Genomic DNA, 52,708 nt, shown 5'->3' with positions numbered 1-52,708 from the left:
TTTGATCCACACACTCATCCCACTTGTTATGTGCAAATGAGTGGTTTTGATTGATTCAAGATAAGCAGGTTTGAAATGAGAGAATCCTACGTTATTCGGGGGTCTAATTCAACATGAACAGAGCTAGATTATCATTATAAATCAAAGCATTGTATGACAGTGGCAAGAAAATAGGAGACCCCGAAATCTAAAAACAAGACAATTGAGTAGAAGGTCATCAATCGCTCTCCCTCCATGATAAGTGGTGGAATCGTCATTATATAAGCTTCGGCAGAAACGACGATGAATCCAGCAATGGTTGCATAGAAGAAAATTTGTTCGGCTGGAGCAATCTGTATCATGAGCAGTACGAACAGTACAATATGCAGTAGCATGAAGATGAAGAGAGCTGTGGTGGCAAGTTTTATTTTGTCGCAGCGATTAAGTAAAACGCCTGCAAGGATGCCGAAAATTGGCCACGCTAATGAGAAGAGACCTTGCGCCCAACTTACTCCGACTATACCATATCCAGATTGTCTTGCTAATAGCGGGATGGCAGTGCGTAAAGCACCGCTGAGTAAGGCGAGCAGACTAACGGTTAGGCAAAAATAGCGTATGTTCTTGTTGGCAAAAAGCGTGAACATTCTGTTCTCCTTAAGATGCCACACAGGTTTCCACTGTTCCATCAAGTACGGCGGTTGTATTCAGCATGTTTGCAACATAGCCGTCCAAGATATTCCTGTCTTCCTGAGGTAGAAGAAAATACATAAGGTTGGAATACCATTGCCAACCACGCTGAGTCAGCTGGAGATTGTTATCACTTTCTGCGATGAGACCTGCACCTATGAGCTGTTGTAGGTTATTGTATACGAAAGAGGGAAGTGCGGTCCAGTCAATTCTTTCTTTTTTGGCATAGCCGTTATAAGGTAGCTGCATACACAAAGCCTTGGAGGCTTGTTGCTCCGCTGATACCCAATTGTAGTATACTTTGGATTTTCCTTTAAGTTGTATGTCGGTAATGTATCCGCTTCGACTGGGATTGGCTCGTGTGACAAGTGAGCCGAGAATCGACAGTGCTGACGCCCCAAACCCAACCACATAATCGTCATGATAACCATGCAAATATTTGTGATAGCGGAAATAATTAGCTGAACTCGTTTTAGCGAGCGTTAGAGGAGTGTTATTGGCAATTTTGATATAGGAATGCCCATTACACGGCGCATAGCCGCAGCTGCGCATAACGATATCGCTAAATAATCGAAGCATCTGTCGATGCTGTAGGCTGGACGGTTTTAGCCCTTTTTGTGCGTAAGACTTATGCAGTTGCGACGTGATAGCCAGATTGTTGATTGCATAGAGGTTGATGGTTTCAGGGTGAAGCTCGCTGGCTTGCTTCAAATCGTATAATAGTTCTTCAGCTTGCTGGCTGTGCATGCCATATAGTAGGTTGAAACCGACATGTCCAATTATGTCTTGTGACCAAGCCACGGTATTGTTGATTTGTTCACGTGTTGAGGTGAGGTTAAACAATGATCGGAAACGCTCAATGAAACTCTGTATGCCGAAGCTGATTCAGTTAACGCCGATCTCACGGGCAGCATAAAGTTTATCACCTGTGACGCTCTTCGGTTCGCTTTCCAGTGTAAATTCGGTTAAGGAAGAGAGCTCAAATTCGGCATGCAATACTTTTCCGATGTGTCGGATATTATCTGCGGACAAAAGCGACGGTGTGCCGCCCCCCTATATAGATGCTGCGGATGGACCCTCTAAGCGAGCGAATGAAATTTCCTTTGGTTCTGATCTCTGTGGTAAGCGCTGACATATAAGATTCGATTTGCTTAACGTGCTTGTAGGCCCCTTTCTGAAAGGGACAGAAGGAACAGATGGTTTCGCAAAAGGGAATATGCAAATAAAGAGAAATGGTACGCGCTTGTGGAATCTGCTTACTTTGCGCTAGTTTATTAAAGTCTAGGTAATCGTAAAATTCATTTGAAATAGTGCGAAATAACGGATATATGAAGTTGTAAATCGGCTTGAGTTGATCGAACTTCACAAAAGGATGATCCACGAGTTGCATAGCTTACCTCCCCCAATTTCTTAACTCGCACTATATTATTGACGGGCGACAGGTGATCCAATCATCCGAGTGTATTACCAAAGATTTTTACGGAACATAATGAATCCTCCTTTTGTAGAAGTTATATGTATTATACATATAACTCATTATATGAACAGATGAGCTTGTTTAAGAGGCAATGTAAAGATAAAAATATAAAAGAACTTTCTCTTGCAGCCTTATGGTCTGATATTGTAATTGGTATCCTGTTTTACGCGGTCGGGCTATGAATGCCTAGGGCGAGAAAAAGCAGGGTATTTTAATGGACGTGCGGGGTATCTTTGTTATGTTGCTGGGATTTGGAATTTGCGTCTGGTTATGAAATATCATTAGCGCAAAAAGATGGTTTTAAAGGTAGATATATATTTTTTAATATCCCTGTAAAACTTCGAGAAGAGATAGAATTATCCTATTAGAAAACATATAAATGTCCAGTGTGATTATTATCGAATTACATGACATTATCACTCGTGCACGCCATTTTGACATATTACCTAAAATCTCATTGAGATTGTGCCATGTACTGGCAAACGGGGATAGATCGTGTTTTGGTATGACTGCGGCGAAGTTACGTGCCGCATTATCTTTGCTAGAATCCAATAGGATTAGGCTTAATGGGGTGCCTTTGCATGTGGACTCTAATTTGAATTCGACTGAGTTAATAGTATCCACCTTAACTAAGGCTGGAAAGGATATTTACGCATTGAAGGATCAAAAAAGTTTTATCAGTCTAGGCGGAGGATATCCGACTTCCACAGCGTTCTGCGATGCCATGACGGTCAATGACGAATACCCTCGTAAAATTTATGAGGCATTATCACAATTGGGTTGTGATTTACATAAGCTTACGGTAATTATTGAACCTAGGCGTATTATATCTAAAGATTATGGTTATTTATTTTCAAATATTAGCTCTATAAAAGAGCAGAATGGTACGAACTTAATTATAATCTGGGCTCTGGGGATGTGTACTCAATCTGCACAGTATCACTAGATCATAAGTCAAAGTATGTGAAAGCAACTGATACAAAATAGATTTTACGATGGTGGAAGATCGACGATAAAGGACGTTAGTTAAAAGGAAATTGGTATTATTGTGTTCTTATATCCTGATTTTTTGGCTTTTTAGATATAAATAACACACCTCCTAGTGGGCTGGAGACTATCAAATGTTGGATCACACATGGCGCAATTAGCAAAAAATCCTATCTATTGGATTTGGTATGCTCTACTAGATTCTCAGCTCTAAATATTGTGTGCGAAGTGCAATGTCAAGCGGTGGGAATTGATATAAGTGCAGAGTCTGTACCATCCGCTCAGAACAAGGTTGATAGCTCTGTTATGCAGACGATGGTTAAGTTTCATGTCGGAAATGCTGAGCGTATGACTTATCCTGAAAATACATTTACGCATATTATGGCGGGGTGAGTGTTTGTAAGCACTAGCTGTAAAGGCTACTCACCATCCTAGGGTGTTTACTTCTATGTGGATAACAATAGAGTTACAAAACTTGCTTCATATTAAAAGAAAAGTTTCTTTTCTTTTAATATGAAGCATTGCTACAACCAAAAGGAAATTAAATATCTCGCCTTTATTATTCTCGTCAATGTTTGCTTATATATGATTATTTGAATCGGAATTAGGTTACGTACAATATGGTATTTCTCGCTATTTTATATAAGGAGAAGGTTCGCACCGATGTATCGGGTGCATATCAATTTTTTCACTATGGTGATAGGATAGCTTTTTGAGCGTAAAGTTCTTTTACCTTGATAGATCTTATAGTATTCTTCAAAAATATCAGTTGATAAATTTTTTTCGTGTCGTTTATGCATGGGCTGATACAATAAGAATAGGACTTGATTGTTTTTAAAGTTGGTATGTTATGGCTGTAAAAAATGGTAAACAAACGAAAAGTAAGAATTTTAAACCTGTCTCTCGTTTTCTCAAAAGTTTACGTGGTGTGCGCAATTGGGAACAAGTTTCACAATGGCTTGCTTTTCGTAAGGTAGAGGATATTGAATGTATTACGCCTGATCAAGCAGGGGTACCACGGGGCAAGATGATGCTTTCTAAAAAATTTACATCGGAAACATCATTGGCATTGCCTTCAGCAGTTTTTATGGCAACAATTTCAGGGGATTATCCGGAAGATGGTCATGGTTTTGAATATCCTAAAGCAGATGGTGATTTACGCCTTGAGCCTGATCTTTCTACGTTAAGCATTGTTCCATGGGAAGATGCTCCTACGGCACAGGTGATTTGTGATCTTGTGTATCAAAATGGTCAGGTTGTGGATTACACACCACGTAATGTTTTACGAACAGTGGTTCATTTTTACACAAAAATGGGTTTAAGCCCTGTTGTGGCACCAGAAATTGAGTTTTATTTGGTACAAAAAAATCCCGATCCTGATTATCCGTTAGTTCCACCGGTTGGTCGTTCTGGGCGTTCAATTGGTGGTGGACAGGGGTATTCCATTGCTGGTGTTAATGAATTCGATGATTTGATTGATGATATTTATCAATTTTCAGAGGCACAAGGATTGGAAATTGATACCCTCATTCATGAAGAAGGAGCAGGACAGTTTGAAATCAATTTACGTCATGGTGATCCTATTGAATTAGCGGATCAAGTTTTTATGTTTAAACGAACAATTCGTGAAGCAGCACTAAAACATAATATGTATGCAACTTTTATGGCAAAACCCATTCAAGGGCAGCCGGGTTCTGCTATGCATATTCACCAATCGGTTGTTGATAAGAAAACCGGTATGAATATTTTTACACAGGAAAATGGTGAAGAAAGTATCTGTTTTCGCCATTTTATTGGTGGATTGCAAAAACATATGCCAGGCGTACTTGTGATGCTTGCGCCTTATGTGAATTCTTATCGACGTCTTGTCCCTGATAATTCGGCTCCTGTTAATTTGCGGTGGGGATATGATAATCGTACTACAGCTTTTCGAGTTCCCCGTTCTGCTCCTCAAGCGCGACGTGTTGAGAATAGGCTTCCTTCATCAGATGCGAATCCTTATTTAGCCCTTGCGGCTTCTTTAGCGTGTGGTCTTATTGGTTTGCAACAAAAAATTGAGCCGGATGAGCCAGCGATAAATAATGTAAACGCTGATAATATTGAGTTACCGCGTGGGCTCATTGAGGCAGTCAATTTGTTTGAACAAGATACAGTGATACGTGCTATTTTAGGGGATGTGTTTGTAAGTACTTATGCTGCAATCAAACGACAAGAGTTTGAAACTTTTATGGAAGTAATCAGTCCGTGGGAGCGTGAATATCTCCTGCTGAATGTTTAAATTTTATGACGATGATTGATTATAATTCAATTTCTCCAGGAATTTCTTGGTATGAAGATGCTTTAAGAGAACGTCCCTCTTATCCTTCTTTTTGTGAAAACAGACAGTGTGATGTGGTCATTATTGGAGGCGGATTTACGGGTCTTTCGGCTGCTTATCATTTAGCCAAGGCTGGAGTAGATGTTGTTTTATTTGAAGCATCACGTTTTGGTGATGGTGCTTCAGGGCGCAATGGTGGACAGCTGGGAACAGGGCAACGGCAATGGGTAGAAACATTAGAAAAAAAGTTTGGTTTTGAGCGAAGTAAAGCTCTATTTGATTTAGCAGAAGAAGCTAAAAGAGATATTTTAGCTTTATGCGCAATGCCTAATTGTCCTTGTGATTTGATAGGAGGACAGCTTTCTGTAACTCATAAAAGGCGTGAGCTTCTCTCTTATCAACAGCATATTGAGGCGATGCAGCGTTATGGCTATCACGCACTTACTTTTATGGATAAGGCTGAAACATTTGAGCGACTTGGATCAACTTTTTATTGTGGTGGTATTTATGATGCGGATACCGGTCATATAAATCCCTTAAAATTGATTATTGGGTTGGCAAAAAGAGCACAAGATGCTGGTGCTAAGCTTTATGAGAAGTCACAAGTAACGACCGTAAGGCGCAAGGGAGCACATTGGAAAGTAATAACAGAAAAAGGTAGTGTAACAGCAGAGCATGTTTTACTTGCAACAAATGGGTATAAACTTGGTCTGGAGCGTTTTATTGAAAAAAATATTGTTTCTATTCGCTCTTATATTGGAGCAACGGACCCATTACCAAAGCATAGTTCAATTCTTATAGGGGGGGAATCGGTTGATGATTCCCGTTTTATGGTTCGCTATTTTCGCAAAAGCATTGATAATCGTCTCTTATTTGGTGGTGTAGAAAGTTATGATAATAAGCATCCTCTAAATTTAGATGAACGTATAAAACGGCAAATTGTTGAAATTTATCCTCAATTACATTCTATCAATTTAAGCCATCGGTGGGGAGCAACGGTTGCCATCACAGTTGAACGCATGCCCTATGTTCGCCAAATTTTTTCAAGGATGACTTATTGTGGTGGTTATTCAGGGCATGGCGTTATGCTGGCTCCTTTCGTGGGAAAATTATACGCAGAATGGTTAACTGGAAAATATGAACGTTTTTCCTATTTCCAAGACTTAAAGATTTCATCTTTTCCGGGAGGAAGAGTTTTGCGTTATCCGCTTATATTTTTAGCAATGCGTTGGTTTTCTTTATTGGATCGCCTTTAATGGAAACATTGCTTGAAATGAAGAAAATTAATGGCTTATTTAGTATCTGTCTGCTTTAATGATGAAAGCTTTTATAAGTGATATGGGATTTCATAATCGAATAGAAAAATAAACAAGTTCATGGTGCGTAAAATTATTCCAGTTTCTTCCTTTGATTGTATTGTTTTTGGTGGCAATGGTGATCTGGCGTTGCGCAAGCTTTTGCCGGCTTTGTATCATTGTCAGTGTGCTGGGCAATTCAGTGAGCCAACACGTATTATTGGGGTTTCGCGCACTTCCTTAAGTTGTGAAGAATATCAAAATTTTGTCCGCATTTCTTTAGAAAAACATATCCATCCAAAAGATCTCAATTCAACAGAACTCAATCGTTTTCTTGCACGTTTAAGCTATGTTTCTGTTGATGTTTCCTCAAATCGAGGGTGGGAGGATTTAGCCCTTCTTCTGTCACAAGATTCAGCGGATATTCGAGCTTTTTATTTGGCTGTTGGTTCGTTACTTTTTGCTGATATTGCGATGAAGTTGGAAAAAAATGATTTGGTGACAGCACAAACACGGATTATCATTGAAAAGCCAATTGGTTGTGATGTAAAAACAGCTGTTTCACTTAATGATGTATTTGCAAGCGCCTTTAATGAAGAGCAGATCTTTCGTATTGATCATTATCTTGGGAAGGAAACTGTTCAAAATTTAATGGCATTGCGGTTTGTTAATACACTTTATGAACCGCTATGGAACTCCAATTATATTGATCATGTTCAAATAACCGTTGCTGAATCTTTGGGGTTAGAGGGGCGTACAGAATATTATGAAAGCACTGGTGCTCTACGCGATATGGTTCAAAACCATATGCTACAATTACTTTGTTTGGTTGCGATGGAAATACCATTTACTAACAGTGCTAATGCTGTGCGCGATGAAAAACTTAAAGTTTTACATTCTTTAACACCGCTTGATGTCCATAATGTAGGGCAGCATACTGTACGTGGGCAGTATCTTTCTGGTCTATCAAATGGTATATCGGTAGAGTCCTATTTTGATGATCTGGGAAGAGTGAGTAAGAGTGAAACATTTGTAGCACTTAAGGTTAAGATTGATAACTGGCGTTGGGCTAATACGCCTTTTTATTTACGAACAGGTAAGCGCATGTTCACGCGAATGTCTGAAATTGTTGTGGTTTTTAAACCTATTCCTCATAATATTTTTAATGTGGATTTAGATGAAATTTTTTCTAATCGGCTTGTAATTCGTCTCCAACCTGATGAAGGTGTAAAACAATGGTTGATGATTAAGGATCCAAGTTATGGCGGTATGCGGTTTCGTCACATTCCATTAGACATGAGTTTTGCTTCCGCATTTTCTGAACGTAATCCTGATGCTTATGAACGTTTATTAATGGATGTTATTCGTGGAGATCAAACACTGTTTATGCGTCGTGATGAAGTTGAGGCTGCTTGGCGTTGGATTGATCCAATCATTGAGGGATGGGAAGCAATAAAACAGCCTGTTCACAGTTATAACGCTGGTTCGTGGGGGCCGTCTGCTTCGATGAGCCTCATGGAACGTGATGGGCGTATATGGAACAATTTAGTTTAGAGCAATAAGTATGTATAGAATGAATATTGACCGTTTAGATTTTGAAACCCCTCAGACTTTAGCCTTGGCATTAGCAGATCGAGTAGCCGCAGAGCTTAGTGTATCTGTTCTTGAGCGCAAGAGAGCAGTTTTAGCGGTGTCTGGTGGTAAAACACCAGAATTGTTTTTTCATTATTTGTCAAAAGCGGATATTGATTGGCAAAAGATCATTATCACTTTGGTCGATGAACGTTTTGTCCCTACACACGATGAACGTTCAAATGAATATATGGTACGGTGTCATTTGTTACAAAATTTTGCCGAAAAAGCACGTTTTGTAGGGCTTTATCATAAAGCAATTACTGCTGAACTTGCTGCTTTTTCAGCGGCGAGTCGTGTTAATACTTTGCCTAAACCCTTTGATGTTGTTGTTTTAGGAATGGGGGAGGATGGACATACGGCATCTTTTTTTCCTGATGCTGATCGTTTAAAGCAAGCGCTTGATTTACGAACACAAGCACTTGTTTTACCCCTTCATGCTAAGAGTGCTGTTGAGCCAAGACTCTCACTAACTTTGCCAGTTATTATGCAATCTCGTTGTATTATTCTCCATTTCGAAGGTTTTCAGAAACGCGATTGTTTTGAAGAAGCTTGTCAAGACGGGTTTGAAATAGAAATGCCTATTCGGGCAATTTTGCGTAATTCCCCTCATCTCGTTCAGGTTTATTGGTCGCCTGCAGAAAATGAAATAAGTGAATCAAAGTATGCGACACAAGGTGAATAAAACGTAATCTCTCTCAATGAATGAGGGGAAGAAACAATGAAAGGGGGAGAGAAATATGGCACTTTCCAAGACAATTGCCACAGTTACACGAAGGATTTATGAACGTTCTCGATCAACACGAGAAATTTACTTAGATCGTATTGCAAAAGCACAAGTTCATCGCCCCAAACGGAGTTTTTTAGGATGTGCCAATCAGGCTCATGGCTTTGCTGCTTGTGGTGCAATAGATAAAGAGCGTTTGAAGGGAAATATCGTTGGGAATATTGGCATTATCACGGCATATAACGATATACTTTCAGCGCATCAACCTTTTGAAAAGTTTCCTCACTTAATTAAAGAGTCGGCCCGTATGGCTGGTGGTGTTGCACAGGTTGCAGGTGGTGTTCCCGCGATGTGCGATGGTGTTACACAGGGAAATGCGGGGATGGAGCTTTCCCTTTTTTCGCGTGAAGTAATTGCAATGGCGACAGCTATAAGCTTATCACACGATGTCTTTGATGCAGCATTGTATCTTGGGGTGTGTGATAAAATTGTACCAGGTTTATTGATTGGTGCACTAACATTTGGTCATTTACCAGGAATTTTTATAGAAGCTGGTCCCATGACAAGTGGTCAAGGTAATGATGAAAAAGCGAAGATACGTCAACTTTACGCGGAAAATAAAATAGATCGCCAAACACTTTTAGCATCAGAAGCACGTTCTTATCATGGGCCAGGAACATGTACATTTTATGGAACAGCTAACTCTAATCAGGTAATACTGGAGATGATGGGGCTTCATATGCCGGGAGCTTCTTTTATTAATGCGAATACACCATTGCGTGATGCTTTAACAAAAGAAGCTACGAAACGTGTACTTGAAATGACAGATCTTGGTGATCATTATAGTCCACTTGGTATGATCATTGATGAGCGTTCTTTTGTGAATGCCATTGTAGGATTAAATGCAACAGGAGGTTCTACCAATCATACGATTCATTTGATTGCTATGGCTGCTGTTTGCGGTATTAAATTGACATGGCATGATATTGCAGAAATTTCATCCGTTGTGCCTCTTTTAGCGCGCATTTATCCTAACGGTTTAGCAGATATTAATCATTTTTATGCTGCGGGGGGAATGGGATTTATTATTCGCGAGCTTATCGAGGCAGGTTTGGTACATGAAGATGTCTCTACGGTTTTTGGTAAAGATCTCAATGCTTATGCAATTGAAGCAAAGCTTTCTGCTGATGGTCATGTGGTACGTGAAGCGGCTCTTAAGGAAAGTGGTGATCATAAGGTGTTAGCGGGGTGGAGAAAGCCATTTCAGCTTGATGGTGGTCTTCGTGTTTTATCAGGAGATTTGGGAACAGCTATTATAAAAGTTTCCTCTGTTAAACCAGAGTATTGGCAGATTAAAGCACCAGTCTTTGTTTTTAATGATCAAGAGGAACTACAAAAATCTTTTAAATCTGGAGTGTTGCATAATAAAGACTTTATCGCTGTCATTCGCTATCAAGGACCAAAAGCCAATGGTATGCCAGAGCTTCATAAATTAACGACCATTTTAGGCGTTTTACAAGATCGCGGTCAAAAGGTAGCATTGATAACCGATGGGCGTATGTCAGGAGCGTCAGGAAAAATTCCTGCTGCTCTCCATGTGACACCAGAAGCAGTGGATAATGGCCCCATTGCACGTTTGCAGGATGGTGATATTGTTTTTCTTGATGCTCATGAGGGTAAATTAACTCTTTTGGAGGATTTAGCAAAATTTAACGCGCGAAAAATCATACCTCCGGATCTTTCAAAAAACGAACATGGTGTTGGACGCGAACTTTTTCATGTTTTTCGTCAATCCGTTAATCGTGCAGATCAAGGGGCATCTGTTTTTATGACATGAAAAATGCAAAAATAAATAAGCTGAACCATATACAAGGAATTGTTACAATTTTTAGAATTTTGGTATAGGCAGATTGTGTGATCGCGCAGCCGCTTTGAGTGTATTAACCATAAGCATGGCAATTGTCATTGGTCCAACGCCTCCTGGAACAGGGGTGATCGCAGCAGCTTTTTCTTTTACGTTTTCAAAATCGACATCACCAACAAGACGTGTTTTCCCTATACCTTTTTCTGGTGCAGCAACGCGGTTAATACCGACATCAATAACAATTGCACCATCTTTTATCCAGTCTTTTTTAATCATTTGTGGGCGGCCTACAGCTGCTACTAGAATATCAGCGCTTCGACACACATCATCAAGGTCACGGGTACGACTATGGGCAATTGTCACAGTGGCATTGGCTGCTGTTAAAAGGGCAGCCATAGGTTTTCCAACAATATTAGAGCGTCCAACAACGACAGCATCAAGTCCAGATAAATCTTGCCCACAGTGTTGTTCAATCATCATCATGGCTCCAGCTGGAGTGCAGGGAATCATCGCATCTTCAAGTGCGTTTGCTGCGAGTTTTCCTACATTAATATAATGAAAACCATCAACATCTTTTTGGAAAGCAACGGCTTGTGTTATGCGATTTGTATTCATATGAGCAGGGAGAGGCAGCTGTACCAAAATACCATGAATTTTGGGATCAGAATTTAATGTTGCAATAAGTTGAAGGAGTTCTTTTTCTTGCGTTTCTTTAGAAACGACATGTTTGATTGAAAGAAACCCACATTCTTCGGCTTTTTTATTTTTTGAGGTGACATATACTTGACTTGCAGGATCATCTCCAACGATAATAACAGCGATACTAGGTTGTATATTATAGTGATGGCGGAGCTTTGCTGTTTCGGCCTTAACTTTCACAATAATCTCTTCAGCAAGTTTTTTTCCGTCGATAATATTATTCATTCAGAGATCCTTTCGGTAAGGCTGTTTGTTTTTTTTGTAAAGCATTTTCTAATAATACGATAGAGTTTTATAGCAATATTCATATGAGAACAGTAAAAATGGTTTTATAATGCTGTGGATTTATAGTTTTGAAGACTTTTAAATAATTGCTTTATAAAGAAGCAGCAACATTGCTGTTTGAATAAATTTTGGATAAAGAACAAAAATAATGAAGATACAAAGTGGGTATAGTGAATTATAGGATTATAAAAACTTTTTATGATCATTTAAGTTTGTTTTTAATCTGTTATAGGGGGATAAGTATAGAGGGATAATGTGCGCATCAGAATAATAAAATTTTTGAGCGGAGTTTTTATTACAATTATCTTTTTATTTGGAGTGGGGATTCTCGTTTTACCTTATCTTATTTCTACAGATGCGATTCGTATTCGTTTAGCGCAGGATTTAAGTGCATGGACGGGTTACAATGTGCAATTGCGTGATCCACCGCGGTTACATCTTTTTCCTTATCCTAAAGCATTTCTTTCTGGCGTTACTTTAACATCAAAAATGGATGATGTTGCGCCATTAATGGAAGCTGAATCAATAGAAGTTGATCTTTCTGTCGTCGATCTTCTTTGGGGACATATTTCTTTTTCAGAGACGCGGATTATGCGTCCTCAATTTGTTATGGAAAAGCCTGTTAAAACAATAGCAGATTTTTTTGATCGCTTTTCTCGCTCACAAGGTGCATTAGGGGTGGCAATACGTAATACGCGTGAAATATTAAAACATAATCCTGAGCATCCAGAGATAGAGCACCTTTTAAAACAACCTTTTGGACGGATTATCATTAAAAATGGTGTTCTTGTGTATCACGATAGTTTTTCAGGAGTAGCAGAAAAAATAACAGGATTAAATGCAACTTTAGATTGTCCAGAATCAACTCAGGAAGTGCGGTTACGTGCAGATGCGCGTTGGCGTGGAGAATTTACAAAATTATCACTTGATGCTTCTCAAGCATTGCTGCTTCTTGCAGGAGGCAAAAGTCATATTAGGGCAAGTCTCAATTCTGTACGTGGGGGAATAACTTTTACAGGAAAGGCTCGATTATCTGAATATTATATTTTTGACGGAAAAGTGTCGATGCGTTCTCCTGGATGGAATCAGACATTGTCTTGGGTTGGTGGAAATCAGTTTTGGGGACATAAATTAAAAATACCCATTGTATGGGAATCTCATTTTTTAGCGCAGCCAATGCATATCCAAATGAACAATGTTACATTTACGATGGGGAAAGCCAATGCGCGAGGAGCTTTAAAACTCGATTTTCAAGATTATGTACCAAATGTCATGGGCTCTTTAGCTTTTGATAACCTAGACCTTAGCCTCTTGGGTTCAATATTTTTTTCAGGAAAAAAGAAAAATGCCTGCTTTGATATGAGAACTTTTGATCGTATTGGCGTGGATATACGACTTTCTGCGCCACAAGCTAAAATAGGAAATATTTCACTCACAAATTTAGCTGCTGCAATACAAATAAGAGATGGGCATGGTATTTTTGATCTTGGACATGCGAATATTTGGGGTGGGGCCATTCAAAGTAATATTGAAGTTACCTCAGCTGGACAGAGAGTGCGTATTGGAGGAAATATTTCAGGCGCTTCTATTAATATGCAGGAGACTTTAGAAACCTTGGGATTTATTCCATTTATACAAAGCAAAACGAATTTTACTGCAACGGTACGAACACTTGCTGATTCTTGGCGAGAAATTTTTACGAAAATGCAGGGTGAGTTAACACTGAAGATGTCTTCTGGTCGGCTATTAGGGTATGATCTGAATGAATTACAAACAAGACTTTCAAATAAACAACAATTTCTTTTAATGAATAATGATACTTTTTCAACAACATTTGATCACTGGGATATTCAGACAAGCTTTTCAGAAGGTATGATGAAGGTAACAGAGTCATTAATGCGTACAGCAGACTTGAGCTTATCCATTCAAGGAACCATTGCAACTGCTATTGCGCAAGGGAAGGAAAATGAACTGATATTACAGGCACAACTACGCAAAAACTATAGATCAGAAACTTTATGTAAAGACGTCCAATGTCTTACTAATAGCCTTGCATGGCCTTTTACATTTTCTCTAAGCTCTAAAGAACAAAATCATGGTGATCTTTGGGTTACAAAAGATATTGATGCAGATTGAGTATCGTTTTTCATCTGTATAATATTCTATCCTATAATGGTAATTCGTCTTTTTGCAACTTAAAATTGTCTTTTAAATTTAAATCAGAGCTCCCATTATCGGAAGATTCTCTCATTTTAAATCCTTTCGTCGTGAAGCAGTAAAAACCATCCTCACCGTCATAATAAGTGAGGTTGGTATAGATAAATGACTGAAGAGAGGAATAAAAACCCTTCTTATGGAATCTTTCAAATACAAGAGATTCATAATATTGGTGCTAATCTTATAAAAGTTGCTAAAAAACATTAAAATTTTAAGGAGGATGTTGGCCAGTGCTTATTGAGTCGCAGAAGAAATACCATAGCCATCTTTGGTAATTGTATGCTTCCCGTCGGCTCCAACAGAACCAATTCCCACTGTAATCAAAATAAAGGCTAAGAGGGTTGTAATCGTAATAATTGTAGCTTTTTTAGCAGACATATTTTTCCTCCACGGATGCATCAATGACTGAATGCAAAGATGAATGGTGCATTATTTAAACTTTTATGAAAGCAGAATCACTTAAGGATCTATAAGTTCCTATTATTATCTCATAAAGCTAAAAAAACTCTATAATTCTTTAATATATTATAGTTCTATAGATATAATTTTTTCTTTTTGCTATATATTTTTCTTCATTTTTTCGATGACGATAGTGAGCATTGGCAAAATTTTTATGCGCATAAATTATAAACTTAAAAGATTATTTATCCGACAGACATTGGCTTTGAATGAAGAAATAAAGATAGAGGGGGCACAAGCTTCTTATCTTATGCATGTTTTGCGTATGAAAGAAGGAGCAGAAATTTTACTTTTTAATGGACAGGATGGTGAGTGGCTTGCTAAACTTATCACTGTTAAGAAAAAATTTGTTGTGGTTCAGCTTATCCATCAAGAAAGATTACAAACGACGCATTCCAATCTTATTTATTGCTTTGCTCCACTCAAAAATGCGCGGTTGGATTATATGGTGCAGAAAGCTGTTGAAATGGGGGTATCGATTTTGCAGCCTGTTATAACGCATCATACGCAGGTTACGCGTATCAATATGGCGCGTATGGAAGCCAATGTTATTGAAGCTTCTGAACAGTGTGGAATTTTATCTCTTCCTGAATGCGTATCGGTTCTATCATTAGCAGAACTTTTAGCACAGTGGGATGAGACACAGCCTTTATTCTTTTGTGATGAAGAGCATAAATCGCATAATCCATTACCTTCTTTTAAAAAGCGTGGCGTTACAACACCTGGTATTCTTATTGGACCGGAAGGTGGCTTTAGTGAAGAAGAGCGGAGCTTTTTAAAAAAACATCCTTTTGTGGTTCCAATATCATTAGGTCCGCGTATTTTACGCGCTGACACTGCCGCTGTTGCTGCTTTGGCTCTTCTTAATGCTACCGTGGGGGATTGGGCAATGGATTGAGAAGTCTGTAGAATCATTCTAAACAATTCATTTAAGACGATGATACCGATGATAGGATATGATAAGTTATGGCGCTTGATATAACCGATGAAAGTGAAATTTATAACTTAGATTCCTTGGTTAGCTATTTCCAAGGGGGGTATAAAGCAGAAGATGATTGGCGCATTGGTACTGAACATGAAAAATTTCCGTTTTATAGAGATGGTTTTCTTCCTGTTCCTTATGAAGGTGAGAGAGGAATCCGAGCGCTTTTAAAGGGGATGCAAAGCGTTTTAGGATGGGAACCTATTTTAGATGAAGGGAATATTATTGGGCTCGTAGGATCAGGTGATCAGGGGGCTATTTCTTTGGAACCTGGGGGACAATTTGAATTATCTGGTGCACCATTAAAAACAATAGGTCATACTTATCACGAGTTGATGGAGCATTTAACTCTTCTCAAGAAAATTTCAGAACCATTAGGGATTGGTTTTTTAGGTCTTGGAGCTAGTCCAAAGTGGACTTTGGCTGAAACGCCTAAAATGCCTAAGTCACGTTATCAGATTATGGCTGATTATATGCCGAAAGTGGGGCATAATGGTCTTAATATGATGTATCGCACATCAACGGTTCAGGTTAATCTTGATTTTTCATCTGAAAGTGATATGCGGCAAAAAATGCAAGTATCTATGAAGTTACAGTCTATTGCGACCGCATTATTTGCAAGTTCACCTTTTACAGAAGGACGTCCGAATGGCTTTTTATCTTGGCGTTCTGAAATTTGGCGTAATACGGATAATCAGAGGACAGGGGTTCTCCCTTTTATATTTTCTGAGCGCTTTGGTTTTGCTGATTATGTTGAATGGGCCCTTGATGTTCCAATGTATTTTGTTGTGCGTGATGGTCGTTACTATGATTGTACACACATAACGTTTCGTCAGTTTATGAATGGAGCATTAAAAGGACAAGTTGCAAATTCAATTCCAAACATGGGAGATTGGATTAATCACTTATCAACGTTATTTCCTGAAGTCCGATTAAAAAGATTTTTAGAAATGAGGGGAGCTGATTGTGGTTCTTGGAAGCGCATTTGTGCGTTGTCGGCTTTTTGGGTTGGGCTTCTTTATGATAGGGAAGCACTTAATGAGGCAGAGGCTTTGACAAAAGATTGGTGTTTTGAAGAAGTTTTAGAGTTGCGCCAACGCGTTCCTAAAGAAGGGTTAAGAACTCCTTTTCGTCAAACTATTCTTTTAGAGTTAGCACGTCAAGCTCTCGCTATTGCTCGCAAAGGCTTAAAAAATCGCAAACAGTATGATACGAATGGTTTTGATGAAACAAACTTTCTTAATCCTTTAGAAGAGGTTGTTGCAATGGGACAAACAGATGCTGAAAAATTTTTGTCCCATTACTATTCTATTTGGAATGAGTCTGTAGAACCTTTATTTTTAGAATGTGCCTATTAAATTTGAAGCAAGGATACTTCCTATTTTTTTAAAAATGCATATCACCGTGGTAGTTCATTCACTCATTTGCTCTAGAGAGCATATCCTACCTTGTAACATTTCTCATAACGGAAAGGATACAATACAAAAATTTCTTAGGGAGTGTGATTTTTATACCCAATAATATCACGATATTTCCGTAATCATAATGTTGTCCCTTTGTACAAAAGATAGTTCATAAGAGATAAAGCTTATTATCAAACATTTTTTATTCACTTGGCTAAGCCTACTTATGAATAGGTCTGAAAATAATATTTTTCACTTTTAAAAGGGATAAAAAAATATAATTTGCGGTTAATAGTCAATTATTATAATTCAGTATACGATGCTTATATGAAAGAGCATTTTATTATACAAAAATTATGATATCAATCTTTCAGTGTGCTAAAAAGACAGTAGAAAAAATACCGATAGATCTATGTATGTATAAATCAAGTTTATTTTTATAGAAAAAAGAAATATATTATGTAAATAGATAGAAATAAAGATGATAATATATAGAATTAATGTGTTAATTACATCATTAAATATTAATAAATAAAAATATTATCTTCATAGAGTTATATGAAATTATAAGATATTCATAGATAAGAAATAACTATTTGTATGCAAAGGGGTATTATATTAATATACTATTATTCTTGATAAAGATGCACGAGATAAAGAGATTGAATTTGCAACGAATGAGTGTTTGAATACGCACAAAAATTCAAAAAAGCACAACATTTCTATAGCAGAATAATCTTTATCAGTATGAGCGCAACTTATTATAGGCGATTAATTATCCCCATACATTGTAAATTTACTGTAAGACTGCTTTTAATGCTTTAAACTGTACTATTTATAAAATTTATAATATTTGTAGGCTTAAAGCCTCTCATTTTAATCATATACCCTCAGTCTTTTCCATTGTTTTCATTATCTAGAAATTTGTAATCGTCTTTGTTATGCTCTCACTAGGATAAGCAGCTTTAAAATGTGCTCGTCCCTCATCCGTAATGGCATCACGCTTCTGTAAACCGATGTTTTTCTTTCCTTTATTGAATTTGCAAATAAATGAGATTGTTTTTCATCATGAACAGTTACAGAGATTCAACGTTTTTATAAAGATACTGTGGAAAGCATTGACCTGTATCTATTGCATCTAGATTAGGCAAATTCTTAGCTATCAATACAGAAAAAACGCTTCGTGCTCCTATGCCTGTAATTTGTATCATCCTATTTTCAACTTTTTGTCCTCTCAGGACTATACGAGGCATTTGGTAAATTCCATCGTTGAGATTCCGATTATAATAAAACCACTGTTGCATAAAAGGATGATATGAACTCTGAGTGAGGCATGCCTCTTCAAATTCAAAACCTTTCCTCTTATTAGTTCTTGCGTAATATTATAACTCCAACTTATCTTTTTTATATCTAAAGTGACAAAATTATCTACAGCACGTGCACGTGTTGTTCGATCAGCATATAAATAGGTATCGTTAAAACGTTTTACTGCGCTATTATAAAAAGCAATCATATTATTTATATTTGCTGCTCAAGCTCCGCTCTCCAATGTTGCGACAGCTCTTGCACTAAGATGTTTCATCAGAGGTATTTCTACTCCTTTCTTATACATTTTTACCCATACGGCCAGCCCTGCTTGTGACGTGCAAGCAAATGATTTTGATTGATTCAAGATAAACAGGTTTGAAATGAGAGAATCTTACGTTATTCGGGACTCTCATTTAATTTTAATATGCAAAACAGTAAATTATCATTATAAATCAACATCTTGTCTTTCAAAGCCTTTTTATGACTATAAAAAGAGTTTTGAAAAATAAAAAAGCTTTCATTGAGAGCAAAGAAAGAATGTATAAAAAGTATTTTCAATAAAATAATTATATTTGAAGTGCTGATCAAAGCTATTGAGAGTGCAGTCCATAAAATGAGCAGAAGTAGCTTGTTGGTGTATTTTCTAGAAAAATCATGAATGTTCGATTGTTAATTCATCCTTGCTTGGAAAGCTCGCTTCAGTTCAAATAGAAAAAGAGAGAGGTAAGGAGATTTATAGGATAAGATATGCTGGAATTATTCAGTATTAAGATGCAATGAATGCTGCTTATATTTCTCTTTTTTAACTATTTTATGAGAGTGAAAATTTAAATAATAAGAAAATAATTTTATTTATTTTCTTTAAACAGTTATTAGTAGATAAAAAATTCTCTTTTAATCTATAAATTAAAAAAATAATGATTTTGTAAAAGCCTTGTAAGCTTTATAGGTTAATTTTAAATATCATGCATTGATTTTGAATTATGCAGATTATTTATGTCAACCATAATAATAGTGAGCATAGACAATGACATTTAATTTTTTCGTCAATTTATTTCTATTTGTTATTTTTTTATTGTTGGTTTCTCAAAGTAAGAAAATGCAATGGAGTCTTTCACTACGTGTTATGCTATGGCTTATCCTTGGCTTGATTTTTGGAAGTGTTTTGCAGTTTATTTATGGAGAGGGTGAAAGCACTTTATTGAAATCCGTTGAATGGTTTAACATTGTCGGTGAGGGCTATATTTTATTGTTGCAAATGATTGTTATGCCACTGGTTTTTATCTCTATCGTTTCAGCAGTTGCTCATTTACATTCTGTTTATGCTGTTGGAAAGATGAGTATAATAACAATTTCAATATTGCTTTTTACAACGGCTCTTTCAGCATTGGTTGGTGTGCTTGTGGTTAATTTTTTTGGATTAACAACCGATGGTTTGGTGCATGAAGGGCAAAATGTTTCTGCTCTTCTTGAAGGTCATATTTCTAAACTTGGAGATATGAATATACCAAAGATGATTTTGTCTATGATTCCTAAAAATCCATTTGCTGAGTTGAGTGGAGCTAAACGTACGTCAATTATTAGTGTTGTGATTTTTGCGTCATTTTTAGGTGCATCGGTTCTTCTTTTAAAGAAAGATGAGCCAGAAAAAGGAGAAAAAGCGCTTTTATTTATTCAAGTGGCACAAGCTTGGATTATGCGGTTAGTCCGTATTGTGATTGCTTTGACGCCTTATGGTATTTTTGCACTTATGACGAAAGTAGGAGCAATATCGCGTATTACAGATATTTTAAATTTACTGGTTTTTATCATTGCCTCTTATGTCGGTATTATTTTAATTTTTGGAATTCATGGTGTATTGCTTGGTATTTCTGGGATTAATCCCTTTCGTTTTTTCAAAAAGGTTTTACCGGTTTTAACATTTGCTTTTAGCAGTCGTTCAAGTGCTGCAAGTATTCCTTTGAATATTGAAGCGCAAACACAGTGGATAGGTGTACCACAATCCATTGCGAGTTTTGCAGCTTCTTTTGGGGCAACAATTGGACAAAATGGTTGTGCTGGTCTTTATCCAGCGATGCTTGCGACCATGATTGCCCCCTCTATGGGGATTAATCCTCTTGATCCTACTTGGATTGCTACGCTTATTGGTGTTGTAACGTTGAGTTCTATTGGTGTTGCTGGTGTGGGGGGAGGTGCTATTTTCGCTGCATTGATTGTGTTACCAATTATGGGGCTTCCTGTTACTTTGGTTGCTGTACTTATCTCTATTGAACCGTTAATTGATATGGGACGTACTGCTCTAAACGTGAGCGATTCAATGATAGCTGGAACGGTCACCAGTCAAATATTACGGACAACAGATAAAAGTATTTTTAAAAAATAATTTTAGATTATATTTTTTGGGCTGTAAAACATCTGTAAGAGATATTTGCGCTGAACCAGGCTGGAGCGGTTTTTGTTGATTGGGATGAGGAGCCCAACCAGAGAGCCAGATGAAAGAAAAATGTGCACGAATACGTCCATCAGGATCACTAAATCGTTGTGCATAGATTTCAGCTGCGCGGAGAAAAAAACGTTTGGATACAGGGCGTCGTGAACGATTTATGAGTGCATTTTGCATTCCCATAGCTTTAAGATCGTGCATAAGGTCAAACATTGTATTATAACGTATTGTGATATCTTCAACGTCTGCTACAGGAAGGGCAAAGCCAATACGCTGTAAAAGAGCGCCTGCATCACGAATGTCGGCAAAAGGGTAGACCCTAGGGCTTGCTCCATCATAAATTTCACTTTCAGCTTGCAGCAGGCTTTCGCGCAATTCTCTTAATGTACCAGCTCCTGCCATAACAGCAAGAAATAAGCCATCTGGTTTAAGGGTATTTTTTATCTGGCTTAGAACACCAGGGGTATCATTGGTCAACTGTAATGAAAGAAGTGAAACAATAAGGTCACAGTAACTTTGAGGTAAATCAAGAAATTCTCGATGACGTAAATGAAATTTTTTATCATGGCTTTGATAAAGCGGATCGGTCTCAATGCGTTCTATGGAACAAACTTTTCCAGATTTCATTAAAGCTTGCGCGGCAAGGTCTGTATGGCTGTGTAAATCGAGAGCTAATGTAAAGAGGCGATCAACAGTGCTAAGGCGTTTATAGAGATCTTCTGTCATGTGAGAGAGTAAAAAGTCACATCCTTTTTTTGCTTTTTGAAAAGCACGTTTTCGGAATTGTTCAATGCGGTTATGATCAAAAATTAAAGGATGCGACATATTGTAGAACACTTTCGATCTATGAAAGAATATATTTTGAAAAGGTTCATTATTTGTGCAAGCTCTGTCAAGTTTATAATATGAAAAAAATAAATTTATAGAAGGTAAGAGTTTTTAAAGGAATTAAAATTATAAATTGAGAAAATACAAAGGAACTTTTGTTCTGAGGGAAACTTGTAAAAGCCTAAATTTATAATGTTGTATTTTCGAGAAGCGGCGTTAAATAGCGGAGATATACTAAGTAAGTTCGTTGAACGCTTGAAAACGATGCTTTATCCACCAATTTGTCCTGGATGTAAGCAAAATGTTTCTACTTATGGTACGATTTGCTCCGAATGTTGGAAAGATCTTCAATTTATTACGAAACCTTATTGTTCTGTTATGGGGACTCCTTTTGTTTGTGATATGGGGGATGGTTTTCTTAGTGGTGAAGCACTCCGTAATTCCCATCCTTTTTCACGTGTTCGCTCAGTCATTGTTCATAAAGGGCTTGCACGAACTTTAGTAACGCGCTTAAAATATGGTGATCATATAGAATTGGCATCATTTATGGCCAATTGGATGACGTTTGCTGGACGCGAGGTTATTGATGATTGTGATGTTATTATTCCCATTCCATTGCATTTTCGTCGTTTTTGGGAGAGGCGTTATAATCAATCTGCTGAGCTTGCACGTTATATTGCAGCATCACAAAAAAAGCTTTTAAAACCGAGTTGGCTTGTTCGTTGTCGGCATACCCGTCCGCAGGTTAGTCTTTCTTCGAGAGAGAGAAAACTTAACGTAAAAAATGCTTTTAAGGTTTCGCATAAAGTTAAAAAATATCTCAAAGGATGTTCTGTTTTGCTGATTGATGATGTATTTACAACGGGTGCAACAGTTACAGCAGCAGCTGCTGCATTAAAAGATGCAGGTGCACGACAGGTTGATGTGCTAACATTTTCGCGTGTTCTCAAAGAAGATTCTATTTTTCCCTCTTCTTAAGAGGAATTTAAAATGAATATTATTAAAAAAATATTGGAGGATAATACTATGAAAGAGATAATAATTTATACACGCCCTGGTTGTCCTTATTGTACAAAAGCACGTGATTTGCTTAATAAAAAAGGCGTAAAGTATACAGATATTGATGCTTCCACATCCCTTCGCCAAGAAATGGTACAGCGTGCAAATGGACGTAATACATTTCCACAAATTTTCATAGGTGATTATCACGTTGGCGGTTGTGATGATCTTTATGCTTTAGAGGCTGAGGGAAAGCTGAATTCTCTATTACAAGGCATATAATATTTGTAAATTACATATTCTTAAGACCGTTTTGCAAGAAGGAGATAGTTAACGCCCATGTCTTTTGAGCGATTCCAGCTGTCGTTTAATGGGTTATAAGTAATACCTATCTCATCAATGACAGTCAGAGCGTTTTTTGATAAGAAATTTTTAAGTTCTAGAGGTTTTAGGAATTTTTTATAATCATGGGTTCCTTTAGGAAGCCAACGTAGAATATATTCAGCGCCTACAATAGCAAGCCCCCATGCTTTCCATGTGCGGTTGAGTGTTGAGACAAACATCAACCCTTGTGGTTTCAACATTTTTGCTGTAGCTGCTATAAAGAGATTAACGTCAGCGACATGTTCAACAACTTCCATATTAAGGATGATATCAAATTTTTCTCCTTCATTGGCGAGTGCTTCTGCCGTAGTGGTACGGTAATTAATGAAAAGATCATTTTGGGCTGCATGAATTTTTGCGACTTCAATATTCGTTTGTGAAGCATCAACGCCTACGACCATAGCACCAAGACGTGCCATTGGTTCAGATAACAAGCCTCCTCCACAGCCAATATCAAGAATTTTCAAATTGTGAAAGGGCGTAAGTGAAGAAGGGTCACGATTAAACTCTAAACAGATTTTTTCTCTGATGTAAGCAAGGCGTGTTGGGTTAAATTGGTGAAGAGGTCGAAATTTTCCTTGTGGATTCCACCATTCTGTAGCAATACGTGAAAAATGATCAATTTCACTTTGATCAATAGTCGTTTGTGTTTCATCGATCATGTTGCCTTCCTTTATTTTTAATGATCAGGTCAAGTAGATTTTATACAAAGTCAAGAGAAATTAATATAATCATAATGAAACTTGCACAAATGATAGATATTCGCTATGTCGAGAAAATGGTTAGTTGATACAGCATCTAATTCTCATTACTGTTTGAGATAAGAGATGTAAAGGTAAGAGTGTTATTAATGGCGCGCATTGTCATGAAATTTGGTGGAACATCTGTAGCAAACATTGAATGTATTCATAATGTTGCACGGCATGTCAAAAGAGAGGTTGATGCAGGCAATGAGGTAGCCGTTGTCGTATCTGCGATGGCTGGTAAAACAAATGAACTTGTTCAGTGGACAAGTGATGCTTCCTCTATGCATAGAGATGCTCGTGAATATGATGTTGTGGTTGCTTCTGGTGAACAGGTTACGTCAGGTTTGTTGGCTTTGACACTTCGGGAAATGGGGGTGAATGCACGTTCATGGCTTGGTTGGCAAATTCCTATTCATACAGACAATGCGCATGGCCGTGCACGTATTACTAATATTGATGGATCTTTTTTAATCGAGTGTTTTCAGGAAGGTCAGGTTGCCGTTATTGCTGGTTTTCAGGGGGTGACTCCGGATAATCGGATTTCTACCTTAGGACGTGGAGGATCAGATACAAGTGCTGTTGCTATAGCCGCTGCTGTACAAGCTGATCGCTGTGATATTTATACGGATGTGGATGGTGTTTATACAACGGATCCACGTATAGAGCCGAAAGCGCGTCGTTTACCAAAAGTAGCTTTTGAAGAAATGCTAGAAATGGCTTCTCTTGGTGCAAAGGTTTTACAGGTTCGTTCTGTTGAATTGGCAATGGTTCATAAGGTTCGTACCTTTGTGCGTTCAAGTTTTGAGAATCCTGATGCGTTAGGCATGGAGGATCCAATGAGTTCTTCTGGAACACTTATTTGCGATGAGGATGAAATTGTGGAACAACAAAATGTTACTGGTATTGCTTTTGCTAAGGATGAAGCACAAATTTCCCTTCGGCGGCTTGCTGATCGTCCAGGGATCTCGGCAGCAATTTTTGGTCCCTTGGCTGAAGAACGCATTAATGTTGATATGATTGTGCAAAATATTTCTGAAGATGGCTCAAAAACTGATATGACTTTTACGGTACCATCATCAGATGTAGAAAAAGCCGTTACACTTCTTGAGAAGAATCGCAAAGAAATTGGATTTGATGTTCTCCAATTTGAAAGCGATCTCGCCAAGGTATCTGTGATTGGTATTGGAATGCGTAGTCATGCAGGTGTTGCCGCTACAGCATTTAAGGCTTTGGCTGAAAAGGGTATTAATATTCAAGCAATTACGACCTCAGAAATTAAAATTTCTATTTTGATTGATAGTGCTTACACTGAACTTGCGGTTAGAACATTACATGCTGTTTATGCACTTGATAAGGGATAAGTATTTTTTAGTTTCAATAACGTAAAGCTTTAATATATATTAATAATTTTTGTTAAGGATAATTTATATTTTAAACTTAAATGGAATATTTAATACAGCAGAATTCTCTTATTTTAAACTTATTCATGATGAATTTAAAATGGTCACTTATATATTACAAGAGAAAGATGTTTAGGTAAAAAACTCTGTTTAAGAAGGGATATAAAATATGCCGTCTATAAACGTTTTAGAGCCTATAGAGTGGGATGGAGAAGACTTTACGATAAGCCTTAATAGAACTAAGGAACAATGCACTGCGTTTATTGAAAGAATGCATGTTACATGAGGGACAGCCTCGTGAATACAGATTTAATATTATAAATCTTAGAGAAATGGGCGCTCATTGGATTAGTGACGGAATTACCAAAAATAGAATTGATGATGTATTTTCTAGAGATGTTTATTTTGTCATCAAATGATTGTTTATGACTTTATGTACATCTTGAAAATTTAATTTTTTCCGTATTATGAGGCAATAAAAAAATATATCTCTATAGACAATATTTATGTTGCACTATAAGTTATAAAATTACCATATCTTATGCGTTTATAGCTTCTTCAGAAGTACTTTTCATAAAATCATGTAAATATAGATCAAAACTAATGATAATGTTACAGTGTGTTGCTTTTATGATTTTATTACTTAATTTTTATTCATGTCTATTTCTCTTTTTTGAATTATGATTAAGATTTTCAAAGTTTTTGATACCTCCATATGTTCTTTAGGTTAACTTTCTTCCCTTAACTACTCTATTATAAGTATTTTCTGTGTCATACTGCCAATCACATATGAAATACATTCTTTCGTTTTTGCAGTATATCGTGCTAGTTTCTTATCATGTTTACATATTTTGCAAATGGTGGTCTTTGTAAGTAAAGCTCTTCTTGTGAGAAATATAGCCATATTATTTTACTCTTCTTGTATTTTATGTGGTGTTGTATAAATTCGAAAGTCTCGGAAATATTGCTTTTTAAATTATCTATAAAGAGTATTTTATGGTATCAAGAAATATAGAGCGAGCTCTTTAAACAAAAAGAAAATAAATATCAAATAAAAGCGGAAAAAGGGGAGAACAACGATATATATGCTCTATTTTTCCACCAATCATATGTTTTAGAATAGTCTAAATGACGAGGATTTTCTTTTTTCCTGCGAGTTAATTACGTAAACTAGAGTGCTTCCTGTGAAAGCATGCTTCAAGTTTAATTCTTTCATGGAGTGAGACAAGCGATGTGTCGATGATAAAAAACGGGAATATTTTTCCACTCCATTGTCAATCTAGTAGTGATGTTATGACGTTGTTATTCCAAAAAAATCTTTTGTTTTTTGTTATCTGGATCAATATCTAATATCAGCGTAGATGCATATTTGACGATATATATTGAGACGGGTAAGGGGCCTACGAGCAACTCCTGTTTTTGTATGCCAGATAGGAACAAGGATGGTGTGTATACCTCTGTTGGGGTAATTTCTGGAATGGAGATAAAACCTAATTTGGGGAGAATATGAAGCCATAAAAGTGAAAACCAACTTCCATTTTACAACTTTCTTTTAATTCTGCTTTACAACTTTCAAAGGGATTGACAGCAATATCTTTTAAATAATGGATATTACACATTGGTTCACGTTTTTGTTTATTGCGTTATTAAATCATATATGCCTTTCACGTAAAAAAACGCTATTATAGTGCCAATTTACGCGCTTGTTTTGAAGAAATATCTCCCCCCAAGCTCCCCTACTATTATGGCGCTTGTGGATGGCATAACGTAAAGTTTATTGGGCCCCATCTCCTTCTTAGATCAAAGGTGTCAGTTGGCCGTTATCATTTAATTTTTAGTTTTCGTGTTGAACAGCTCTTGTATGGATATGATGAAGCATTCTTATTTCTTTCCTCAATAATCCATATTTCTCTTCGGCTTGTGACGTGTAAGAGAATAGTCTTGATTGATTCATCATGTACAGATTTGAAATGAAGAAATCATACGATATTTGAATTTCATTCAAGATTTATAATGATAAATTAAATATTTTTACCCAACAATAATGTGCTTTTTAAGAAGATAAAATTAAAGTTGTTTAGAATACCGGCAATAAAATCAGTAACGAGGAGGGTGGTTTATTGGAAAAAAATAAACCATGGAATTACTTAACTGATTATTGAACTTTGCTTATTCTTATCTGTTTCGTATAATTAAACATAAGATATTGATTCATAATAATTAATTTTTTCTTTATAGTGAATAATAGTCCCGACAAAAGGCAGCTTTTATGAAACCACGAAGCCTTTTATATTGAAACAATTAAAATCATTTCTGTGCATATCATGAGTGGAGCTGGTGAATGAGTAAAAGAATATTGAAGAAAGGAATAAAATATCTCTTATAAGACTTCTTAAGAGTCAAAGGTGTTGCAACATTAGAAGCTCGTAAATAGTATGATGATGTTAGTTTTCTCCTTTATAAGTGTAAAGATGAGGCGAGACAACAGCTTTTACATTAAATATCGTCCGAACCCAACAAATGAGCGAAATCGCTTTTTAAAAGTTCTGCATAAAAATGTATTTTCAGTTAGTTTGTTAGGAACTATGAGAAATTCCTTTATTGCGCTTAATATAAATAAATCCATATCCCAGACCAATAAGAGCAGATAAACCTGAGCCACAAAGGACCCCAATTTTTGCCGCATCAAGCAGAATAATATCTTTAAAAGCGAGCATTGAAACAAAAATAGACATTGTAAAGCCAATTCCTGCTAAAAAACCAATGAGTAAAACGCCTGTCCAGGTCATATGAGGGGGTAGGCGGCATAGCCCTGATTTTACAGCTATATAACTGGCAGTGATAATACCAAGAGGCTTACCGATGAAAAGACCAATGACAACACCCAGAACAATCAAGAATGATTTGTCAGAAGAAAGATCAAAGTTTGCAAAACTTACTCCTGCATTTGCGAAGGCAAAAACTGGCATGATACCGTACGCAACCCATGGATGCAATGCTTTTTGAACACGTGTTACTGGGGCAATCATGGCCCGTTGTCCTTTGCGCATCTTTTTCAATGCTGTTGAAATATGATGCAGATCTGTTTTTGTATTTTTTTCTTGAAGAATTTGCATAGCGTTACTGAGCATGGTGAGTGGCGCTACAAGAGTACGGGTGGGAAGAACGGGAGTCATCATCCCTAAGATTACGCCAGCAAGCGATGGGTGAACGCCTGTTACCATTAAACCCCACCAAATGATTGCACCAGGTAAAATGTAAAGCCATGCTGATGCAAGCCCGATCCACTGAAAAAATAGTACCAAAGCAATACCTGCTCCTGCAATCATTAAACCGCTAGGATCAATGTTTGTTGAGTAGAAAAAAGCAATAATAAGAACAGCGATAATATCGTCAATAATCGCTAATGATAGAAGAATAATATGAAGATTAGAAGGAATTTTTTTTCCTAGAAGAGCAAGAATACCTAGAGCAAAGGCAATATCTGTTGCTGTTGGCACAGCCCAACCGCGGATATGTCCCTCGTTAAAATTGAAGATAAAGTAAATAATTGCAGGAACACAAACGCCTCCTATTGCAGCAACAATTGGTAAGATTGCTTGTTTAAAATCGGCAAGAGCACCTTCATGAATTTCGCGTCGAATTTCCATTCCTGCGACGAGAAAGAAAATAGTCATAAGGGCATCATTAACCCAGAAATGTAAATCCCATGAAAGAGTGAAATGACCCAAATTAAAGCCAAGAGGTGTATGCCAAAAAGATTCATAGAAAGCAGCATATTTAGAATTGGCAAAAATAAGTGCAGAAGCAGCAGCTAATAAAAGAACAACACCACTAAGAGCTTCAATATGGAGAAAACGCTCGATAGCAGAAAGCGCTTGATTAGTGACACGAGAAGCGCGATTAGGCAGGCGATTTGAAGATAAATCAGACATGAACAACTCCAAGCATCGACAATTTTAGATTCTATATTCTCTGTATAAATGACTCTGTATGATACCTTCTGTATCATACAAAAGAAAAAAGAGGAACAAAGTTCTTAATTTATAGGCAAGATCATCATGTTTAAAGCACAAAATGTTTAAGGTGATGTTTCATTTTTAATAGTGAGATGTACTTTGCTTAAAGCCTTAGATAGATCATTTTGTAGAGCAGATTCGAGATCAACTATTGCGAGACCTTTATTATCGTTTGCTTTAATTTTAACGATCAATGTTTGTGGATTTTTAGCAAATTCTCCTAAGGATTTTGAAATTTTTTCTGCTTCGTCATGATTTTTTAGCAGAATTTTTGGGGTCTGCGTCATCATTAGATAGAAATCGTCATAAAGTTCCTTTTTTAGATCATGTTGGCTGTCATTAAGATTTTGCGCAAGATAAGAAAAAAGCTTATCAATGAAACCTGCATCCGTATATTGTATATCAATTTCATTGATGCCAAGGTCTTGAGACGCAGCAATCATTATATTTTTCTGACCCGAAAAAAGCTTTTCATCAACATCAATAACCTTAGCCGATATGTTCCCAGATCCAACGTTTTTCATATTGAAAGACATTGTATCAAGAAAGAGTATACGTTTTTTTTCATCGTAAGAAATATCAATTTTTCCTGAAACATTAAAGCGCTCAAAGTTCAGATTTTTGAAGAAATCTAAGTCTTTTTCATTCATTTTTTTAGGTAAAACGGAAAGGTTATTGAGAGAAAGAAAAAGCTTTTTAGGGATAGGTTGTTTCCACAAACTTGGTTTGAATTGGAATGATTCGAGCGTTGCTTTCAACTGCGGTATATCAACGGTGATATTATCAATTTTGGCATCCGCTGAGGTAATGGCGAGCAGTATGTTTAGAAGAAGACCATTTTGTGCTACTTTTTCAGCGATTTTATTATTCTCTTTTCTTGCATTAAGATAAGCTTTGATTAAATTTTCAGGAGTTTGCTCAAGCGGTTTCATCTTTAAACCAGATGTTTTAAATTGCCCAAGGAAGAAAGAGCTGTTTTTTTCTGCTTCTTCAAAAATATCGACATTTATATTATTCAAAGAAATGGGGCCAGTAACGGTTTTACCTTGATTGAGAGCATTGTTTTTTCCAAAAATGATAGAGTAGGCATAGTTGATGTCGATATCATGGGCTTTTATTGTATCACTTTTAGCCATAAGTTGCATCTGTTTGGCACCATTTGCTACGACCGTTTTAAGATCCATATTTTTGATACTAACTGAATGGATATGGTTATTTCTAAAATCAGAAAGCTGGAAATTCTTGATTTCAACCGTTTCTGTTCGGTTATTTTTATTTTCTATAGAAAGTTGTATATTGGGAGCAATAATTGAGGAAAGCTCAATACGCATCATTGATTGTAAAAGACGTGATGTTATCGTTCTATCTTTTTCTTTTAAGGATACATTCCGAAGAGAAATTTGGGGAATTTGCACATGAATATTATTATGCTTTAAATCAACATTATAAAATGTAAAAGTTCCGGGAATAAAGGAAAGAGGAGGACGGGCAGAAATGGCACCAATTTTAAGTGATGTACCAGCTGGAACAGGTATTGTCACATTCTTCAAATTGATTTTACCTAGAATGCTTACTTCAGATGTTTCGGCTTTTATGGAATGACGGGCTATTTCTTTTCTTACAAAACTGTCAAGATAGGGTTTTGCAATATAAAATCCACCAACAATTATAATTGCCAAGATAGCAACAAATCCAATAATGCAAGTGAGCCAATATCTGAGGTTACTTTGATACCCACTATTAAGATTGACCATTCTTTCTTCTTTCATTTTTATCACTCTTTGAATTGAGAGTGAAGATAAATTCTTTTAAGCAACGACAAAGGTTTAAATATAGCGTGTACCAGTTTCAACAATTATCTACTCTCTATATTAGAGTTATTCTCATCTTTTTTGCAATATAGCTTTATCAACTTTTATCAATTTTCTTTGGGTTCAGCACTTTATAGAAAAGCACGCATAATAAGGAGAGGCAAGTTTATGCGCATCATAATTTTTTATCACTTTAAAATTATCCTAAAATATTCCGATGTCTGCTTTTATCTTGCTGCTGTTTATAGGAATATTTAAAACATAAAAAATATGTTCTTGTTCATTATAATTTAAAGGGGAGAGGTAAGTGTTATGACAGAAAATCAAATAATGGCTTTTTCGATCATTGGTCTCATGATGGTTGTTTTTATTTGGGATCGATTTCGTTATGATCTTGTTGCTATTTGTACATTATTAATAGCTTGTGCCCTTGGTCTTGTTAGTCCGAAGGAAGCTTTTAGTGGTTTTAGTAATGATATCGTTATTATCGTGGGGAGTGTGTTTGTTGTCAGTACTGCTGTATCTCGCTCTGGTATAATGGAATTTATTATCCAACGGATATGGCCAGATGTGAAATCGGTGCGTCTTCAATTAGCTTTTTTGGTTCTTTCTGTTGTCGTATTATCAATGTTTGTTAAAAATATTGGTGCTTTAGCGATTATGCTTCCGATAGCTTTTCAGTTTGCACGTCGTTCTCAGGTTTCTCCTTCTGTCTTTTTGATGCCCATGGCTTTTGGTTCTTTGTTGGGGGGGCTTATGACACAGATAGGAACATCTCCCAATGTTGTTATTTCAGCGATGCAAGAACGTTTAGCAGGAACACCTTTTACTATGTTTGATTTTACACCAGTTGGTGCGGTTATTGCGACGGCTGGTGTTTTATATTTGGTTCTTTTTTATTGGCTTTTGCCTGTGCGTGTACGTTCAGGTGTATCGTTTGATGATGCCATTGATATTCGTAATTATGTTGCAGAAGTGCATATTCCAATAAATTCACCGATTGTGGGAAAAAATATTGTTGATTTGGTTAAGCCATCAAGTGGTGATGTTATGGTGATTCAAATCATCAGAAACAAAGTATCTATTTCACCATTACCAGATTTTGTTTTGTCTGAAAATGATATTATTTTGCTGGAAGGATCACATACAGGGTTAGATAGCGTGATGAACTCTGCTCGTTTAGAGTTTTCTAAGGGGCGAACTATTGCTGCAGGTGATAAGGACAGTGACATTGATATTATTGAAGCGGTCATTACCCATAATTCACCTCTTATTGGTATTAGTGCGAAAGAGTTTTCCCTATTTGATCACTATAATGTAAATTTGCTTGCGTTAAGTCGTCAACATGAAAGGGTGCGGGGAAGACTTGATGATATTATTTTCCATCTTGGAGATGTGATTGTTTTGCAAGGACAGGATGCAGTTATTCCAAATTTATTAAGAGAATTGAAATGCTTGCCCCTAGCAAAACGAAATATTGTGTTTGGAAATTTACGACATGGTTTCATCTCTTTAGCTGTTTTATTTATAGCAATTATTTTTACAGCTTTTCATATTGTTCCAGTTGCTTTTTCTTTCTTTTCTGCTGCTGCTGCAATGGTGATCTTTCGTGTTTTACCCGCGCGTGATCTGTATCAGGTATTAGATGGCCCAATATTAGTGCTATTAGCGGCTCTTATTCCAGTGAGTGAAGCGTTAGAGAAAACAGGATGTACGGATCTCATTGGTCAATGGCTGAGCCAATTGGCAATATTTTTCCCGCCATCCGGTGCTTTAACGCTTATGTTGGTGACAGCTATGTTGGTCACGCCATTTTTGAATAATGCAGCAACAGTGATGATGGTAGCACCAATTGCGTCAAGTTTTGCTCATTCCCTTCATTATAAGCCTGAAGCTTTTTTGATGGCTGTTGCAATTGGTGCGGGTTGTGAGTTTCTTACACCTATTGGACATCAAAGTAATATGCTCGTGATGGCGCCAGGAGGATATCGTTTTAGTGATTATCCACGTTTGGGTGCTCCATTGGCGGTGTTGATCGTTATTATTGCTGTTCCAATGCTTATGTGGGTTTGGCCCTTACAATAGGATATTTTAAAAAACTTTAAGGATCAATTATAAAAAGTTGTTAATCGCATGAAGATAAGCTGAAGGGATACACTTTGTATATAGAATTTTAACTGAAGATTTGGAATTATACCACACTTTAATCACGGCGCTTCGGTATTTTTGATACAGATAAAACTTTATCTATTTGGTTTTAGTAGACATTCGTGGAAATTTACTGTTTATTCAAGTTTTTTCAAGAATTAGTTTTTCTATTATAATTGTATAATTCAATACAACCAACGATTGCGGTTGAAGACTTCAAAAGATTATCCCTCTATATAATGGGGAGAAAGTTCGCTTGAGATGATAGGCAATCATGATAAATATTAAGGCAGTGAATTTTTCATAAGACTCAATATATGTAAAGGCTGTAATGTGAATAAACAGGGTGCTTACATCATTTTCGATTAAGACTGTTGCAAAAATCTGATTGAATTGGCTACATGTTGATTTAAAATAAATAAACGAGCAATTTAAAGATTTTTAGTTAATTAGGGCTACCATCTTTATCCATTTATGCGTAAAAGCATAGGTGAAGTAACTTTTTTCAAGGTATGATATATGTCGTATGATAGTTTTATTGCTGAAGTGAATGCAGAATTTCGTCAGGAAAAGGCGCTTGCTTTTTGGAGACGGTATGGTTTTTCAATTATTGGAGCAGCTATTCTTTTTATATTCATGATAGTTGCTTATCAAGTTTATCATCATACACAAATAAAGAAAGCTGGTTATATTGGTGATGCATTTGTAAAGAGTCTTGATCTTGCGGATACACGTGATTTTGATAAAGCGATAAAGCAATTAGAAACGGTTAAAACCTCTCATTTTGGGGGGTATCCTTTTCTTGCTCGTTTACGTGAGGCTTCTTTACTCATGGAGAAAGGTGATATTATTAAGTCAGTGGAGATCTTTGATTCTGTTGCAGCGGACGAGAAAGCACCGCAGATTTTGCAGAAAGTTGCAAAAATTCGGGCGGCTTATATTCTGGTTGATACAGGGACATTAACTGATGTTGAAAAGCGCATCAAAGATATGGCAAGTGATACCGATCCTATGCGTATGTCTGCAAGAGAAGCTTTAGGCTTAGCTGCTTATAAGGCGGATAAAATGGATGAGGCGGTTTATTATTTTAAGAAAATTTCTGAAGAAGGTTCTTTGGGTTTAAAAATAACAGATCGGGCTCGAATGATGCTTGAGCTTATACAAGCAGAGGGCAAGGCAAATAAGGAATAAATCGATGAGCCTTACCATTGCTATCGTTGGTCGTCCCAATGTTGGGAAGTCAACACTATTTAATCGTTTGGTTGGGCAAAAATTGGCTTTGGTTGATGATAAGCCTGGTGTAACACGTGATCGGCGTATTCATACGGCAAAACTTCAAGATCTACGTTTTTATGTGATTGATACGGCTGGGCTGGAAGAAGCAGGTGATCATACACTTGAGGGGCGTATGCGTTCTCATACAAAAGTTGCAATTGATGAAGCGGATCTTATTTTATTTGTATTTGATGCAAAGAGCGGAATAACACCAAGTGATTTAAATTTTTCTTCATTGGTTCGTAAATCAGGAAAGCCAATTGTGCTTGTTGCCAATAAGTCTGAGTCAAGAGCGGCAACAGGAGGAGAGTATGAGGCGTGGTCATTAGGTTTGGGGGAGCCTTGCCCAATATCGGCTGAACATGGTTTGGGACTTAGTGATCTGCGTGATGCAATTATAGATGCTGTTGGGTCAGAGCATGCTTTTGGCAACAACAAAGAAGAAGATAGAATGATACAACCTGCATCTGTTGGTGATGATGTAAAGGATTTGGAAGGAGAGGAGCTTATTTACGATGAAAGTAAGCCCATTAGGATTGCAATTGCGGGGCGTCCCAATACAGGAAAATCCACTCTTATCAATAGTATGTTGAAACAAGAGCGATTGTTAACAGGACCAGAAGCAGGACTCACGCGTGATTCTATTTCTGTAGATTGGGAATGGCGTGGTCGTCATATTAAACTTTTTGATACTGCAGGTTTACGTCGAAAATCGAGAATTCAAGAAAAATTAGAAAAACTATCTGTTGCAGATACTTTACGTGCTATTCGTTTTGCAGAAGTGGTGGTCATTGTTTTTGATGCAACGATACCTTTTGAAAAGCAGGATTTACAAATTGCTGATCTTGTGATTCGTGAAGGGCGTGTTCCAGTTATTGCTTTCAATAAGTGGGACCTTATTGAAAACAGTCAGATCACATTGATTGATTTGCATGAAAAATGTGCGCGATTTCTTCCTCAAGTTCGTGGTTTGAGAGCTGTTCCTTTATCAGGACAATATGGTCAAGGGATTGATAAACTGATGGAAAATGTCATGATGATGCACCGTGTATGGAATCGTCGTATTTCGACGGCTAAATTGAACCAATGGCTTGGAGCTGTTGTGGCACATCATCCACCTCCTGCGGTTTCTGGACGTCGACTTAAGGTTAAATACATCACACAGGTTAAGACACGTCCTCCTGGATTTATGATTTCCTGCTCGCGCCCCAAAAGTATGCCCCAGTCGTATTTGCGTTATCTTGTCAATGGGTTACGTGAAACATTTGATATGTCTGGTATACCCGTTCGCATATCATTACGAGCCTCTGATAATCCTTTTGCGACACGTTCCAAGAAGAAATGATAATTCTTTAATTTTTTAAGTGAATGAAATCTATACTTAAGAATCTTAAAAATAAGTTTTTTAATGATCTTTCTTTTCATAAAAGAAAAAGTTTTATTTGCTAAAGTTTTAATTTTATTGATAATCATTTATTATGAGCGCTATTGAATAGAGCTCTCTCATCTTGATAAAGATCATTTATTTGCATGTCATGAGAAGAGTTTAATAGGGAGTATTTAAGAATTTAATAGGGAGTATTTAAGAAAGAGTACATAATCCTCTTAATGGGTTATTTAAGTGCAAGAATAGATGCAATATGAGGGTAGGGGAATATAATTATGATGCTTGTTTGAAAAGCAGCATTAGATTATCGTTTCATAAAAATAAAGCTTATGAATAAGCGCTTTTGCTTGTTTGTCTGAATAAAAAGCAAAAATATTTGCTGAATATCCACAGATATTCAATTGTAAGGAGCGAAGTTTATAAAAGTGGATTAAAATTGTATAAAGTGGTATGGTAATCATAGTTAAATTTTATTGTGTTCTATTGGCTTAATCTATTTGAAATTTTTGATTTATTAATATCTTGTATTTAAAGGAGGTTCTCTTAATACCCTCAAGCTCATTTCGTGATGAGGCTTGTAATGGCGTATATAAAATACTTTGCGAATAGGATCATACAGAAACCATTGATTATTATCATTTTCATAAAATGAAAAGTGCAAGTTTATTCGAATAAAAGGAGAAAACCAACGTTCTCATACTGTTTTTAGTTTTCTATGTTCTCTTTCAAAACTAGGACTGATATAACATTGGGAGTTGGAAAATAAGATGGTATTAGTTTACATCTTTCGTTAAGCGTAAAATGGTTGTTCTATAAGTTTTATATTATTCACGGGAACTTTTCGTTATACATTCACGGGTGCTGTCGTGAAATCGGTTTAGGTGCTTAGAATATCTTTTTAAGAAAGCATGTAAATTGAAAAATACGTTATTTCTGCAATGAAATTTATACGATAACTTGTGATAGATTTCTTTTAGTATCTTGACGAATAAATTCGGGAACAATATGATGCACACGGTTTTATGAAATGTATTCTTACGTTGCTTTTTAATTAAGGAGCCAATGATGGCGATGGGCGAGAAACCCGTTATGAGCCGTAAGGAGGCTGAAGAGAAAAAGCAAGGAGAGTGTCTTCATTCAGAGGATTTGGAATGTCGTAGTAGGAACTTAAGCGTAGCTTTAGTGCGCAAGCAAGCATTAAAGAAGCGGGAGTATAAGAGTAAGCGGGAAAAATCACAAGGAAGGATGGCAGGTGCAATTAAGCTTTCCAGTGAGTTTCTGGCAAGTATTATAGTTGGTATTGTTTTGGGGTTGGGGTTTGATAAGTTAGCAAGTTCATGGCCTTGGGGATTGGTATTTTTTCTCTTCTTTGGATTTGCTGCGGGTGTATTGAGTATTCTTCGGTCTGTGGGGTATGTTTCCTCCAGTCAATTAGGAAAAAAAGGCGTATTGCGCCAAGATAAACAAGATAAAGGGGCCAATGAGAGGTCCGATAAATGAGGTTGAAGTGACAGCACACGCTCCAGATCCTATTCATCAGTTTGAGGTTTCAAGGCTGATTAAGATTTCCATAGGAAATATGGATTTATCGTTTACAAATGTATCATTGTTTACAGCCCTCACGGTTGTTGTAACTTCTATTTTTCTCTTTATTTCATCATCGAGTCGTGGATTGGTTCCAACGCGGATACAGTCTCTTTCGGAAATGGCATATGAATTTGTAGCATCAACTCTGCGGGAATCATCTGGTGTGCAGGGAATGCAGTTTTTCCCTTTAGTTTTTTCTCTGTTTACTTTTATTTTGGTTGCTAACTTTATTGGTCTCTTTCCTTATTTTTATACGGTTACGTCTCAAATCATGATCACGTTTTCGTTAGCAATGGTGGTAATCTTGACGGTGATTGGTTATGGCTTTTATAAGCATGGGGTCAGTTTTTTGAAACTGTTCGTTCCCAGTGGAGTTCCTGTTGTGGTTTTACCTCTGGTGACAATGATTGAGGTTATTTCTTTTCTCTCCCGTCCAATTAGTCTTTCTCTTCGTCTTTTTGCGAATATGCTTGCTGGTCATATTACGCTTAAAGTGTTTTCTGGGTTTGTTGTTTCAATGATTGGGGTAGGACTCGTAGGTGTGGGTGGTTCGATTTTACCGCTTATTATGACTGTAGCAATTACTGCTCTTGAGTTTTTGGTCGCATTTCTTCAGGCTTACGTCTTTACGGTTTTAACTTGTATGTATCTTAATGATGCAATTCATCCAGGACATTAATAAACTGGCGGTTTTCCGTCGAATAATGCAATTTCGCTTTAAAGGAGAATAACATGGAAATGGTGCTTGCAGCAAAATATATTGGTGCTGGTCTTGCTTGCTTTGGTATGGCTGGAACAGCTTTAGGACTTGGTAATATTTTTGGTAGCTATCTTTCTGGTGCATTACGAAATCCATCAGCAGCAGATAGTCAGTTTGGACGTCTCGTCTTTGGTTTTGCTGTAACAGAAGCTTTGGGAATTTTTTCATTGCTCATTGCTTTATTACTTCTTTTTGGGGTTTAATCATTATCAAAAGGGTATATCTGTTCTTGCATGAGGAAAGATTTACCCTTTTAGGCTCTTAACCAGAGAGATGCCAGAGAGATGTTAGTCAGTTATCATCGGTTATAGAGGGCTTTAATAAGCTATTTAAAGGATGAAAGAAGATGTTTGTTTCAAGCGCTTATGCACAGAACACTGAAACGTCGATAGAACATATTAAAAAGGTGGCAGAGCATGCAAAGCGTGTGTTTCCACCTTTTGATTTTGTGCATTTTGGTTCGCATTTTTTCTGGTTGGCAATTTCTTTCGGACTTTTTTATCTTTTTATCTCCCGTGTAATTGTACCACGTATTGGCGGTGTTATTGAAACACGGCGAGATCGAATAGCATCTGATTTAGATCAGGCAATGCGCATGAAGCAAGAAGCAGACATTGTTGTTGAAACTTATGAGCGGAAATTAGCGGAAGCGCGTTTGAACGCGCAGGCTATAGCGCAGGTAGCTAGTGAAGAATTAAAAGAAAAGGCAGAGCTTGAACGGAAAGAAATTGAAGAGAGTCTAGAGAAAAAACTCGCAGATGCTGAAAAACAGATAGCAAAAATTCGGGATAAAGCGATGCAAAATGTTGGTTCTATCGCTGAAGAAGTAGCTCTTGAAATTGTGAAAAAATTGATTGACGTTGATATCAGCAAAGAGGCTGTTCGTTCAGTTGTTAAAACTGCGGATTATTGAGGAAGACAAAGATGACTGATACTTTTTGGGCATTTGTTGGGTTAGTTCTTTTTTTGGCTCTTTTAGTCTATTTCCAAATTCCACAGAGAGTTATACACCATCTTGATGCGCGCGCGAAACGTATCAAAGATGAACTGGATGAGGCCCTGCGTCTTCGTGAAGAGGCACAGGAAATATTGGCTGAATATCAACGCAAACATGCAGAAGCAGAAAAAGATGCGCAAGAAATTATTGCAGCAGCAAAGCATGAAGTTGAATCTGTTATTGCTGAGGCCCGTGCAAAAGCAGAAGAATATGTAAAAAATCGCAATAAATTGGCAGAACAAAAAATTGCCCAAGCAGAAGCCGATGCAATACGCATGGTTTCTTCATCGGCGATTGATTTGGCAATTTCTACAGCACGTACCCTTATTGCAAGGGAAATAGATTCTAACAAGGCAGATGAACTTATCAAAGAGTCTCTTGAGAAAGAATCATTTATCAAAATGAAAACATATCTTAATTAATGATATTTGAGAGATAAAGAACAGTCTCTTTGGTTGCATGATTTTCTCAATATTAATTAATAAAAGTCATAAAAAAGAACAAATTATCTTCATTGTTTTTATCAGTTAATAGGGTATTTTGATTTTAAATGATAAGTTTTGAGAAGTCTGCAACCGATTGTGTAATAATGTGAGTGTGTTTGAGAAGAGCAAGACGGTTAGCACGAACATCAGGTTTTTTATCATTCACCAATACCTTTTCGAAAAATATATCAATCAATTTTCCAAGTGGCGCTAGCACACTGAGTGCAAATGATAAATTTGTCGCATTGATGGGAGCAAGAACCTGTTTTTCTACTTCACAGATTGCATGATAGAGCTGCTTTTCTTCTTTCTCGACAAAGAGTTCAGGATTAATTTCATTCGCTATTGTTGTGCTTTTTTGAAATTCATTTTCAAGAATATTGGCAGTACGTTTTACAGAGGCTACAAAGTTCATTCCATCATGGGTATTGATAAAAGCGATAAGCGATTCGACACGACGTGCAACCAATAAAAAATCATCAGAATCTTTATTTAAAACGGCTTCAAGGGCATCGTAACGAGCACCTTCCTCTTTTAGATAGATTTTCAAACGGTCATGAAAAAAGAATAACAGGTCTGATAAAATATATTCTGTTTTTTCTGGAAGCAGATTCTGCAATTGTGAATTTTCTTTTTGAGAGATTTCATATTTATTTTTTTGTTGTAAGAAAAGATTCGTTGCTAACTGGAACAACGGCATAAGATTGATTTTCCAATCTCGCGAAAGTACAAGCCTAATAATTCCCAATGCTGCTCGTCTTAACGCATAGGGATCTTTTGAGCTCGTTGGTTTTTCATTAATGAGCCAAAAGCCAACGAGCGTGTCAATTTTGTCGGCGAGCATAACGGTTATAGCAAGCGGTTCTTGTGGAAGACGATCTGTTGGTCCTTGAGGTTTATAATGTTCTTCGATTGCTACAGCTACGCAAGGATCTTCCCCTTGAAGAAGGGCATATTTTTGTCCCATAACCCCTTGTAGTTCAGGAAATTCTCCGACAATTTCTGTTTGCAAATCAGCTTTTGCAAGGATTGCTGCACGTTTTGCTAAAAGAGGATCTGTCTGTATCAAAGGTGCAATTTCTTGTGCGAGTGTAGCAATGCGTTCTACTCTTGCACCTTGCGTACCTAATTTAGCATGAAAAGTTACATTTAAATGATCAAGTCGCGCCATTCTTTGATCAAGAGGCTTTTTTATATCAAGATCAAATTTTTTTATAGAAGATTCCAATTGTTGAATATCAGGCAAATCACGCTGATCGGTTTGCCAAAAATAAAGTGCATCAGAAAGACGGGCACGGACAACCTTACTATTTCCTTTTGAAATTTCTTTGCCTTGATCATTTGAAAGAATATTAGAAACGAGAATAAAATGATGAGAAAGTTTTACTTTTTCTCCTTGTTTACGGGTAACAAAACATTTTTGATTGGCTCGAATGGTCAAGCGAATAATTTCTGGAGGAATATCAAGGAATGATTGGTCAAAATCACCCATCAAGATAACAGGCCATTCAACAAGACCAGCAACTTCTTCTAGGAGCGGATTGTCTTGAACCAGTTCTAAACCGTTGGCAAAGCAGAGATTTTGGGCATCAGCTAAAATAATATTCTTTCGTCTCTCGGCATCCAGAATGACTTTATGGGTTTCAAGTTGAGTAACATAATCATCAAAGCGGCGCACTTGAAATGGCTTTCCATCACTTAAGAAACGATGACCATAAGTTAAATTATTGCTTTTAAGAGAACCAATTGTAAACGGAATAACATGTGTTTCACCAATTTCTGGTCCGAAGACGCAAAGAATGTTTTGTAAAGGTCGAATCCACTTCAGAGCACCACTTTGTGCTGAATCTTTTCCCCAACGCATAGATTTCGTCCACGGAAAGTTGCGGATAATATTCGGTAAAATATCGGCAATAATTTCTTCTGCAGCTCGACCTTTTTTAACAATTTTAGCAATATAAAAATGCCCTTTTTTATCATCATGTCCAATATGTGCTTCAGAAATATCGTTTAATCCTGTTGCACGTAGAAAACCATCAATTACATGCTGTGGTGATTTTATACTAGGACCTCTTCGTTCTTCATGGATATCTTTTGAGCGTATGGAAAGTCCGCGTATGTCCAATGTTAGCCGACGAGGTGTCCAATATTCACGAGCAGCTTCATAGATCAATCCAGCATTCACAAGTTGATCTGTAACAGATTTTTTGAGATCAGCAGCAGCTTTTCGTTGCATACGTGCGGGTATTTCTTCACTGAAAAGTTCAAGAAGAAGATCAGACATTAGGCTTCTCCAGTATATATTTGTCCAGCTTCTGTGAGTAAGAAGGCTTCCCCACAACGGCGCGCGAGATTACGAACGCGAAGAATGTAATTTTGTCGTTCGGTTACAGAAATAACGCCACGTGCTTGCAAAAGATTAAAGATATGGCTCGCTTTAATACATTGGTCATAGGCAGGAAAAACACAGCGATGGAATACATTTTCTTTATTTGGTTTTCCAGCATCAAGAAGTGCCCTGCATTCGCGTTCTGCATCGATAAAGTGCTGATGGAGCAGTTTTGTATCAGAAAATTCGAAGTTGTAATATGAGTATTCCTGTTCTGCCTGTAAAAAAATATCTCTATAACTTATTTTGTTTTCTCCCTCCAAACCATTAAAGTTAAGGTCATAGACGTTATCAACCCCTTGGATATACATCGCTAGACGCTCAAGACCGTATGTGAGTTCCCCTGAAACTGGAGCGCATTCAATGCCGCACACTTGTTGAAAATAAGTAAATTGAGAGACTTCCATTCCATCGCACCAACATTCCCATCCAAGCCCCCAAGCACCAAGAGTGGGACTTTCCCAATCATCTTCAACAAAGCGAATATCATGCAGTTTTGTATCAAGCCCGATAGCTTGTAGCGACTTTATATAAAGTTCTTGTAGATTGAGCGGAGAGGGTTTGAGAAGCACTTGGAATTGATAATAGTGTTGTAAACGATTTGGATTCTTACCATATCGGCCATCTGTTGGACGTCGAGAGGGTTGGACATAAGCAACTTTCCAAGGGCGTAGTCCTAGAGAGCGTAATGTTGTTGCTGGATGAAAAGTTCCAGCTCCGACTTCCATATCGTAAGGTTGCAAAATTGCACATCCATAGTGTGCCCAATAATTTTGCAAAGTTAAGATTAGTCCCTGAAAAGAACGTTTGGGGGTAAGATGTTCAGGCAGTTTCACGCTTTATACTCTTTATATTGGACTAAACAAAAAACCAAAGTAATTTTAGTTTCTCTATTTATTATTCATGTGGTTTATGGTTAAGCATCGTTTATTGCAAACCAAATTTCAACTTTTCTTGAATTTGTTCAGAATTTTCTGGTTTTCCGTCAATTGCGTGATTCCATTGAAAGATTGCTTCACGTTTACGCCCAACTTTCCAATAGGCATCCCCTAAATGATCATTCAGTGTTGGGTCTTCAGGTTGTAATCTGACAGCATTTTCTAATATTTGCACTGCTTTATTATATTCTTTTAGTTTATAATAAGCCCACCCTAAAGAATCGAGAATATGACTGTTGTGAGCTTGTAAAGCAGAGGCTTTTTGTAGCATACGGAGCGATTCTTCAAGCTTCTCACCACGTTCCACAAGGGAATAGGCTAAATAATTAAGAACCTGCGGTTGATTTGGGAAAAATTCAAGTGATTTTCGCAAGTCAAGTTCTGCTTTTGGCCATTGCTTTAAACGTTCAAAAGCAATACCACGCTGATAAAAGAGTTTCCAATCGTCCTGCTGAAAGTTTTTTATCTTTGTAATAGCGTAGTCTAGAGTTTTAATGGCCTCAAGAAATTTATTGTCCTGCATATAAAAAGCAATGAGCGTTATCAAAATATTACGATCATTGGGAAATTTTTTATTTAATAATGTGAGTAATTTTATAGCTTCTTTGTAATTATTGTTATTGGCAAGAAGGAATGCAAGATGAAGTTGCCCATCTTTATAATAAGGAGATTTAGGGGATAAAGCGCGATAAAGTTTAATTGCTTGATGTGGATCGTTCAATTTAGCAGAAATGTGTGCGAGCTGAAACAGTGTTGCGTCATTTTGAGGGTATAAGGCGAAAGATAATTGCTTAAAAATACGTGCAATTCGCCCTGAGTTTTTGTGGTTGAGGGCTGTTCCAAAATTATATAATACCTCGGCTGCTCCTTGCTGAGGTGTTTTAATAACTCTCTCTAAGAAAGAATTTTTTTCAATTTTTTCTCGAAAGTTTTTAAGGACTTCTCGACCTGACAACATTTGTTCGCCATGCTGGATTGTTTGAAGAGCTTGGTTGCGCATATTATGGCGCAATTGGAATGAGGCATAGGCTATGATAATACGCTCATAAGTATTAGGAGCGATAAGAGTTCCCTGTTTGTTATTCAGTGCTTTAATGAAATATTTTTTTGCATCCTTTGGCCGTTCTGCAAGGTCGCTCATAAGTGCTAGATGATAAGATATAAAAAGATCATACCAGACAGGACCTTTGAGTTTCTTAAGATCATTGATTGCCTGAGATTTTTGTCCAGATCCAAATGTAATCCAAGCACCGATGAGTTCAGGTATTGGATTATTGGACGTAGGAAGTTCCTTTAATTTCAGAAGAGCCTTGGCATTCTTATAATCTTTTTTGATGAGACTTTCTACTGACAAAGTTAAGGAAACAAAGGGAGTTATAACATCGTTTTCTTTGAGTTTTTGGGCTTGTTGGACAGCTTCTTTAAAGTTTCCGACTGAGAGCATAGCTTCAAGGAGCTCTTTTTGTGTTTCAATGTTATCAGGTTGATAAACCAGTGCTTGTTTAAAATAATTGATAGCAAGTTCTGTTTTATTTTCATGATTTGCAACCCTTCCAGCTAAATAAGCACCTGTAAATGAGCTTGTATGAGTTGCTGCACTTATTTTACTGTAGGTGAGGGATGGCATCAGCATGATACCCACGATAAAGAGGGCAAAAAGTTGAGATACCGTTGCAGAGCACATGGAGCTAATCCTTTTCAAGATAATCAATCGATGGTGTTGTTTATAGATCATATCTCATTACTTTATTGAGAAATACTGCGCTTCTTGCAAAGAATTCAGTTTACGCGCGCAATACAAAATTCAACAGTCTCAACGAGAGCATTGTAAGCAAGATTTTCGTTCATGGGAACAAGAGCATCAATTGCATATTTTCCATAGATGCGTGCTTGTTCTATTGTATCTGTGATACTATCATACTTTTCCATTAAGTGTTGCGCGTGTGCGAAGGATTCATCATTATTATTGCCATCTTCAAGCGCTTTTTTCCAGAAATCTTTTTCTACCATATTCCCACGCTCATATGCGAGAATAACAGGCATTGTGATTTTTCCTTCTCTAAAATCATCCCCTATATTTTTTCCTAAATTTTGAGCACTACCGCTATAGTCAAGTGCATCATCAATTAATTGGAAAGCTAAACCTAAGGATGTTCCATATTCACGTAATGAAGAACGCTCTTTATTTCCATAGCCAGCAATAATGGGTCCTACTTCAGCGGCTGCTGAAAAAAGTGCTGCTGTTTTTGCATTGATGATTTTGAGATAGTCTGGAGGGCTTGTTTTGATATTTTTTGCAGCAGAAAGTTGCATAACTTCTCCTTCAGCAATAATTGCAGCAGCATTGGCTAGGACAGAGAGCGCTTCTATGGAGCCGACATCGACCATCATTTTAAAGGCCTGACCCAATAGGAAATCACCAACAAGTACACTTGCTTGATTCCCCCAAATCATCCGTGCTGTAGATTTTCCACGTCGTAAATTACTTTCATCAATCACATCATCGTGTAGTAATGTTGCTGTATGCATAAATTCAACAGCTGTTGCGAGTTTTATATGCCCGTCACTTTGATAACCGAACATATGAGCAGAAGCAAGCGTAATCATTGGACGTAATCGCTTTCCACCTGATGAAATAAGATGGTTAGAAATTTCAGGGATCATCTCAACCTCTGATTTTGCCATAGAGAGAATAAATTGATTTACGCACTCCATATCTTTTTGAGTAAGATTGACAAGAGATTGAAGAGAAATTTGATTATTTCTTATTTGTTTTGGTTTGATAGCTGCACTCAATGTGTTTACTCCTAGAGTATTGCAATGGACATATATAAAATTTACTTTATTCATTAGCATAAAGGGGGTTTGGTTTTGACTCAAGCTTTTGATGTCGTTTAAAAGTGTTAGCTTGGAATGTTATTGGCAAGAAATGTTCTTTAGCGAGTGTAATCTTATTGTTATAAAATAATAAAAAATTTAAAATAGCAGCTGAATGGCAAAAATGCAGTTTATAAAGGTGAGCATTAGGCTTTTAAATGGATAAAGCAGCGAATCAGAGTGGTGAAACAATTGACAGTTTTCACCGCGGGAAATTTTATTTGGTTCAACCCCATAAATATGGTCATCGTTCTGGAATGGATGCGATGTTATTAGCTAGTTTGGTTCCAAGTGATTTAAAGGGCAAGGTTGTTGATTTAGGTGCAGGTGCTGGAGCTGCAGGGTTGGCTGTTGCTTCGCGTTGTCTGAAAGTTCATGTTACCTTAGTTGAACGTTCAGCTTTTATGGTATCTTACGCTCAAAAAACGCTTATGCTAAAACAAAATAAACAATTTGCTAGCCGAATTTGTTTGCTAGAAGCAGATGTTACCTTCAAAGGGAATGCCCGTATAAAAGCAGGTTTGATAGATAATAGCTTTGATTTTGCGATTATGAATCCACCTTTTAATAATCCCACCGATCGTAAGACACCTGATAAACAAAAATCTGAAGCACATGTTATGTCTGAAGCAATGTTTGATAACTGGTTGCGGAGTGCAGCAGCTATTGTTAAGCCAGGTGGATACTTAGGGCTCATTGCACGTCCACAATCGCTGACAGATATCTTGCGTGCTTTAGAAGGGCGTTTTGGTGGTATTTGTATAATTCCTGTGCATGCCCGTGCGAAAACAGCAGCAATTCGTCTTTTATTTTACGCAAAACGAGGAAGCAGAGCAGCTTTATCTATTTTACCGGCATTGGTTATACATGAAGGTAATGACCATACTTTTTCACCTCGAGTTGATGCAATTAATAATGGATATATAAGCTTGTGGGAACTTTTCTAATAGTATCTTGTGTTTTTTAGTTTATTATTTAAAGTCTACACTTTGTCATTAGGGAGGTTTAGCTTTTGGGTGAAGTTATATTTCTGGTTGTAATGTGGGGATTGATTGGCGCTTTTGGATATTATAGCGTTGTTCCTTTTTGTTGTCCTTGCCTATTTAATTGTTCTTAATTTATAAGGAGATTTTGTTTTGATGGATTTTATTAAAAGTTTTATTCCACGCCGTTTTTCTTCCGATAAACTTGAAATTCCTGTGGTGCGCCTTCAAGGAGCAATTATGGATTCATCAGCATCTATATCTCGTACCCTTTCCCTCAGTAGGTGTGCAAATCTTTTAGAGAAGGCTTTCGCACACAAAAAGTCACCGGCTGTTGCACTTATTATTAATTCTCCTGGTGGTTCACCTGTACAATCGCGTTTTATCTTCAAGCGCATTCGTGACTTGGCAGAAGAAAAAAATAAAAAGGTTCTTGTGTTTATTGAAGATATTGCAGCATCTGGTGGTTATATGATTGCTTGTGCAGGGGATGAAATTTTTGCAGATCCTTCTTCAATTGTTGGTTCCATTGGAGTGGTTTCAGCTTCCTTTGGTTTTCCGGAACTTTTGAAGAAAATTGGTATCGAACGGCGTGTATACACAGCAGGAAAGAACAAAGTTACATTAGATCCATTTCAGCCAGAAAAAAAGGCGGATATTGAGCATTTGAAATCTCTCCAACTTGAAGTGCATCAAACTTTTATCGATTTGGTTAAAGAACGGCGTGCTGAAAAATTATCAGATGATTCGAATCTCTTTACAGGAATGTTTTGGAGTGGAAAACAAAGCGTTGAGCTTGGTCTGGTTGATGGATTGAATGATGTACGTTCTGTTATTAAGGAGCGCTTTGGTAATGATGCAAAACTTCGACTTATTATGCCTCCAAAAAGTTTTTTAGGACCTAAAACGCCTTCAGGAGTGACGGCACATACGGTTTATACAGTCGTTGATAGTGCATTGATGGCAGCAGAAGAGCGAGCGCTTTGGCAGCGTTATGGTTTGTGATGGAAAGGTTCATTCAAGCCAGAGAGATTTTTATCTAAAAACAGATGCTAGAAGAAAAAAGGCTTGAAATGATATGAATGAAAACATGTCGTTTATTTTGTATGAGTGCTCTTTATATTTATTGTTTGTTTAGAAAACGATTAAGAATATTCCAAGCTGCTTATAGGGCTTGTGCTAATAAAAGTATGGATAAAAGGGGGAATTTGTAAAAGAACCCTATGTAAGTGAATATTACGTCATATGATATCAAATGTACAAACTTCGTTCCAAAGACATTCCTATTTATTTACACCTATTAAATTGAATTTAGCTCTACATGTTGTGGGGCAACGTGCTGATGGATATCATTTAATAGAAAGTTTGGTTTATTTTAGTCTTAGCGGTGATTGTCTACACTATGCACCTTGTGAAAATAATCAGTTTGTTTTGACGGGGCCGTTTGCAAAAGGACTTGTTTCTCATTTAGACAATTTGGTTATTCGCGCACGGGACTTTATGCATAAGACTTTTCCGGAATGTGCTCAACCTGCTTTTTTTCGGCTTGTAAAAACATTACCTGTTGCTTCAGGCATTGGTGGTGGCTCAGGTGATGCAGCTGGGGTTATCAGCATGTTGCGTCGGCAGTGGAATCTTGATTGCTCTTACGAAGAATTAGCAAAAATGAGCTTAGTTCTTGGTGCTGATGTTCCCATGTGCCTTTGTGCATTAAAGTATCAGCAGCCGCTTTTGGTTAAAGGAATTGGTCAAGAGATGATACGACTAAAAGAAGCTTGTTCATTAGCAATGGTATTGGTTAATCATGGACAAGAGATTTCAACACAAGCTGTTTTTAAAGCGTTAGAAAAGCGTCATAATCCTTCTTTAAAAATTAATACAGACGCTTTAAAGAGTGTTGATTCATTAGTTGAAGTTTTACAAGAAACGCGTAATGATCTTTTTTCTCCTGCATTAAAAATAGCACCTCAGTTAGCTGAAGTGTTATCTATATTAGATGAATGTGGGGCTCTTTTTTCCCGTATGTCTGGAACGGGAGCAACTTGCTTTGGCATTTTTAAAAATAAACAAACGGCGCAACAAGCAGCTCTTTTTATCAAATCAATGCACCCAAATTGGTTTGTAAAACCTATCATGACTTAGGAAATATTTGATAAATAAATATAAAAGCTTTTATTTCATCATGATTTTATTATACATAATAAAAGAGGGTAACCAAAGAAATGTGTTTTTTTATTTTTTGTGCAAGAATTCGCGGAATGTTTGAAGAGGCATTTAAAACTGTAATGCTTGCAAAAAATGATCAGTCTACAGAAATAGATGTATGTTTGTTGTATTTGTGATTTATCAAAGATGTTTAATTTTCCGCTAAAACCAAATTTTTCGTGCGAATTGGATTTGCAAAAACAGGGTTTTTTTTATATAGCAGGTGTTGATGAAGTAGGACGGGGACCTCTCGCTGGACCTGTGGTAACAGCAGCAGTTATCTTGGATAAAGATCGTATTCCTAATGGGTTAAATGATTCAAAAAAACTTTCTTTTCTCCAACGAAATAGACTTTATCATGAAATTTTGCAAAGTGCATTAGCGGTTTCAGTTGCCAGTCTTTGTGCCCGTACAATTGATCAATCCAATATTAGAAAAGCAACTTTAGAAGCAATGAGTCGCTGTATTATAGGATTAGCCATACCAGTCCACTATGTCCTTGTTGATGGGCGTGATATTCCTTCTGAGTTGTCCTGTCCTGCAATGGCGTTGATTAAGGGTGATCAGCGTTCGGTTTCCATTGCAGCCGCATCTATTATTGCGAAAGTAACGCGTGACCGGATGATGGAATGTGCAGGACAAGTTTATAAAGGGTATGGTTTAGAGAAGCATGTAGGTTATGCAACGCTAGCGCATCGTACAGCTCTTGATAAATATGGACCAGTTATAGGATTACATCGTTATAGTTTTGCACCACTAAAAGAGTGTAAAAAAGGCAATTAAAATCAATAATTTATTACAAGAGTAAGGGATTTTATAATCATTGATTCTGTTATGTTTTTTTGGGTATCTATCCCTAACCTTTTTGAAGCTTTTTTATCACTTATTCCCATCCATTTTTCCAGATATAGAATCAGATATTTCTAACATGGGCTTGACTCTTATTGTTATTAACCGTATAGCAATGATATACGACAAGGGGCGGTATATGGCAATTGTGAGTTTTAAACATAAGGGCTTAAAATTATTTTATACAACAGGTTTCACAAAAGCTATTTGATCAGATCACGTAAAAAATCACGTGTTATCTTAACGGCTTTAACAAGTGCTACTACGCCTGAAATGTTGAGAGCGCCTGCCTTTAAAATACACCCTCTTAAAGGTGAACTTACAGGGTACTATTCTATATGGATGAATGGAAATTGGCGTGTTACTTTTCGCTTTATAGGAACAGATGTGGAGCTTGTTGATTATCAAGATTACCATTGATGAGAGGAATGAAAAAAAAATGATGCATAACCCCGCACATCCGGGTGAAGTTCTGAAAGTAGCTTTCTTAGAAGAAATGGGGATAACAATACAAAAATTAGCTGATCATCTCCATATGACAAGAGCTTCTTTATCAAGAGTGATTAACGGACATGCTTCTATAAGTACCGAGCTTGCTATTAAATTAGAATTAGCTGGTTTTAGTAAAGCAAAATTTTGGTTGGATATGCAAACAAACTATAATTTATGGCAAACAAAGCAACAGGCACAACCACCTATTTCTCTTCTTGTTTCTGATACACCTCAAACGCCGCTTTGATTTCGTTAATAATTTTGATGGTGCTTTGGTTTGTTTTTTTAGCTTCTGCCCATTGCTCTAACTTTTTTGTAGCTTTTTGATTGCTTCTATTGCAAGTCGTTTTCTATCGGCTGTTCTGGTACAAAGGGATGCCATTTTATCTTCTGTCCAGCCAAAAAGCGCTTTCATTTGTGAAACCGTAGCACCAGCATTGGCAGCACGTTTTGCTGCTAATTTTCGCAATCGGTGCGCTGATTTTTTAATACCCGCCGCATTACATGCTTCATGAAAGAAGTTGCCAAAACTTTCTTTGACAAGCTTATTTCCACCTTTACCACAAATGAATGTTTCATCACCTATGGGACCAATTTTAAGGGTTTCCTCTAGTTCTGATAAAATAGGAAGAAAAACATCTGTTTTAAATTGGCTCTTTTCTGTTTTTAAATGAATAATATTATCTGTTGTGATATCTTTCCAGCCGATACGAACGGCATCACCACGACGCAAGCCTGTATAAAGAAGAACATCAATCCAGACGCGTTCATGTGTACCATGTGACCAACGGTGATAATATTTGTCTATGTCCTCTTCTAGCCATGGCAGTAATCCCCCACTGTTTAAAGATTTTGGTGCTTTTATATTAAAAGCAGGATTTCTCTTCAAAAGATCATTATCAACCGCCCAATTAAAGAGACCGTTTAAAGAGGTCAAAAAATGTTTTACCGCCGCGGGGGGCTCTCGCCTTCTATCTACGGCTTCAAGAATGTGTTGTTTGTTTATGCTTTTATATGCACGATCACTGATATGTTTAGAAACATTATTCAGAATTCGATATTTAACTTTTTTAGTAGATTCTGATTGATTATGCCATTGCATGTTTTGTAAATACTGATGCAATAACCAATCGAAAGAGCCTTTTGTAAGTCTGTTTATTTTCTTGGAGATGCCATTTTGCGCTTGTTTAATAGCCAGCGTATATTTGCTCTGATGGAAATCAATGGACTGTCATAAATTTTAGCTTTTCCACTAATAAATGTGCCACCGTAAACATGTGCATCCCCAAAAACCTTGGCATAACCATAGACTTTTGCATAATCACTTATCCAGTAATTGCCATCATGACTTAGATTGTCTTCTTTTTGTATAAAAGCGCCAAGATCACCTGCCTTTACATCTCCAAAGTCTCTCAAAGCACGGATGCGGTAAAGTGTAATGTATCCACCAACCTCAATTTTTTTATCAGTCAGTTCATATTTCTTTTCCTTGATTTGCGCAGAATTCATCCGTAGCGTGAATCATGCATCACTTAAAAGTTGTTAGGAATGGGTAGGGGGCTGGGAGGCATATGGGCACTCCCATTTTAAAAAAATATGCAAATTTATTTTTTAGGTGTGCTTAATTTCATATTTCCAATCAGGCAATGGAATGAGAGCTAATGCGAGTTGTCCTCTATGACACATGCATACATTGGCTTCAAAACAGGTGATTGCAACGCGCTTTTTGTTAAAAAAAATTTGATATAATTTGTTTATTGCACAAGAATTATCCTTGAGAGTTGTATTTTGATAATCTTCAAAAAGGCGATCATAATCTTTTGTGTTTTCAAATTTCTTCGTTTTTCAGAGGCAATTCCAAGTTCAGGCATATGCCATATATTCAATATCAATGTTGTTTACAACTTTCTCTAATTGTCTTTTTGAAAATCCGTATTTTCTGCTTATTGGATTTTTACGAATATCATACAAAAGTTTAATATTATTTTTGATAAGTTGATTGAAATAGTCCTCAAAGGATTTTCTTTCATAGCCAATGGTAAAAAACAAAGCTCTCATCTTTAGCAGACTGTATGATGATATGTTTGATGTTACACACGTTTAATTTCCTTAGTAAATAGGTGGGGGCTCCATGAGTGCCTCTTTCCAAAAGGATAAATCCTCTAGCGATTATCATAGTGTTGTGGAGCAATCAGGCATCAAAGCGGGTGATGGCGGCTTTAATATCATTGTTAAAGACAAAACAACGCTGACCGGAGGTATTATTGAAAGCACCGCGCCGGCAGATAAATACAGCCTGACCACAGGAAGCATTACCACCAGTGATATTACCAACAGTGCGAATGCCAAAGCCAGCAGCCATGGGTTTAGCATTTCTGGGAATGACAC

Annotated in this window: 42 protein-coding genes and 4 pseudogenes; 30 read left to right on the top strand and 16 right to left on the bottom strand. The window is 37.0% G+C overall.

Annotated features, from left to right (window positions below; all coding sequences use genetic code 11):
* Window positions 1-134: 134 nt before the first annotated feature.
* Window positions 135-623 carry a hypothetical protein gene (locus tag ACFINU_RS06430; RefSeq protein WP_375618426.1) on the bottom strand — a complete coding sequence of 163 codons (489 nt, stop codon included), beginning with the start codon at window positions 621-623 and terminating at the stop codon, window positions 135-137.
* Window positions 624-633: 10 nt separating this feature from the next.
* Window positions 634-1,467 (bottom strand): hypothetical protein, encoded by an 834-nt coding sequence (locus ACFINU_RS06425; RefSeq protein WP_375667459.1) that lies wholly within the window; start codon window positions 1,465-1,467, stop codon window positions 634-636.
* A 205-nt stretch (window positions 1,468-1,672) separates the two neighbouring features.
* Here ACFINU_RS06425 and ACFINU_RS06420 point away from each other — a divergent pair, with 205 nt between their 5' ends.
* The 8 genes from ACFINU_RS06420 (at window position 1,673) to edd (ending at window position 10,938) form a co-directional block, all read left to right on the top strand.
* A complete protein-coding gene (locus ACFINU_RS06420) occupies window positions 1,673-1,798 on the top strand; it encodes a hypothetical protein (RefSeq protein WP_375618428.1) in 126 nt (41 codons plus the stop codon).
* A gap of 724 nt (window positions 1,799-2,522) precedes the next feature.
* Window positions 2,523-3,089, top strand: a complete 567-nt coding sequence (locus ACFINU_RS06415) for a hypothetical protein (RefSeq protein ID WP_375618429.1) — start codon at window positions 2,523-2,525, stop codon at window positions 3,087-3,089.
* A gap of 218 nt (window positions 3,090-3,307) precedes the next feature.
* A complete protein-coding gene (locus ACFINU_RS06410) occupies window positions 3,308-3,523 on the top strand; it encodes a class I SAM-dependent methyltransferase (RefSeq protein ID WP_375636605.1) in 216 nt (71 codons plus the stop codon).
* 457 nt (window positions 3,524-3,980) lie between these two features.
* Window positions 3,981-5,408, top strand: a complete 1,428-nt coding sequence (locus ACFINU_RS06405) for a glutamine synthetase family protein (protein WP_375618430.1) — start codon at window positions 3,981-3,983, stop codon at window positions 5,406-5,408.
* 11 nt (window positions 5,409-5,419) lie between these two features.
* The gene (locus ACFINU_RS06400; protein ID WP_375618462.1) at window positions 5,420-6,703 is read left to right on the top strand and encodes an NAD(P)/FAD-dependent oxidoreductase; all 1,284 of its coding nucleotides are present in this window, start codon (window positions 5,420-5,422) and stop codon (window positions 6,701-6,703) included.
* Between the two features lie 120 nt (window positions 6,704-6,823).
* Entirely contained in the window at window positions 6,824-8,296 is a 1,473-nt protein-coding gene (gene zwf, locus ACFINU_RS06395) for a glucose-6-phosphate dehydrogenase (RefSeq protein WP_375618431.1), read from the top strand.
* 10 nt (window positions 8,297-8,306) lie between these two features.
* Window positions 8,307-9,059: a 6-phosphogluconolactonase gene (pgl, locus tag ACFINU_RS06390; protein ID WP_375618432.1), complete on the top strand. Its 753-nt coding sequence runs from the start codon at window positions 8,307-8,309 to the stop codon at window positions 9,057-9,059.
* 55 nt (window positions 9,060-9,114) lie between these two features.
* Window positions 9,115-10,938 carry a phosphogluconate dehydratase gene (gene edd, locus ACFINU_RS06385; RefSeq protein WP_375618433.1) on the top strand — a complete coding sequence of 608 codons (1,824 nt, stop codon included), beginning with the start codon at window positions 9,115-9,117 and terminating at the stop codon, window positions 10,936-10,938.
* 51 nt (window positions 10,939-10,989) lie between these two features.
* Here edd and folD read toward each other — a convergent pair whose 3' ends face one another.
* Complete coding sequence (gene folD / locus ACFINU_RS06380; protein ID WP_375618434.1) at window positions 10,990-11,889, bottom strand: bifunctional methylenetetrahydrofolate dehydrogenase/methenyltetrahydrofolate cyclohydrolase FolD; 900 nt, start codon at window positions 11,887-11,889, stop codon at window positions 10,990-10,992.
* A 315-nt stretch (window positions 11,890-12,204) separates the two neighbouring features.
* Here folD and ACFINU_RS06375 point away from each other — a divergent pair, with 315 nt between their 5' ends.
* Window positions 12,205-14,085, top strand: a complete 1,881-nt coding sequence (locus ACFINU_RS06375; RefSeq protein ID WP_375618435.1) for an AsmA family protein — start codon at window positions 12,205-12,207, stop codon at window positions 14,083-14,085.
* 315 nt (window positions 14,086-14,400) lie between these two features.
* Here the strand turns inward: ACFINU_RS06375 and ACFINU_RS06370 are convergent, their stop codons facing one another.
* On the bottom strand, window positions 14,401-14,544 hold the full coding sequence (locus tag ACFINU_RS06370) for a hypothetical protein (RefSeq protein WP_375618436.1): 144 nt from the start codon (window positions 14,542-14,544) through the stop codon (window positions 14,401-14,403).
* A gap of 235 nt (window positions 14,545-14,779) precedes the next feature.
* Between ACFINU_RS06370 and ACFINU_RS06365 the strand changes: the two genes are divergently transcribed.
* Together ACFINU_RS06365 and ACFINU_RS06360 are read left to right on the top strand one after the other, a co-directional pair.
* Window positions 14,780-15,523, top strand: a complete 744-nt coding sequence (locus ACFINU_RS06365) for a 16S rRNA (uracil(1498)-N(3))-methyltransferase (protein ID WP_375618437.1) — start codon at window positions 14,780-14,782, stop codon at window positions 15,521-15,523.
* Between the two features lie 68 nt (window positions 15,524-15,591).
* Window positions 15,592-16,965 (top strand): glutamate--cysteine ligase, encoded by a 1,374-nt coding sequence (locus ACFINU_RS06360; protein WP_375618438.1) that lies wholly within the window; start codon window positions 15,592-15,594, stop codon window positions 16,963-16,965.
* Window positions 16,966-18,086: 1,121 nt separating this feature from the next.
* Here ACFINU_RS06360 and ACFINU_RS06355 read toward each other — a convergent pair.
* Window positions 18,087-18,317 (bottom strand): annotated as a pseudogene (locus ACFINU_RS06355) (type ISP restriction/modification enzyme); the annotation flags it as partial.
* 1,028 nt (window positions 18,318-19,345) lie between these two features.
* Between ACFINU_RS06355 and ACFINU_RS06350 the strand changes: the two are divergent.
* Window positions 19,346-20,701 carry an L-cystine transporter gene (locus ACFINU_RS06350; protein ID WP_375612078.1) on the top strand — a complete coding sequence of 452 codons (1,356 nt, stop codon included), beginning with the start codon at window positions 19,346-19,348 and terminating at the stop codon, window positions 20,699-20,701.
* Here ACFINU_RS06350 and ACFINU_RS06345 read toward each other — a convergent pair.
* On the bottom strand, window positions 20,666-21,586 hold the full coding sequence (locus tag ACFINU_RS06345) for a methyltransferase (RefSeq protein ID WP_375618439.1): 921 nt from the start codon (window positions 21,584-21,586) through the stop codon (window positions 20,666-20,668). The two genes, ACFINU_RS06350 and ACFINU_RS06345, sit on opposite strands and share 36 nt — an antisense overlap.
* A gap of 195 nt (window positions 21,587-21,781) precedes the next feature.
* Here ACFINU_RS06345 and ACFINU_RS06340 point away from each other — a divergent pair, with 195 nt between their 5' ends.
* On the top strand, window positions 21,782-22,567 hold the full coding sequence (locus ACFINU_RS06340; RefSeq protein ID WP_375618440.1) for a ComF family protein: 786 nt from the start codon (window positions 21,782-21,784) through the stop codon (window positions 22,565-22,567).
* A 48-nt stretch (window positions 22,568-22,615) separates the two neighbouring features.
* On the top strand, window positions 22,616-22,870 hold the full coding sequence (gene grxC, locus ACFINU_RS06335; protein ID WP_375618441.1) for a glutaredoxin 3: 255 nt from the start codon (window positions 22,616-22,618) through the stop codon (window positions 22,868-22,870).
* Window positions 22,871-22,890: 20 nt separating this feature from the next.
* Here the strand turns inward: grxC and ubiG are convergent, their stop codons facing one another.
* The gene (gene ubiG / locus ACFINU_RS06330; RefSeq protein WP_375618442.1) at window positions 22,891-23,634 is read right to left on the bottom strand and encodes a bifunctional 2-polyprenyl-6-hydroxyphenol methylase/3-demethylubiquinol 3-O-methyltransferase UbiG; all 744 of its coding nucleotides are present in this window, start codon (window positions 23,632-23,634) and stop codon (window positions 22,891-22,893) included.
* A gap of 188 nt (window positions 23,635-23,822) precedes the next feature.
* Here ubiG and ACFINU_RS06325 point away from each other — a divergent pair, with 188 nt between their 5' ends.
* Window positions 23,823-25,079 carry an aspartate kinase gene (locus tag ACFINU_RS06325; protein WP_375618443.1) on the top strand — a complete coding sequence of 419 codons (1,257 nt, stop codon included), beginning with the start codon at window positions 23,823-23,825 and terminating at the stop codon, window positions 25,077-25,079.
* Between the two features lie 2,615 nt (window positions 25,080-27,694).
* Here ACFINU_RS06325 and nhaA read toward each other — a convergent pair.
* Both nhaA and ACFINU_RS06315 read right to left on the bottom strand, forming a co-directional pair.
* Window positions 27,695-29,053, bottom strand: coding sequence for a Na+/H+ antiporter NhaA (gene nhaA / locus ACFINU_RS06320; protein ID WP_375618444.1), 1,359 nt, complete (start codon window positions 29,051-29,053; stop codon window positions 27,695-27,697).
* 146 nt (window positions 29,054-29,199) lie between these two features.
* Window positions 29,200-30,906 (bottom strand): hypothetical protein, encoded by a 1,707-nt coding sequence (locus ACFINU_RS06315; protein ID WP_375618445.1) that lies wholly within the window; start codon window positions 30,904-30,906, stop codon window positions 29,200-29,202.
* Window positions 30,907-31,260: 354 nt separating this feature from the next.
* Between ACFINU_RS06315 and ACFINU_RS06310 the strand changes: the two genes are divergently transcribed.
* The 8 genes from ACFINU_RS06310 (at window position 31,261) to ACFINU_RS06275 (ending at window position 39,524) form a co-directional block, all read left to right on the top strand.
* Window positions 31,261-33,033, top strand: coding sequence for an SLC13 family permease (locus tag ACFINU_RS06310; protein ID WP_375618446.1), 1,773 nt, complete (start codon window positions 31,261-31,263; stop codon window positions 33,031-33,033).
* Between the two features lie 582 nt (window positions 33,034-33,615).
* Complete coding sequence (locus tag ACFINU_RS06305) at window positions 33,616-34,287, top strand: tetratricopeptide repeat protein (RefSeq protein WP_375618447.1); 672 nt, start codon at window positions 33,616-33,618, stop codon at window positions 34,285-34,287.
* Window positions 34,288-34,291: 4 nt separating this feature from the next.
* Entirely contained in the window at window positions 34,292-35,716 is a 1,425-nt protein-coding gene (der, locus tag ACFINU_RS06300; RefSeq protein ID WP_375618448.1) for a ribosome biogenesis GTPase Der, read from the top strand.
* A 1,107-nt stretch (window positions 35,717-36,823) separates the two neighbouring features.
* Entirely contained in the window at window positions 36,824-37,258 is a 435-nt protein-coding gene (locus ACFINU_RS06295) for an AtpZ/AtpI family protein (protein ID WP_375618449.1), read from the top strand.
* A gap of 7 nt (window positions 37,259-37,265) precedes the next feature.
* Window positions 37,266-38,024: a F0F1 ATP synthase subunit A gene (locus ACFINU_RS06290; protein WP_375618463.1), complete on the top strand. Its 759-nt coding sequence runs from the start codon at window positions 37,266-37,268 to the stop codon at window positions 38,022-38,024.
* 53 nt (window positions 38,025-38,077) lie between these two features.
* On the top strand, window positions 38,078-38,308 hold the full coding sequence (locus tag ACFINU_RS06285; RefSeq protein WP_005773968.1) for a F0F1 ATP synthase subunit C: 231 nt from the start codon (window positions 38,078-38,080) through the stop codon (window positions 38,306-38,308).
* A gap of 143 nt (window positions 38,309-38,451) precedes the next feature.
* Window positions 38,452-39,018, top strand: a complete 567-nt coding sequence (locus tag ACFINU_RS06280; RefSeq protein ID WP_375618450.1) for a F0F1 ATP synthase subunit B — start codon at window positions 38,452-38,454, stop codon at window positions 39,016-39,018.
* Between the two features lie 11 nt (window positions 39,019-39,029).
* Window positions 39,030-39,524 (top strand): F0F1 ATP synthase subunit B, encoded by a 495-nt coding sequence (locus ACFINU_RS06275; protein WP_375612090.1) that lies wholly within the window; start codon window positions 39,030-39,032, stop codon window positions 39,522-39,524.
* Between the two features lie 124 nt (window positions 39,525-39,648).
* Here the strand turns inward: ACFINU_RS06275 and glyS are convergent, their stop codons facing one another.
* The 4 genes from glyS to ACFINU_RS06255 form a co-directional block, all read right to left on the bottom strand.
* The gene (glyS, locus tag ACFINU_RS06270; RefSeq protein WP_375618451.1) at window positions 39,649-41,871 is read right to left on the bottom strand and encodes a glycine--tRNA ligase subunit beta; all 2,223 of its coding nucleotides are present in this window, start codon (window positions 41,869-41,871) and stop codon (window positions 39,649-39,651) included.
* Complete coding sequence (locus ACFINU_RS06265; RefSeq protein WP_375618452.1) at window positions 41,871-42,812, bottom strand: glycine--tRNA ligase subunit alpha; 942 nt, start codon at window positions 42,810-42,812, stop codon at window positions 41,871-41,873. The genes glyS and ACFINU_RS06265 overlap by 1 nt, the downstream gene beginning before the upstream one ends.
* Window positions 42,813-42,903: 91 nt before the next feature.
* Window positions 42,904-44,598, bottom strand: a complete 1,695-nt coding sequence (locus tag ACFINU_RS06260; RefSeq protein WP_375618453.1) for a tetratricopeptide repeat protein — start codon at window positions 44,596-44,598, stop codon at window positions 42,904-42,906.
* Window positions 44,599-44,693: 95 nt separating this feature from the next.
* Window positions 44,694-45,770 (bottom strand): polyprenyl synthetase family protein, encoded by a 1,077-nt coding sequence (locus ACFINU_RS06255; protein WP_375618454.1) that lies wholly within the window; start codon window positions 45,768-45,770, stop codon window positions 44,694-44,696.
* A gap of 179 nt (window positions 45,771-45,949) precedes the next feature.
* Here ACFINU_RS06255 and ACFINU_RS06250 point away from each other — a divergent pair, with 179 nt between their 5' ends.
* From ACFINU_RS06250 to ACFINU_RS06225, 6 genes are all read left to right on the top strand, one after another.
* Window positions 45,950-46,738: a tRNA1(Val) (adenine(37)-N6)-methyltransferase gene (locus ACFINU_RS06250; RefSeq protein ID WP_375618455.1), complete on the top strand. Its 789-nt coding sequence runs from the start codon at window positions 45,950-45,952 to the stop codon at window positions 46,736-46,738.
* A 192-nt stretch (window positions 46,739-46,930) separates the two neighbouring features.
* Complete coding sequence (locus ACFINU_RS06245; RefSeq protein WP_012754808.1) at window positions 46,931-47,779, top strand: S49 family peptidase; 849 nt, start codon at window positions 46,931-46,933, stop codon at window positions 47,777-47,779.
* 240 nt (window positions 47,780-48,019) lie between these two features.
* Window positions 48,020-48,916, top strand: coding sequence for a 4-(cytidine 5'-diphospho)-2-C-methyl-D-erythritol kinase (locus ACFINU_RS06240; RefSeq protein ID WP_375618456.1), 897 nt, complete (start codon window positions 48,020-48,022; stop codon window positions 48,914-48,916).
* Window positions 48,917-49,093: 177 nt separating this feature from the next.
* The gene (locus ACFINU_RS06235; RefSeq protein ID WP_375618457.1) at window positions 49,094-49,762 is read left to right on the top strand and encodes a ribonuclease HII; all 669 of its coding nucleotides are present in this window, start codon (window positions 49,094-49,096) and stop codon (window positions 49,760-49,762) included.
* A gap of 273 nt (window positions 49,763-50,035) precedes the next feature.
* On the top strand, window positions 50,036-50,248 hold the full coding sequence (locus ACFINU_RS06230; RefSeq protein WP_375618458.1) for a type II toxin-antitoxin system RelE/ParE family toxin: 213 nt from the start codon (window positions 50,036-50,038) through the stop codon (window positions 50,246-50,248).
* Window positions 50,249-50,267: 19 nt separating this feature from the next.
* Window positions 50,268-50,567: a HigA family addiction module antitoxin gene (locus ACFINU_RS06225; RefSeq protein ID WP_375618459.1), complete on the top strand. Its 300-nt coding sequence runs from the start codon at window positions 50,268-50,270 to the stop codon at window positions 50,565-50,567.
* A gap of 57 nt (window positions 50,568-50,624) precedes the next feature.
* On the opposite strand, the pseudogene ACFINU_RS06220 reads toward ACFINU_RS06225, so the two are convergent.
* From ACFINU_RS06220 to ACFINU_RS06210, 3 genes and pseudogenes are all read right to left on the bottom strand, one after another.
* Window positions 50,625-51,524, bottom strand: a pseudogene (locus ACFINU_RS06220) (tyrosine-type recombinase/integrase); the annotation flags it as partial.
* Window positions 51,476-51,829 (bottom strand): hypothetical protein, encoded by a 354-nt coding sequence (locus ACFINU_RS06215; RefSeq protein WP_375618460.1) that lies wholly within the window; start codon window positions 51,827-51,829, stop codon window positions 51,476-51,478. The pseudogene ACFINU_RS06220 and the gene ACFINU_RS06215, both read right to left, overlap by 49 nt.
* A 102-nt stretch (window positions 51,830-51,931) precedes the next feature.
* Window positions 51,932-52,378, bottom strand: a pseudogene (locus tag ACFINU_RS06210) (DUF488 family protein).
* Between the two features lie 67 nt (window positions 52,379-52,445).
* On the opposite strand from ACFINU_RS06210, the pseudogene ACFINU_RS06205 reads away from it, so the two are divergent.
* A pseudogene (locus ACFINU_RS06205) lies at window positions 52,446-52,708 on the top strand (filamentous hemagglutinin); the annotation flags it as partial.

It is taken from the genome of Bartonella sp. AC130YNZD (assembly GCF_042196865.1).
Classification (GTDB): domain Bacteria; phylum Pseudomonadota; class Alphaproteobacteria; order Rhizobiales; family Rhizobiaceae; genus Bartonella.
Note: the sequence above shows the minus strand (reverse complement) of the source record. Positions and strands in the feature narration are given on the sequence as shown.

Excerpts from the sequence above, each read along its gene's own strand:
- ACFINU_RS06325 (WP_375618443.1), top strand. The coding sequence starts at position 23,823 with ATGGCGCGCATTGTCATGAAATTTGGTGGAACATCTGTAGCAAACATT.
- grxC (WP_375618441.1), top strand. The coding sequence starts at position 22,616 with ATGAAAGAGATAATAATTTATACACGCCCTGGTTGTCCTTATTGTACA.
- ACFINU_RS06240 (WP_375618456.1), top strand. The coding sequence starts at position 48,020 with ATGATATCAAATGTACAAACTTCGTTCCAAAGACATTCCTATTTATTT.
- pgl (WP_375618432.1), top strand. The coding sequence starts at position 8,307 with ATGTATAGAATGAATATTGACCGTTTAGATTTTGAAACCCCTCAGACT.
- ACFINU_RS06245 (WP_012754808.1), top strand. The coding sequence starts at position 46,931 with ATGGATTTTATTAAAAGTTTTATTCCACGCCGTTTTTCTTCCGATAAA.
- ACFINU_RS06280 (WP_375618450.1), top strand. The coding sequence starts at position 38,452 with ATGTTTGTTTCAAGCGCTTATGCACAGAACACTGAAACGTCGATAGAA.
- ACFINU_RS06255 (WP_375618454.1), bottom strand. The coding sequence starts at position 45,770 with ATGCTAATGAATAAAGTAAATTTTATATATGTCCATTGCAATACTCTA.
- ACFINU_RS06315 (WP_375618445.1), bottom strand. The coding sequence starts at position 30,906 with ATGAAAGAAGAAAGAATGGTCAATCTTAATAGTGGGTATCAAAGTAAC.
- nhaA (WP_375618444.1), bottom strand. The coding sequence starts at position 29,053 with ATGTCTGATTTATCTTCAAATCGCCTGCCTAATCGCGCTTCTCGTGTC.
- ACFINU_RS06400 (WP_375618462.1), top strand. The coding sequence starts at position 5,420 with ATGATTGATTATAATTCAATTTCTCCAGGAATTTCTTGGTATGAAGAT.
- ACFINU_RS06370 (WP_375618436.1), bottom strand. The coding sequence starts at position 14,544 with ATGTCTGCTAAAAAAGCTACAATTATTACGATTACAACCCTCTTAGCC.
- folD (WP_375618434.1), bottom strand. The coding sequence starts at position 11,889 with ATGAATAATATTATCGACGGAAAAAAACTTGCTGAAGAGATTATTGTG.
- ACFINU_RS06295 (WP_375618449.1), top strand. The coding sequence starts at position 36,824 with ATGGCGATGGGCGAGAAACCCGTTATGAGCCGTAAGGAGGCTGAAGAG.
- der (WP_375618448.1), top strand. The coding sequence starts at position 34,292 with ATGAGCCTTACCATTGCTATCGTTGGTCGTCCCAATGTTGGGAAGTCA.
- ACFINU_RS06415 (WP_375618429.1), top strand. The coding sequence starts at position 2,523 with ATGTCCAGTGTGATTATTATCGAATTACATGACATTATCACTCGTGCA.
- ACFINU_RS06405 (WP_375618430.1), top strand. The coding sequence starts at position 3,981 with ATGGCTGTAAAAAATGGTAAACAAACGAAAAGTAAGAATTTTAAACCT.
- glyS (WP_375618451.1), bottom strand. The coding sequence starts at position 41,871 with ATGTCTGATCTTCTTCTTGAACTTTTCAGTGAAGAAATACCCGCACGT.
- ACFINU_RS06365 (WP_375618437.1), top strand. The coding sequence starts at position 14,780 with ATGCGCATAAATTATAAACTTAAAAGATTATTTATCCGACAGACATTG.
- ACFINU_RS06420 (WP_375618428.1), top strand. The coding sequence starts at position 1,673 with ATGTGTCGGATATTATCTGCGGACAAAAGCGACGGTGTGCCGCCCCCC.
- ACFINU_RS06225 (WP_375618459.1), top strand. The coding sequence starts at position 50,268 with ATGATGCATAACCCCGCACATCCGGGTGAAGTTCTGAAAGTAGCTTTC.
- ACFINU_RS06430 (WP_375618426.1), bottom strand. The coding sequence starts at position 623 with ATGTTCACGCTTTTTGCCAACAAGAACATACGCTATTTTTGCCTAACC.
- ACFINU_RS06310 (WP_375618446.1), top strand. The coding sequence starts at position 31,261 with ATGACAGAAAATCAAATAATGGCTTTTTCGATCATTGGTCTCATGATG.
- ACFINU_RS06285 (WP_005773968.1), top strand. The coding sequence starts at position 38,078 with ATGGAAATGGTGCTTGCAGCAAAATATATTGGTGCTGGTCTTGCTTGC.
- ACFINU_RS06360 (WP_375618438.1), top strand. The coding sequence starts at position 15,592 with ATGGCGCTTGATATAACCGATGAAAGTGAAATTTATAACTTAGATTCC.
- edd (WP_375618433.1), top strand. The coding sequence starts at position 9,115 with ATGGCACTTTCCAAGACAATTGCCACAGTTACACGAAGGATTTATGAA.
- ubiG (WP_375618442.1), bottom strand. The coding sequence starts at position 23,634 with ATGATCGATGAAACACAAACGACTATTGATCAAAGTGAAATTGATCAT.
- ACFINU_RS06250 (WP_375618455.1), top strand. The coding sequence starts at position 45,950 with ATGGATAAAGCAGCGAATCAGAGTGGTGAAACAATTGACAGTTTTCAC.
- ACFINU_RS06275 (WP_375612090.1), top strand. The coding sequence starts at position 39,030 with ATGACTGATACTTTTTGGGCATTTGTTGGGTTAGTTCTTTTTTTGGCT.
- ACFINU_RS06340 (WP_375618440.1), top strand. The coding sequence starts at position 21,782 with ATGTTGTATTTTCGAGAAGCGGCGTTAAATAGCGGAGATATACTAAGT.
- ACFINU_RS06305 (WP_375618447.1), top strand. The coding sequence starts at position 33,616 with ATGTCGTATGATAGTTTTATTGCTGAAGTGAATGCAGAATTTCGTCAG.
- ACFINU_RS06235 (WP_375618457.1), top strand. The coding sequence starts at position 49,094 with ATGTATGTTTGTTGTATTTGTGATTTATCAAAGATGTTTAATTTTCCG.
- ACFINU_RS06260 (WP_375618453.1), bottom strand. The coding sequence starts at position 44,598 with ATGTGCTCTGCAACGGTATCTCAACTTTTTGCCCTCTTTATCGTGGGT.
- ACFINU_RS06215 (WP_375618460.1), bottom strand. The coding sequence starts at position 51,829 with ATGAATTCTGCGCAAATCAAGGAAAAGAAATATGAACTGACTGATAAA.
- ACFINU_RS06350 (WP_375612078.1), top strand. The coding sequence starts at position 19,346 with ATGACATTTAATTTTTTCGTCAATTTATTTCTATTTGTTATTTTTTTA.
- ACFINU_RS06345 (WP_375618439.1), bottom strand. The coding sequence starts at position 21,586 with ATGTCGCATCCTTTAATTTTTGATCATAACCGCATTGAACAATTCCGA.
- zwf (WP_375618431.1), top strand. The coding sequence starts at position 6,824 with ATGGTGCGTAAAATTATTCCAGTTTCTTCCTTTGATTGTATTGTTTTT.